Origin of the sequence: Micromonospora lupini str. Lupac 08 (assembly GCF_000297395.2) — a bacterium.
Lineage (GTDB): Bacteria > Actinomycetota > Actinomycetes > Mycobacteriales > Micromonosporaceae > Micromonospora > Micromonospora lupini.
In genome coordinates, this window is sequence record NZ_HF570108.1 from 864,378 (window position 1) to 921,070 (window position 56,693).

Genomic DNA, 56,693 nt, shown 5'->3' on the forward strand with positions numbered 1-56,693 from the left:
ATCGGCACTGCCGTCATGGTGGTCTCCAGCGAACTCGACGAGGTGGTCGGGCTGGCCGACCGGATCGCGGTGATGTACCGCGGACGGATCATCGGCATCGTCGGCCCGGACACCCCGCGTGAGGAGATCGGCCTGCTGATGGCCGGCATCCACCCGGACGCGGCCGCCGCGGCCGGCGCGACCCCCGCCGCCGATGAACCCGGCACGGAGGCCGCGGCCGGTGCGCCCGGCGTGGAGGCCGGAGCCGGGGCGACCCCCGCTGCCGGTGCGCCAGGCGTGGACGACGGGAGCCGGGCGAGCGACGCAGGCTCCGCGAGCGAGGACGAGGCATGAGCGACAGCAATCCGCAGTCGGGTTCCCCGGACAAGGAGCCGGCGAGCGAGGCGCAGGCGGCGCAGAACGCGCTCGGCAACACCGAGCGGGCCGGCACCACCACCGTGCCGAAGGCCCCCGAGCCGCAGCCGAAGCCGTCCCTGGGCCGGCTCTTCCTGGACAACCTCTGGGCGGCCAACACCTTCACGGTGACCCTGCTGTCACTGGTGCTTGCGGTCGTCGTCGGCGCGGTGCTGATGATCATTTCTGATCCGGACGTGCTGCACACCTACTCCTACATCACCGCCCGTCCGTCGGACGCGTTCAGCGCGAGCTGGACCCTTGTGAGCGAGGCGTACGCCAACCTGTTCAAGGGCTCGATCTTCGACCCCGAGGCGTTCTCCGGCTGGGTGAACGGCAGCAACGGCTGGCAGGCGGTGCTCGCGCCGATCTCCGAGACGCTGACGTACGCCGCGCCGCTGGTCTTCACCGGCCTGGCGGTGGCGCTGGCCTTCCGCGGCGGCCTGTTCAACATCGGCGCGCAGGGTCAGGCCACCATCGGCGTGATCCTGGCCGCGCTGGCCGGCTTCCTGCTGCCGCTGCCGCCCGGCCTGCACCTGCTGGTCGCGGTGCTTGCCGGCGCGCTGGGCGGGGCGCTCTGGGGCTTCATCCCGGGCATCCTCAAGGCCCGCGCCGGCGCGCACGAGGTGATCAACACGATCATGCTCAACTACGTAGCCACGTACTTCCTCACCTGGCTCATCGTGCAGAACGGCGTGCAGGACCCGAAGCGGACCGACGCGATCAGCAAGGCGGTGGACACCTCCGCGCAGTTGCCCCGCCTGCTCGGCGACAACCTGCGGGTGCACGCCGGCATCCTGCTCGCCGTGCTGGCCACCTGGGCGGTCGCCTGGCTGCTCAACCGGTCCACGCTCGGCTTCGAGCTGCGGGCGGTCGGCGCCAACCCGGACGCCGCGCGGACCGCGGGCATCAGCGTCACCAGGACGTACATCCTGATCATGGTCTTCTCCGGGATCCTGGCCGGTCTGGGCGGCTCGAACATGGTGCTCGGCTCGACCGCCAGCGCGTTGACCCCGCTGGTGGTCGCGCAGATCGGCTTCGACGGCATCCTGGTGGCGCTGCTCGGCCGGGTGAAGCCGTGGGGGGTGCTGCTGGCCGCGCTGCTGTTCGGTGCGCTGCAGGCCGGAGGCAACCGGATGCAGTCGTACTCCGGCATCTCGCTGGAGCTGGTGACAGTGCTCCAGGCGCTGATCGTCATCTTCATCGCCGCACCCGCCCTGGTGAAGGCGATCTTCCAGCTCCGGGCCGCACGGGCCGCCCGGTTGCAGACGAGCCTGGCGAAGGGCTGGTAACGCATGTCCACCATGGCTGTCCCCGACGTCGCCGTCGCCCAGGTCGACGCCGGCTTCTGGACCCGAACCCGCAAGGTCGGTCTCACGCTGCTGGCCCTCGGCCTGCTCTCGGCGGTGCTCTTCGGCGCCCTCGCCACCGACCAGCAGGCCCGTTTCACGCTCAGCGACGACGCGGCCGGCGCGGCGCTGGAGATCAACGGCACGATCGGCGCGATCCTGTTCGGGATCATCGCGATCGCCGCGGGCGCGGCGCTGCTCGCCGGGGTGCCGAAGCGCTGGTTCCTTCCCGTGCTCGGCGTCGGGCTGGTCGGCTTCGTGCTCTCCTTCCTCTGCTGGCAGGTCTCCGCCGCGCCGACCGGGCAGAACTTCATGCCGCTGGTCAACATCATCCGGGGCACGTTCATCCTGGCCCTGCCGCTGATCTTCGGCGCGCTCGCCGGGGTGCTCTGCGAGCGGTCCGGCGTGGTCAACGTGGCCATCGAGGGGCAGTTGCTGATGGGCGCGTTCAGCGGCGCCCTGTTCGGCAGCATCTCCGGCAACGTCTGGGTGGGTCTGGTGGCCGCCGCCATCGGTGGCGCGTTCATCTCGCTGCTGCTGGCCGTCTTCGCCATCCGCTACCTGGTCGACCAGGTCGTCATGGGCATCGTGCTGAACCTGCTCGCGGTAGGCGTCACCGGCTTCCTCTACGAGCGGCTGATGCAGACCGACGCGGAGAAGTACAACAGTGCGCCGCGCTTCAGCAACTGGGAGATCCCGCTGCTCAAGGACATCCCGGTGCTCGGGCCGGCGCTGTTCCGCGGCAACATCTTCCTCTACGTCGGCCTGCTCCTGGTGCTGGTGATCCACATCGGGCTGTTCCGCACCCGCTGGGGGCTGCGTACCCGGTCGGTAGGCGAACACCCGATCGCCGCCGACACCCTCGGCGTCAAGGTGCTGCGGGTGCGCTACCGCAACGTCCTGCTGGCCGGCGTGGTCGCGGGCATCGGCGGCGCGTCCTACACGCTGGCGCTCTACTCGTTCACCAAGAACATGATCGGCGGCAAGGGCTTCATCGCGCTTGCCGCGCTGATCTTCGGCCGGTGGAACCCCACCGGAGCGCTGCTCGCCGCGCTCTTCTTCGGCTTCGCCGACCAGCTCGCCACCTACCTGAGCGCGATCAACAGTTCGATCCCCAGCCAGTTCCTGGCCATGCTGCCCTACCTGGCGACGATCCTCGCGGTCGCCGGCCTGGTCGGCCGGGTCCGCGCACCGGCCGCCGACGGCAAGCCGTACATCAAGGGCTGACCCCGCCGCCGTGCCCGGCGGACTCACCGCCGGGCATGGCGCGGCCGGTCGCCGTCCGCGCCCGACCAGGACCCTCGCCGGGGTACGGCTGAAGGCGTCCAAGCTTGATCAGGTGATGAAGAACAGGTTCCCGGGGCTGTCCCTGACCTACTTTTCATCACGTGATCACCGTGCACCCTCCGGACCGTGGGCAGCCGCGGGCGGGGAGACGGCCCTGCTCGCTTCTGACCTGGGCTGCTTCGGCAGAATGATGGGATGACCGACATTGACTGGGCGCGGCTGCGCGCCGCCGCCACCGAGGCGATGCGGAACGCGTACGCGCCGTACTCGACGTTCCCGGTCGGCGCGGCCGCGCTTGTCGACGACGGGCGCGTGGTGGTCGGCTGCAACGTGGAGAACGCCGCCTACGGGGTGACCCTGTGCGCGGAGTGCGGAGTGGTCTCCTCGCTGCACGCCACCGGCGGCGGTCGCCTCGTCGCGCTCTCCTGCGTCGACGCCACAGGTGAGCCGCTGATGCCGTGCGGTCGATGCCGACAGTTGCTGTGGGAGCACGGTGGCCCGGACTGCCTCATCGAGTCGAAGACCCGCCCGCTGACGATGGCGGAGCTGCTGCCGCACGCGTTCGGCGTGGAGGACCTGGAGGCGGTGACCGGCGAGACGCCGTTGCCGGTGGTCCCGGAGCGGCTGGCCGCCTGGCGCGGCCGCGGCACCGTCTTCGTGCATCCGGACATGTCGGCGGGGCAGCAGGTCTGGACGGCGTACTGGGAGCGGTCGGCCGGGGACGACGCGGGCGCCGAGACCGGCGTGCTGGAGGAGGCCCCGAGCTGGAACGACCCGGCCGAGGCGATCACCTGGGGGATGGCTCGCACACCCCGCGTGGTGGTGGTCGACGCGACCGGCACCATCTTCTGGGCCGGCGAGGGTGAGCCGCCGCTGGAGATCCCTGTTCGCTGGGGTTGAGCTGGCGGGATGGGGCCGACCGTGCCCGGCTCCGGGCGGTCAGGCTTGATCCCTCCGCCGGGCACGGTCGGCCCCATCCCGCGGTGCTCGCTGTCCGTGGGTCGGGATCTGCAATCGACTAGGAAGATCTTCTGATGAGTAGTGGTTTTGCTGCTGTTGACGTTATTCGGGTGAAGCGGGACGGGGGTGTGCTGTCGGACGCGCAGATCGACTGGGTGATGGACGCGTACACCCGGGGGGTTGTCGCCGACGAGCAGATGTCGGCGCTGGCCATGGCGATCCTGCTCAACGGCATGACCGGGCCGGAGATCGCCCGGTGGACCGCCGCGATGATCGCCAGCGGTGAGCGGCTGGACCTCTCGGCGGTACGCCGCCCGACCGTCGACAAGCACTCCACCGGCGGCGTGGGTGACAAGATCACCCTGCCGCTCACCCCGTTGGTGGCCGCGTGTGGCGCCGCCGTTCCGCAGCTCAGCGGGCGCGGCCTCGGGCACACGGGCGGCACGCTGGACAAGCTGGAGTCCATTCCGGGCTGGCGGGCCGCGCTGCGCAACGACGAGTTCATCGCCCAGCTCGGTGACGTCGGCGCGGTGATCTGCGCGGCCGGCGCCGGGCTCGCCCCCGCCGACCGCAAGCTGTACGCGTTGCGCGACGTGACAGGCACCGTGGAGGCGATCCCCCTGATCGCCAGCTCGATCATGAGCAAGAAGATCGCCGAGGGCACCGGCGCGCTGGTCCTCGACGTCAAGGTCGGCTCCGGCGCGTTCATGAAGTCGGTCGACCAGGCCCGCGAGCTGGCCCGCACGATGGTCGAGTTGGGCGGTGCGCACGGTGTACGGACGGTCGCCCTGCTCACCGACATGTCCACCCCGCTCGGCCTGGCGATCGGCAACGCGGTGGAGGTGACCGAGTCGGTCGAGGTGCTGGCCGGGGGCGGGCCGGCCGACGTGGTGGAGCTGACGCTCGCCCTGGCCCGGGAGATGCTCGACGCCGCCGGCCTGCCGGACGCCGATCCCGAGGCGGCGCTGCGCGACGGGCGGGCCATGGACTCCTGGCGGGCGATGATCCGCGCGCAGGGCGGCGACCCGGATGCGCCCATGCCCACCGCGCCGGAGGTCGAGGTGGTCCGCGCCGAGCGGGACGGGCACGTCGCGGCCGTCGACGCGTACGCCATGGGGGTTGCGGCCTGGCGGCTCGGCGCGGGCCGGGCCCGCAAGGAGGACCCGGTGAGCGTGCCGGCCGGGGTGGTCTTGCACAAGCGGCCGGGCGACCCGGTGCGGGCCGGGGACGCCCTCTACGAGCTGCGCGCCGAGGACCCGTCGCGGATTCCGGCGGCCCTGGCGGAGGCAAGTCGCGCGGTGCACATTGCACCGACCGCGCCGGCCGCGACGCCGCTGGTCATCGAGCGGATCGGTTGACCGGGGCGGCGTGGTGCTCGTCACCTGGGAGCGCTATTCTCGCAGGCCAAGGGGGGACAGCCGGCCTTGAGCCGTCGCGAGCAGACAGGAAGTTGCCCCGTGACCGTACCTGCCCCCGACCCGCGCGAGGTGCGCGAGGCGAGCCTGGACGAGCTGTCCCGGCTCGGGCTGCCGCTGCCGCCGGCCCAGTTCCCGCTCGTGTGGGAGCCGGGTGACCAGATCGAGCTGCGTCCCCGGCCGGAGATCGAGGCGCGGATCGCCGTGCTGCACCTCATCCTGGCCCGTTGCTTCGGGATGCCTCCGCAGGCGGCGATGAGCTGGCTGCTCGGCTCGCACCTGGTCGAGATGGTCACCCCGCCGGAGTGGCAGTTCGTGATGGGCGGCAAGGGCGACCACCGGTCGTTCGTGCTGCACCACGACGCGCTCTTCGCGCTGGCCTGGGTGCTGGGGCTGAGCAAGCAGCTCGATCCCACCCTGGCGGTGGACGAGCGGCTGGTCGAGCGGCTGCCGCACATCGCCGAGGGGGAGACCTTCTCGCGCTGGCAGTCGCGGATCCTCGCCGCGCCGCAGCACCCGGCCGACGCGGCGGCCCTGCTCGATCTGCACTACTGCCTGGACTGGGCCTACCTGGAGACCGAGCGCGGCGGCCTGCGGGCGCCGGGGCTGGTCGACGCCAACGCGATCGGGCAGCGACGCTGGGCGCTGGAGTGGGCGGTGATCCTGCGCGGGCCGTACCACGACGAGCCGCCGGGCTGGGAAGAGGTCGACCTCTCCACCTGAGCCTCAGTGGGGTCGGTAGGCGTCCAGCCGGACCGCCACGCGCACCCGTACCGGCTCGGGCAGCGCGGCCAACCGTCCGGCGAGAGCGGTCGGGTCGGTGTGCCAGGCGCTCGGGCCCATCCCGACCAGCGTGGCGACCTCCGGCCGGGTCAGGGCCAGCTCCGCGCGGTGCACGGTCGAGCTGACCGGGGTGAAGCGCCCGTCCAGGCTGGCGGCCACCCGGTCGGCCTTGTCCGGGTCCACCCGCAGCAGGTCGAGGGCGTCCACCAGTTCGGTGAGATGGTCTTCGACCGGCGTCACCACGAGCAGCGTGCCGGCCGGGTCGAGCACCCGGTGGAACTCCGCGCCGTTGCGCGGGGCGAACACGTTCAGCAGCACTGCCGTCGAGCCGTCCGCGAGGGGGAGTCGCTGCCAGGTGTCGGCGAGCGCCGCGGCCGCCCGGGGGTGCGCCCGGGCCGCGCGGCGCAGCGCCGGCTTGGAGACGTCCAGGGCCAGACCCACGGCGTCCGGCAGCGCCGCCAGCACCGCGCCGAGGTAGCGGCCCGTGCCCGCGCCGGCATCCACCACGAGGGGGTACGCCCCGACGTCGGCACCCGCCGGTTCGGCCCGTACCCCTGCGGTTGTGTCCTTTGCTCTGCTTACCTCCACGCGATGGTTCGGTCCGGAAACCGGTGCGTCGGTTGAAGCAGAGCAAAGGGTGGACGGGGCAGGTGCCGTGGACGTCGCAGGTGTCGTGGACGTCGCGGCCGACGGGCGGAGCCGGGTGACGGCCTCCGTCGCGGCGGCGGCGAGGGCGGCCGAGATGACGTCGTAGTGGCCGGCGGCCTGGAAATCCGCACGGGCCGCGACCATCTCGGCGGTGTCACCGACGTGCGGGGCCCGACCGGTGAGCAGGTTGACGTAGCCCTGGCGGGCGATGTCGAAGCTGTGCCGGCGCGGGCAGCGAAGCGCCCTCGTTTCGGTGGTCTGCCCCAGCGGATCGCTGCAGACCGGGCAGCGCAACCGGTCGAGGATGTGTGGGTCCACGTCAGCCCTCCCGGCCGCGGCGGGGGCGGGGCGCGCGGTTCTGCGCGAGGTGGTCGACGACCCGGTGGGTGAACGCGCCGAGCGCCTCGACCTCGGCCGGGGTGAGCAGGTCGAGGAAGTGCTGACGGACGGCGGTCACGTGGCCGGGGGCGGCGGCCTCGATGGCGTCCCGGCCGGCCGGGGTCAGCACGACCATCGCGCCGCGGGCGTCGTCCGGGCACTCCTCCCGGGTCACCAGGCCGCGCTGCTGCATCCGGGTCAGGTGGTGGGAGAGCCGACTGCGGGACCAGAGCATCCGGTCCGCCAGTTCGCTGAGGCGCAGCCGGCCCTGCGGCGTCTCGGACAGGTCGGAGAGCACGTCGTAGTCCGGCTCGGACAGGCTGGCGTCCTGGGTCAGCTCCCGGGCCAGTTCCAGGTCGAGCAGGCGACGCATCCGGCGGTAGCCACGCCAGGCGCGGTCCTGGTGTTCGTCCAGCCACCGGGTCGCTTCCATGCCGTGCAGCCTAGCGTCTTGGTTGACATGTCATCGAATCGCCTCCTACGGTCGATGACATGTCAACGAATCCGCTGTGGGACCTGTTCGGCACCCGCGGACGCGGGGTGCTCGTCACCCTGCGCCGCGACGGCCGACCCCAACTGTCCAACCTCGACTACCTGGCCGAACCCGGGCTGATCCGCTGCTCCACCACAGGCGACCGGGCGAAGGTGCGCAACCTGCGCCGTGACCCCCGGGCCAGCTTCCACGTGACCACGCCGGACGGCGGCGCGTACGCGGTCGCCGAGGGGACCGTGACGTTCGCCGGGCCGGCAGCGGCAACCGGCGACGCGGCGGTCGACGAACTGGTCGAGGTCTACCGGGGGATCCGCGGCGAACACCCGGACTGGGCGGACTACCGCGCCGCAATGGTCGCCGACGGGCGGGTGGTCCTGCGGCTCGCCGTCGACCGCGTCTACGGCTGGCCCGGATGAGCGGGCTGACGTGGCCGGCCCCAGCAGGCTGACTAGGGTCTGAGCATGGTCGCAACTATCCGGTACGAGGACATCGTCAAGGTCCCGAAGGCGCTGCTGCACGACCACCTCGACGGCGGGCTGCGGCCGGCGACGATCGTCGAGTTGGCCGCGGAGGTGGGACACGAACTGCCCACCACCGACCCGGAGGCGCTCGGGCGCTGGTTCGTCGAGGCTGCCGACTCCGGGTCGCTGGAGCGGTACCTGGAGACGTTCGCGCACACCGTGGCGGTCATGCAGACCGGGCCGTCGCTGCGTCGGGTGGCGCGGGAGTGCGCGCTGGACCTGGCCGCCGACGGGGTCGTCTACGCCGAGGTGCGCTTCGCTCCCGAGCAGCACCTGGAACGGGACCTGAGCCTGGACGAGGTGGTCGAGGCCGTGCTGGCCGGGTTCGCCGAGGGCACCGCCCAGGCCGCCGAGGCCGGCCTGACCATCCGGGTGGGCACCCTGCTCACCGCCATGCGGCACGCAGCGCGCTCGCAGGAGATCGCCGAGTTGGCCGTGCGGCACCGCGACGCCGGGGTGGTCGGCTTCGACATCGCCGGCGCCGAGGCGGGCTTCCCGCCCACCCGGCACCTGGACGCCTTCGAATACCTCCAGCGGGAGAACTTCCACTTCACCATCCACGCCGGTGAGGCGTTCGGGCTGCCGTCCATCTGGCAGGCGATCCAGTGGTGCGGCGCGGACCGGCTCGGCCACGGCGTACGGATCGTGGACGACATCGCCCCCGACGGCTCGCTCGGCCGGCTGGCCGCGTACGTGCGGGACAAGCGGATCCCGCTGGAGCTGTGCCCCTCGTCGAACGTGCAGACCGGCGCGGTGGCCTCGATCGCCGACCACCCGATCGGGCTCCTGCGGGACCTGCGGTTCCGGGCCACCGTCAACACCGACAACCGGCTGATGAGCGGCACCTCCATGTCGCGGGAGATGTCGCTGCTGGTGGAGACGTTCGGCTACGGCTGGCGCGAGTTGCAGTGGTTCACCATCAACGCGATGAAGAGCGCCTTCATCCCGTTCGACGAGCGACTGCGGATCATCGACGAGGTGATCAAGCCGGCGTACGCCAAGCTGCTGCCCTGACCGCCTCAGCCGTGCGGGTGGCCGGCGAGCAGGCCGGCCACCCGGCGCAGCACCTCGCGGGCGCGGGCCGCCTCGGCGCCCAGCCCCATCTGCCGGCGCAGCACCGCGGGCTCCGCCCGCAGCAGGGCCACGCCACGCCGGACCAGCACCCGGGGGGCCTTGCGCTGCTCGGCAAGGTCGCGGGCCAGCCGGCGCAGGAAGGTCGCCCCGCGCGGGCGGCGCAGCGCGTATGCCCCGGCGAGCAGCCCGCGGCGGCGGCACTCCTCGACGATCTCGGCGGCGAAAATCCCTTCGGCTACGAAAAGTGGCGATCCGTCGACATCAAATGGCCGGGTGGCCACCCGTCGATCCGCGCCGATCGCATAAACCGGCACATCGGCACGACCGTCGCGGGCAAGTCGGGCAATCGTTTCGACGGCGGTCAAGGCGTCCCAGGACTGCGGTGATTCCCAATCGACCTGGCCGTTTCGTTGCGGCAACGTAGGGTCATCGCCGTCCTTGTAGAAGTCGTCCAAACACAGCACCGGCAACCCGGTTTGCTGCGCTATGTACGACTTTCCGGAGCCTGAGGGGCCGGCGAGCAGGACAACGCGGTGGGGATGTTCCATTACCTTCAGTTACTCCGGCCAGACGGACTGCTATCAAATCGCATCAACATCTCATCACACCTTGAGCCGGTGACAACCTGGGCTTTCTTCTTGTCGACCGGCGTGATGGAATCTCGGGGGTCCGACCCGCCGGGTCGGTCGCTGGGCGTTGCCCGGGGCAACGCGTTCAAGCTGTAATCGCGAGGGCGGTGACGTGAGCAAACGGCCAAAGACGGCGGGCTCCTTCCTGTCGCGGCTGCGCCGGCCGGCCAGCCGGCTCCGGGACATGCCGATCTGGTCCAAGCTCGGTCTCATCATGATCGTGCCGACCATCGCCACGGTCGTGGTGGGCACCAGTGGTCTCGTCGACCACCTGGAGACGCTCAACAATGCCAACCGAGCCGGCGACCTGGCCAACCTGTCGAGCTATTCGGGTGACCTGGTCGACACGCTGCAGGACGAGCGGACCACCGCCGTCCTGCTGCTGCAGGCCACGGGAACGCAGCCGAAGGCGCAGTACCAGGAGGCCTACAACCGGGTGAACTCCCGGGTCGACCAGCGCACGGGCCCGTACCGGCAGCAGCGCGGTGAGGTCGAGGACCTGCCGAGCAGCCTCGAAGGGCTGCTCGACGGCATCGACCAGAACCTGCAGGAGCTGCCGGGCGTCCGCAGTCAGGTGTTCAACGGCAAGCTCAAGCTCGCCGAGGCCATCCAGGCGTACGAGGGTCTGATCAACGACCTGCTCGCCATCCGTGACTCGGCCACCCAGCTCGCCGGCAACAGCGACCTGAGCGACCGGATGCGCGCCGCCGCCGCGGTCGCCCGCGAGAAGGAGTTCCTCGCCGTCCGCCGCGTCGTCGTGCACCGCGCGCTGGGCGTGCAGGGCGGCCAGCGCCTGACGCCGGCGCTGCGCACCGACTACATCGCCAGCGGCACGGGCCAGCAGCAGGCGCTGCAGAGCTTCAAGGCCGTCGCCACCCCGGACGAGGCGAAGTTCCACGACCAGACGGTCGCCGGCGGCGACCGTCGTGAGGCGCAGAACTACGTCGGCTGGATCGACGGCAACACCACAGGCGACATGCGCGGCGCCCCGTTCGGCCCGGACCAGTGGGACTCGGCCATGACGGCCAACGCCAAGCTGATCCGTACCGTCGAGACGAAGCTCGACAGCGACGTGGTCGCCGAGGCCGACAACCTGCGCTCGGACGTTCAGCGCCAGGTGTTCCTGGAGACCGGCCTGCTGCTCAGCATGCTGCTGCTGTCGATCCTCTTCGCGTACCTGGTCGCCCGCTCGATGGCCCGCTCGCTGCGTGAGCTGCGCCAGGGTGCCCTCTCCGTCGCCCAGTACGGGCTGCCGCAGGCGGTGGCCCGACTCCGTGACCCGCAGGTCGTCGGGCAGCTCTCCCCGGTGCAGCTGGCCAACCAGATCGCCGAGCCGCTGCCGGTCCGCAGCAAGGACGAGTTCGGTCAGGTGACCGAGGCGTTCAACGCCGTCCACCTGGAAGCCGTCCGGACGGCCGCCGAGCAGGCTGCTCTGCGTGCCTCCGTCGCGACCATGTTCGTCAACCTGGCCCGTCGTTCGCAGATCCTGGTCGACCGCCTCATCGGGCACCTCGACCGGCTGGAGCGTGGCGAGGAGGACCCGGACCGCCTGGCCGAGCTGTTCCAGCTCGACCACCTGGCCACCCGGATGCGCCGCAACGACGAGAACCTGCTCGTCCTCGCGGGCGCCGACTCCACACGCGTGCAGCGCGAGCCGGCCGCGCTCATCGACGTGCTGCGTGCGGCACAGTCCGAGGTCGAGCACTACACCCGGATCGAGTTCGGGGTCATCGACCGTGACATCGAGGTCGCCGCGCACGCGGTCAACGACCTGGTGCACCTCGTCGCCGAGCTGTTCGACAACGCCACCGCGTTCTCTCCTCCGGACTCGCAGGTCATGGTCGAGGCCCGCCGGGTCGGTGACCGCGCCTCGCTCTACGTGGAGGACCGCGGCATCGGCATCAGCCGCGAGCAGCTGCACGAGCTCAACGACAAGCTCGCGACGCCGCCGCAGGTGGACGTGGCCGTCTCCCGGATGATGGGCCTCGTCGTGGTCGCCCGCCTGGCGTCGCGGCACGGCGTCCGCGTCGAGCTGCGCCCCGGCGCGGACCGTGGCACGGTCGCCGACGTGACCCTGCCCACCTCGGTGCTGGTGCCCCGGGCGCTCTCCGGCCGGGTGCAGCAGCCGCCGGCCCTGCCCGCCGCCGGCCCGCAGCACGGTGGACCCTCGCCGGTCCTCGGCGCGCTGCCCGCGCTGGGCAACGGGCCCCGTCCCGGCGAGTCCGGCAACCAGGTCACCCTGGGCGGTAGGCCGTTCGACCCGGCATCGCGCAACGGCGCCGGCACGCCCGCCAACACCGGTGCGTACCGTTCGATGCCCGCCTGGTCGGACCTCACCGGCGCGAGCGCGACGAACGGGGTCAACGGCGGCGACGGGTTCACGCCCCGCACGGCCAACGGCCAGTCCATCGACCCGCTGCCGCAGCGCCGGGCCGGCGACGAGCCGACGACCACCGGTCAGCAGCCGACCATCCCCCGGCAGCTGCCCAGCAGCCCGGAGGCGTACCCGTACTCCGCGCCGCCGGTCTCCGCGCAGCCCTACTCCGGTGCGCCGGTCTCCTCCTCGCCGGCATCCGGCCAGCCGTACTCCGGTCAGCCCTACTCGGGTGCGCCGTACGGCAGCCCGCCGGTGTCCGCCGCTCCCGCCTCCGGTCAGCCGTACGCCGGTCCGCCGGTGTCGGCGTCGCCGGTCTCGGCCTCCCCGGCGTCCGGTCAGCCGTACTCGGCGCCGCCGGCCTCCGGCCAGTCGTTCAGCGGCTTCACGCCCCGGTCCGCCCCGCCCGCCCCGGCGTCCAACGCCCCGGCCCCGCCGGCCTGGCCGCCGGTGCCCGGCGGCGAGCGGGACGCGCAGACCCCGCCGGTTCCCGAGCGGCTCGCCGCCGCTCTGGACATGACGACGGAGCTGCCCCGGATCCCGCGCCCCGGCGACCAGCCGAGCACCGCGGCCCAGCCGCCGACCCGGGCACCCCAGCCTCAGCAGGCCCAGGCCCCGCAGGCCCAGGCTCAGCAGGCTCCGGCCCCGCAGGCCCAGGCTCGGCAGGCCCAGGCGTCGCCGCCGCAGACCCGACCGACACCGCAGCAGGCCCAGAACCGCCAGCGGTACGCGGACGAGACCATGGAGCTGCCGATCTTCCGGGAGCTCGAGTCCGCCTGGTTCCGTACCCGCCGTCCGGGTTCGGAAGAGGCCGCAGCCGCCGACAAGCCGGCGGCGAACGGCGGTGGCGGTGACGCGACCCAGCAGTTCGCGACGGTCGAGGCCACCGGTCGGGCAGTCCACAAGACATCACCCGGGACGACAGGTAACACGCCGATGGCAGACACTCCGACGGCCGGAGGAGCGCCGCGGGACAACGGGTCGACAGCGAACGGGGGCAACCGCCCCGGGCTCGCCGAGAGCCTGCCGAACCGCCGGCCCCAATCGCAGACCAACGGCTGGCAGACCGCCGCCGACGACGGCTGGCGTGCCGCCTCGGCAGCCGCCACCGCGGTGCCGGTGAACGAGACCACCACGACCGGTCTGCCGAAGCGCAAGCCGATGGCGCAGCTGGTGCCGGGCGCGGTGGAGAAGCCCGCCACCTCGGTCCAGCGACGTTCCCCGGAGGCGGTCCGTGGCCTGCTCTCCGCCTACCACCGGGGCGTGCAGCGAGGGCGTAGCACCTCGGACAACCCGACCAGCCCGGAGGCGACTCCGGGAGGGCAGCAATCCTCGCAGTCTGGCTCAGGCTCAGCGGCCGGGAGCGGGCAGAAGGAGCAAGAAGGATGACAACTACGCAGGATCTTGGTTGGCTGCTTGCCAACTTCGCCGACCGGGTGCCCGGTGTCGCACATGCGGTCGCCGTCTCGGCGGACGGCCTGCTTCTCGCGTCGTCACGGGATCTGCCGCGGGACCGGGCCGACCAGCTCGCCGCGATCGCGTCCGGTCTGGTCAGCCTGACCCAGGGGGCAGCCCGCTGCTTCGAGGGAGGCGCGGTGCTCCAGACCGTCGTGGAGATGGACAATGGCTTCCTGTTCCTGATGTCCATCTCGGATGGTTCGTCCTTCGCCGTACTGGCTGCCCGCAGCTCCGACGTCGGGCAGGTCGGTTACGAGATGGCGCTCCTGGTCGACCGGGTGGGCGACGCCCTGACCCCGCAGCCGCGTGCGGCCGCGGGCATGCTGGGCTGACGTCCCGCCGATCGTGCGGTCGGCGCATTTGAAACGACAAGAACGACGAGTTCCACCGGTGGGAGCCGGTACGGGGTGCGAAGGAGGTGAGCGGCGACATGGCCGATCGTGACGAACCGACCGGAGCGTTGGTCCGTCCATACGCCGTGACCCGTGGTCGAACCCGTCCCCGGCTCGACATCGCGCTGGAGGCGCTCGTCGAGACGACGGTGCGCGGCCGGGCCACTGCCAATGGCAACGGTGGCCAGGGCCGCGAACACCAGTACATCGCCGCGCTGTGTGACGGACGCGTGCAATCGCTCGCCGAGATCGCGGCGCGGATGCAGCTCCCGCTCGGTGTGGCCCGGGTGCTCATCGCCGACATGGCGACGGACGGCCTGGTCGCGGTCCACGAGCCGACCATCCTGGACGACTCCGACGACGCGGTGGGCACTGAACTGCTGGAGAGGGTGCTGAGTGGACTTCGCAGGCTCTGACATGTCGCACCGCCCACCGAACCCGAGTGGGCGCGTGACGTCGGCGAAGATCGTTATCGCCGGTGGATTCGGCGTCGGTAAGACGACGCTGGTCGGCTCGGTCTCGGAGATCACGCCGCTGACCACCGAGGCCATCATGACCTCCGCTGGCGTGGGCGTCGACGACACCCGGCAGGTGCCGGGCAAGACGACGACCACGGTGGCCATGGACTTCGGCCGGATCTCGATCGACCGTGACCTGATTCTGTACCTGTTCGGTACGCCGGGTCAGACCCGATTCTGGTTCATGTGGGACGAACTGGTGCGGGGCGCGATCGGTGCGGTCGTGCTGGTGGACACCCGCCGGCTGGCCGACTGCTTCGCGGCGATCGACTTCTTCGAGCACCGACGGTTGCCGTACCTGGTGGCCATCAACTGCTTCGACGGGATGCAGTACCACGACCCGCAGGACGTCCGGGACGCCTTGGCGATCTCGAGCGACGTGCCGGTGGTGGCCTGCGACGCCCGTAACCGGGAGTCGACGAAGCACGTGCTGATCTCGCTCGTCGAGTACGTGCTCACCATGCGCCGTACGCGCGCCGTCGCCCCGGCCTGACCGGGACGCTCTCGCGCCCGGTGGTGGCCCTGGCCGCCACCGGGCGTTGACTGCTGCCCGGGGTGGGAACGGCTCGCCTCAAGAGATCCCGGCAGGTCTCGACCTCCCCTTCGGGGGCGGTCTCCTGCCGGGATCTCTTTGCGTTTGCACCCCGGTGGGTCGAGCCGCCGTACCCGCGTGTGCGCAGGGCCGCTCTGGTTGGCTCCTGAACGCACTTCCGCCCCCAGCCGGTGTGCCGGTTGGGGGCGGAAGAAACGCGTACGGGAGAGGCGCGCTCAGGACTGGTAGCCGGCCGAGCGGTACTCGTACTCCCGGTCGTCGTCACGGTCCCCGTGGTCGCGGCTGAAGTCCCAGCCACCGGCGGCCTCCCGGCCCGGCCGGCCACCCACGGCGAACCCGCCGATCTCCTGCCCGCGACGCCAGCCGCGGAAGTAGCCGGTGGTGTTCTCCGCGAGGCTCGCCGCGTCACGCACTATGCGCAGCGGGCGCTCCTCGCGCAGCGGGGAACCCGGGACCAGATTGGCCTGTGGGACGCGCTTCGGCAGCCCGGCGTTGGTCTCGGCGCCCACCGCGGGACGGGCGGCCTGCTCGGCGGCCTGCCATCCGGTGTCGGCAGTGGTCGACCAGTCCAGGTCGGACTCTTCCTCGGTGTGCCCGACGAACCACGCCGACTTGGCCTGCGCGAAGATCAGCAAGTCACCGTCGCCCTCGTCGGCGACCGGCGGCGGCCGGTGCTCGACCGGAGGTGCCGGCCGACGCTCCAGCGGGGGAGGCGGCCGGTGCTCGGCGGCCCGCTCGACGCGGGGCGCCTGACGGTCGTTGCGGGCGGCCTGCTCCCGGTCGACGAGCCGCAGCGGCGGCGTCTCCAGGCGGGGGTCACCGGGGGGCGGGTTGAGCCCCTCCCGCAGTGCCCGGTCCGCCAGCGGCGGCGGCTCGACCAGCCGCAGCATGGGCGGCTCCTGGGGCAGGTCGTCGGCCAGCCAGGGCGGCGTGACCCGACCATCGGCCCGACCCGGGTCGGTCGGGGCCTCGACGCGGCCACCGCCGTACGGGTAGGCGACCGGGTTGTTCGGCGAGCTGTCGGCCGGGTCCTCCGGGTTGTTGACCAGGGGCCAGTTCGCCCGGGAACCCGGGGGTGCCGACTCCTGACCCGGCCGGGGGGCGGGCACCGGAATGCTGAGGTCGGTGGCGCTGAACCCGCCGGTGGGCGGCTCCTCGACCGGCCGCTGCACGTGACTCTGCCGCTCGCCGTTGGTCTTCGGGCGGGGCGGAATGACAGTGCGCTGCCGCTCGGCCCGCGCGTGGTTGATCGCGGCCGTGGTGAGCGTCGGTCGGAACGGCTCGCCCGCCTCCGCCGGCGGCACGGCGCCGCGCTGGGCCGGCGCGATGGGGGTGATCCCCGGCGGCGGGGGCGGCGGCGACGAGACCGGCCGGTTGGTCGGGCCGTCGATCCGGCTCGGGGTGGGCTCGGCACGCCCGGGAGGCGCGGACACCGGCGGGCCGGCGACCGCGGCCGGTGCGATCGGCGCGGGTGCGACAGGCGGCGGGGTGACCGGGGCGGGTGCGACAGGCGGCGGCCCGAGCGGGCGCGGCGACGCCAGCGGGGCGCTGCCCGGTGCCGGCTCCGGTCGGCTGCGTCGGCCGGTGACGGGTGTCGGCTCCGCGGCGACCGGGGTCGGCCGGACGGAGCGCAGACCGGCGCTGGTGCCGGCGAGGCCGGTCAGCTCGCCTACCGACTCGCCACGACGGGCGGCGGCCCGGCGGCCGGGGGCCGGTGCGGGCGTGCTGACCCGCGCGCTGAGCGCGCTGACCAGGGCCTCGCAGCCGGCGTCGCAGGCGCGTACGGAGGCGACGGCCTGGCGGACGGTCTCGGCCACGGCGGAGGTGAGCGCCCGGTTGACGGCGGCGCGGCGCGGCGTCTCCGAGATGGCGACCCGCAGCGCGGTGACCGCCTCGTTGATCTCTTCGGCGTCGGCGACCCCGTCCGCCGCGAGATGCGCGGCGATGGCGTCCGCGGCGACTGACACCTCGCGGCCGCGGGCGATGGTGCCGCCGAGCATGCCCGGCTCGGGCAGCGCGTCCAGCACTGCCAGCGACACCGGCTCGGCCGGGTCCGGATAGGCGCGCAGGGCCGCCGGGTAGAGCTCGCGCAACACCTCGCGCAGCGCCACTGCGGCGGAGTGCCGGCCGCTGGCCAGGGCGGCGTGCGCGGAGAGCACCTGCTTGTAGCCGGCGAGGTCCCGGGGAGCCGGCAGCGTGACGGCGGAGAGCGCGCCGGCCTGCAACGCGCGGGCCAGACCGACGGCCCGGCGCTCGGCCGGGGGTGACTGCATCTCCTCCAGCGAGTCGTCGTCGGCGAACCGCTCGGCGAAGTCGTCCACCGAGTCGTCGTCGGCGATCGCCAGGGGTCGACCCGCCGCGCTCAACAGCGAGGTGACCGTGTGGTCGTCGCTGTCGGCGGCGATGGCCGCACCGCTCGGCCCGCCCGACCGCTCCACGAGCAGCGCGACGAGCTGGGCGTAGCCAGCCGCGTCGTCGCCGATCTCGCAGACATGCAGCAGACGGCCTGCGTCGTCGACCACAGCGGACGTCAGCGTCGAACCGGCCGAGGCCGGTCGGTCAGCCGGATCCGCCGAGGCCAGACCGCAGTAAACGCGCACGAGCGCCACGGCGTCGTCCTCCTCCCGGGACAGGTCTTCCTACTGCCAGCAACTGATGCTCCCCGGTACGGGTCAGTCGCGCCAGTCCACCACCGCAGAGATCTTGCCGACAATGGTGCGCCAACCCAAACTCGCGGTCTGTGCCCCGATCTTCTTCAACCGACGCCGGCCCATGAAGGCGCCGATCCCGCCGTTGGCGGTGGCACGCAGCGCCTCGTCCAGGTCGTCGAGGCTGGAGCCGGCGGAGAGCATGTCCAGAACCGCAGGCAGGCGCAACGCGTACGACAGGTCGCGGGCGGCCTCGCCGGCCTCGATCAGCAGGGTCGAATCCCAGCTGTCGTGACCGCCGCGCAGGTTCTCCACGACGAGGTCGAGTTCGTAGGTGTCCTCGTCGAGCGGAGCGATGTCGGCCGGCTCCACCCGTTCGGACAATTCATTCCAGCTGTCCAGTTGAGACAGATCGTTGGGGGCCCCGGAACGGATGAAACTGACAAGCGACTCGGGGGTCTTGAACAGCAGCAGCTTGCCCCGGTGACTGAGGAAGACCGGCACCTCCTCGTCGTCCGCCTCGTCGGTGGCGTCCTCGGCCTCGGCCTCGTCGTCATCGTCGGCGGTCGCGTCGGCGTCCGTGGCGCTGTCGCGGCGACGGCGTGACGACTCGTCCTCGTCGCTGTCGGCGAACTCCTCGGCCAGCTCCTCGTCGAGGATGACGACGGTCTCGTCGTCCTCCTCCTCGATCACCTGCCGGCGGGCGAGGAACGGGTCGTCCTGGTCGCGCTCGGTCACGTCGGTCGGGGTCAGCGACCCGGCCGGCCGGTACGCCCGCAGCGTGAAACCGGTGCCGGCGGGCAGGGCGATCTCCACCGGGTCGATCCGCACCTCGTCCCAGAGCGACCGGTCGGCCGACGCGCGGGTGGTGTCGTCGGCCTCGTCGGCCTCGTCTGGCTCGGCCGGGCCGGTGGTGTCGTCGAGCTCGGGCTCGTCGGCGTCGGGCCGTTGGGGCGACTGGCGGGCCACGCTGACCTCCGTGTGCTTCGGGTTGCCCACCCGCCGGCGTCTCGACCGACGAGTGACTCTGGGCACATACCCTAGTCGGCGGCTCGGGAAGCCCGGTGCCCGCACCCCGGTGGCCGGCCGGGCGACGTGTCGGACCTGCGCGTGCGCGACGGTGGCGATCCGGGCGTTCGACAAGTAGCGTAGCTACACATGAAGGCCCAGGCGCTGCACGGCCACCTCGACGCCCTTCTGCTCGCCGTCCTCGAACAGGGCGCGCTGCACGGATACGCCATCATCGAGTCCCTACGGGCGCGCAGTGACGGCAGTCTCGACCTGCCCACCGGCACGATCTATCCGGCGCTGCGCAGGCTCGAGCGCGCCGGTCACGTGGCGAGCACCTGGAGCACTGTCAACGGTCGGGAGCGGCGGACGTACCAGCTCACCGACTCCGGCCGCCGGGCGCTGGCCGGTGAGCGCGCCGGATGGCAGGAGTTCCGCGTGACGGTCGGCCGCTTCCTCGACCCCGGCAGTCCGCCCGTCACCCCCGCCTGAGCCGCCGGCGGCCGGGCGATAATGGGCCGGGTCAGCGGGCGGTGGCCCGCAGCCAGACACGCGCGGCGCGGGTCAGGGAGAAGTACGCCCCACCCGCCACCACCATGCCGACGATCATCGGCGGCCACGTCAGCGCCGCGTCCCACAGATCGATCGACCAGGTGAAGAGAGCCCCGCCGGCCACGATGCCGAGGGCCAGCGTTCCGGTCAGGGCGGTGCCCACCGCACGCTGCGCCGCCGCCAGGCCGGGTCGCGATGATCGAGCGCTCGCCCAGACCACCAGCAGGCCGGTCACGGCCAGCAGCAGCTCACCGAGCCAGATCCAGTCGACCGAGGCGGACAGCAGCCGGTAGAGCGCCGGAGGCTGCGGCCCCGCGCTCCAGCTCGCCCCGCGCCAGGTCAGGTCGCCGGCCGCCACCAGGACCCCGGCCACGGCCAGCATCCGCAGGGACAGGCCGCGCAGGGCGGCCACCGCCAGCTCCGCCTGCCAGGAGGGCAGCAACTGCGCCGGTGAGCCGAACTCGGCCACCGCCCGGCGCTGCGCCTCCGTGGGCGGCACACCGCTCTCGCGGTACGCGTCGACGGCGTCCAGCAGATCGTGCCGCGCCTCGGTGAGCAGGTCGGTCTTCAGCCGCGCCGGCCCCTGCAACCGGGACTCCAGCTCCCGCAGGTGCTCCTCGACCAGGAAGCCCTCAGCATGCCGCATGACACCAGACTGCCACGGACGCGAGGGCACCCACGTCGGGGAGAACCCTGGTCCGTCCCCGAAGCGGGTCAGGGAGCGAGGGCCAGGTACCCGCGCTCGGCCGCCACCTGCAGAAGCCACTGGTCCCGGTACCAGCCGGGGGCCGCGACCAACTCGGCGTGCCGGCCGCGCTGGATCACCCGGCCGCCGTCGAGGACGACGATCTCGTCCAGGTCGGCCAGCCCGCTGAGCCGGTGACTGATCAGCAGGACCGAGTGCCCGGCGGGGGTGGCCGCGAGGGCGGAGGCGAGCACCGCGTCGGCGGCGGCCGGGTCCAGCCCCTCGGTGGGCTCGTCGAGGACCAGCACCGGCGGCGCGGCGAGCAGGGCGCGGGCCAGCGCGAGTCGTTGCCGCTGGCCGCCGGAGAGCTGGCCGCCCTCCTCGCCGACCACTGTGTCCCAGCCGGCCGGCTGGGCGCGTACCCAGTCCAGCAGGCCGGCGGCCGTCACGGCTGCGGTCAACTCGTCCTCGTCGGCCCCGGCCCGCCCGAGCAGCAGGTTCTCGCGGACCGTGGCATGGAAGACGTACGCCTCGGCGAGCAGTCCGCCGACGCTGCGGGGCAGCTCCTCCTCCGCGTACGTGCCCAGGTCGCGGCCGGCCAGCGTGACGTGGCCGGAGGCGGGTCGGACCGCCCCGGTCAGCACGGCGGCCAGGGTGCTCTTGCCGGCGCCGCTCGGACCGACGACGGCGATGCGCCGCCCGGCGGGCAGGTCCAGGCTCACCCGGTCCAGTGCCGGTGCGGCGCCGGTCCGGTACCGCACGCTCACCTCGACGAAGCGCAGGTCGTGCGGGTCGGCCGGGTCGGTGACCGGAGGAGCGGGCGAGGGCGTGGGAGTGGGAGTGTCGGCGTCGAGGAGGGCTGCCACCCGGGCCAGGCCGGGCCGCAGCTGGGTCCACTGCCGGGCGGCCGAGACCACTGCCAGCGCCACCTCCACGGCGGCCAGGGTGCCGACGGCCAGCACCCCGACCAGGACGCCCGCCACGTCGGACGCCAGCGCGACAAGCACCACCGCGGCGGCGGTGAGCCCGGCGACCAGCACTCCGGCGGCGTCCACCGCGAAGCCGGTGGCGGCCAGCCGGCGCTCCAGTCGGGCCAGCCGGCCGGCCCGCTGCTCGGCGGCGCGCAGCGCGGCGTCGGTAGCCCCGAACGCGGCCAGGTCGGCGGCGCCGTGGGTGAGGTCGACGGCGTCGGTGGCCAGGGCGCCGCGCAGCGGGGCCACCTCGGCCGCGCTGCGCCGGGTGATGACGGTGGCCAGCGCGGGCAGCGCCACAGCGGCGACCACGAGCCCGAGCGCGAGCACACCGGCGGCCGGAGGCGAGATCAGCGCCGCCCCGGCCACCGCCAGCACGCCGACCACTGCCGCCGCCGAGGCGGGCACCAGCACCCGCAGCAGCAGGTCCTGGACCGCCTCGACGTCGGAGACCAGCCGGCTCAGGACGTCCCCCGAGCGGTGTTGCGCGTCGCGACGGGCCGTGAGGGTGGCGAAGACCCGGGCCCGGACGTCGGTGATCATGCGGAGGACCGCGTCGTGCCCGGCGAGTCGTTCGGTGTAGCGGAACACGCCCCGGCTGATCGCCAGCGCCCGGACCGCGACGATCGCCACGGTCAGACGGTCCAGCGGAGGCCGCCCGGCGGCGCTCATCAGCAGCCACGTCGCGGTGGCCATCAGGGCGAGCCCGGCGAACTCGGTGGCGGCGGCGAGCAGCCCGGCGCCGGCCAGTCGACCCAGGTACGGGCGGGCCAGCCGCAGCACCGCGCGCTCGGCGGTCAAGCGCCCGGCCACCGCGTCGGCCGACTCCGGTACCGCGTCCAGCGGACCCGGACCTGTCGCCGACGACTCGGGTGCCGCGCTCATCGGGTCGCCTTGCCTGTCGGTTCGGGCGTCAGCTCGGTGACCCGGCCGTCCTCGATGCGCAGGATCCGGTCGGCGTCGGCCAGCAGCGCCGGCCGGTGTGCCACCAGCAGCGCCGTCCGTCCGGTGACCAGCCGGCGGGTGGCGTCGAGCACCACCGCCTCGGCGGCCGTGTCCAGCCGCGCCGTGGGCTCGTCGAGCAGCACCACCGGGGCGTCACGCAGGAACGCCCGGGCCAGTGCGACGCGTTGCCGCTGGCCGCTGGACAGGCCGTGCCCGCGCTCGCCGAGCAGCGTGGTCAGCCCGTCGGGCAGGCCGGCCACCACGTCGTCGAGGGCCGCGTCGCGGACCGCGGCGGCGAGTGCCTCGGGCGGGGTGTCCGGTGCGCCGAGCCGGATGTTGTCGGCGAGCGAGGCGGCGAAGAGGTGGGCGCGCTGCGGCACCCAGGCGAGCTGCCGACGCCAGGCGTCCGGGTCGGCGGTGGCGAGGTCGACGCCGTCGACGGTGATCCGGCCGCTGGTCGGGGTCACGAAGCCGAGCAGCAGACCGAGCAGGGTGCTCTTGCCGGCGCCGCTGGGCCCGATGACGGCGATCCGTTCACCGGGTCGGACGGTAAGTGTCACGTCGCGCAGCGCGGTGGTCCGCTCGTACGTCACGGTCACGGCCTCGAACCGGATCTCACCGCGACCGTCCGGGGTGGCCGCGCCCTCTGCGGCGCGCGGGGTGGCCGGCGCGGCCGAGACGGTGAGCGCCTCGTCAAGCGCGGTGAGCCCCTCCATGCTGGCGTGGAAGCGGCTGCCGGCGGCCCGCAGCGGCAGGTACGCCTCGGGGGTGAGCAGCAGCACCAGCAGCGCGGTGTGCAGGGCCAGGCCGCCGCCGAGCAGCCGGATGCCGACCGGCACCGCGACGAGGGCCACCGAGAGGGTGGCGACCAGCTCCAGCACCAGCGCGGAGAGGAACGCGATCCGCAACGTCTTCATGGTGGCGACCCGGTGCCCGTCGGCCATCCGGCGGACCACCTCGGTCTGCGCCCGGGCCCGGCCGAACGCCCGCAGGGTGGGCAGCCCGGCGACCATGTCCAGGAAGTGCCCGCCCAGCAGGGCCAGCCGACGCCACTGCCGTTCGGTGGCGGCCTGCGCCTGCCAGCCGAGCAGCGCCCCGAAGACCGGGATCAGCGGCAGCGTCAACGCGATGATCAGCGCCGAGCCCCAGTCGGCGACGACGATGCGGGCCAGCACGGCCACCGGCACCGTCACGCTGAGCACCAACTGCGGCAGGTACCCGGTGAAGTAGGCGTCCAGCGCATCCAGGCCGCGCCCGGCGAGCGTGGCCAGCTCGCCGGCCCGCTGCCCCGCCACCCAGCCCGGCCCGTGCCGTCCCACCGCGCCGAGCAGGTCGGCCCGCAGCGTGGCCTTGACCGTGGCGGCGACCCGCGCGGAGACCGTGCCCTGTGCCCAGACCAGCGCCGACCGGGCGGCGACCGCGACCACGAGACCCGCAAGTGCCGACCGGTTCAGCCGCCCGTCGAAGGCGGTGGCCAGCACCGAAGCCAGCGCGGTGGCCTGCGCGACGATCAACGCGGCGGCGAGCACCCCGAGGAGCGCGAGCACGGCAAGATCGCGCCGGGCCGCGGGGACCCGACGCAGCAGACGCGGGTCGAAGGGACGGCGGTTCACCAGTACACCGGTGCCCTGCCTTCGGTCCGTCCCCGGAAAACCCACCAGCACATCGCCTGGAAGCCTAGTAGGGCCGGCAGCAGCGGCAGCGCCACCCAGCCAAGCAGCCGCAGCGTCGGCGCGCTGGCGGCGGCGTCGGCCACCGTCAGCGAGGCGCCCGGGTCGGCCGTGGACACCAGCACGTAGGGCCAGAGGGCCGCGCCGACAAGCGCCACCGGCAGCGCCAGGGCCGCGCCGGTGGCGATCAGGGCCCACCCCGGCCGCCGCCGCGCCAGCGCCGCGCGGGCCGCCAGCAGCGCCGCCACCAGCAACACCGGCAGGAGTACGCCCACCGCCGGTCGCTGCACGGCGTCGCGTACCCGGGAGGACAGCAGGCCCACGACGGTGGCCGCGGCGACCGCGCAGAGCGCCACCGGCACCAGCCGGCGGGCTGTGCGACCGGCCACGGCGGCGGCGTCGACCGGTAGCCGTAGCGTGAGGAAGGTCGCACCGTGCACCGCCACCAGGGCGACCATGGTCAGCCCGACGATCGCCGCGAACGGGGTGGCCAGGTGCGACACCCCGGCGACGTGCCCGTCGGCCTGGCGGGGCACGCCCTGCAACAGCGCGGCAAGCACCACGCCCCACCCGAGCGCGGCGAGCGCGCTGCCGACCACGATGACCCGGTCCCAGCGGGCGCGGACCCGCTCGTCGCTCGGCCGGCTGCGCAGTTGCACCCCGGCGGTGACCAGGATGACGCCGACGAGTGCACCCGCGACCGCCGGGTAGCAGCCGGCGAGCAGTTCGCCCTCCAGCACCGGGAATGCGCCGAACAGGATGCCCACGGCGGCGACCAGCCAGACCTCGTTGCCGAGGAAGAACGGGCCGAGGGCGGTGAGCGCGGCCCGCCGCCCGGCCGGGGCGCCGCCCCGGGCGAGCAGCAACCCGACGCCGTAGTCGTAGCCGGCGAGCACGAGGTAACTGGCGAAGAAGAGGCCGAGCAGGGCGTACCAGGTGAGGTCCACGGGTGAGTCTCCTCAGTCGCTCAGGCGAGGGCGGGTTCGGGGTGGGCCGGCTCGCCGGGCGCTGCCGGTGGGCGACCGAGGGCCGGGTCGGCGGCGCCGCGTCCCGCGTGCCGGGCGAGCAGCACCCAGTTGGTGACGGCGAGGGTGCCCAGCAGCAGGCTGAAGCCGATCAGCGAGGCGAGCATCACCGGCGCGCCGACGGGGGAGACCGCCTGGTCGGTGGGGAGCAGCCCGTACGCCACCCAGGGCTGGCGGCCGACCTCGCGGGCGATCCAGCCGAGGATCACCGCGACGAACGGCAGCGGCACGGCGAGCAGGACGAGCCAGAGCGGGAAGCGCAGCCGGATGATCCAGTCCCGGAAGAGCAGGGGCAGCAGCAGCCAGACGCAGCCGAGGGTGAAGCCGATCAGGATCATGAACCCCAGCCCGACGCTGGACAGGACCGGCGGGGTGTAGTCGCCGGGGCCGAACCGGGTGGTCCACTCGGCGATCAGCGCCCGGGCCTCCGGGCTGTCCCCGCCGAACTTGGTCGGCTGCACCGAGCCGACCGGGCCGAACTGGGCGAAGCCGAAGCCCTGCACCATCGTGATCGCCAACGCCGCCGTGACGAGGCCGATCCGCAGCGAGGTGCGGAAGAGCGCGAAGTCGGGCGTACGCCGGATCAGGTGCCAGGCGCTGACGGCCGCCATCAGCATCCCGCCGACCAGCAGCCCGGCGGAGACCACGTGCCCGAACGCCATGCCGAGGCTGGGGTTGGTGAGCAGCGCGCCGAAGTCGGTGAGGTGGGCGATCCCGTCGCGCACCTCGTACCCGACCGGGTGTTGCAGCCAGGAGTTGGCCACCATGATCCAGAAGGCTGAGGCGTACGCGGTGAGCGCCACGCCCCACAGCAGCGCGAGGTGGGCGCCCTTGCGGAGCCGGTGCCAACCGAAGATCCACATTCCGAGGAACGTGGACTCCAGGAAGAACGCCACGAGCGTCTCGATCGCCAGCGGCGCGCCGAAGACGTTGCCGACGTAGCGCGACAGGCCGCTCCAGTTCAGCCCGAACTGGAACTCCATCACGATGCCCGTGGCGATGCCGAGCACGTAGTTGATCACGTAGAGCTGGCCCCAGAAGCGGGTCAGCCGCTCCCACTTCGGGTTGCCGGTGAGCACCCAGGCGGTCTGCATCCCGACCAGCAGCGTGACCAGCCCGAGCGTGACGACCACGAACAGGAAGTGGATCGACGTCGTGGTGGCGAACTGCAGGCGGGCGAGGAGCAGCGTGTCCATGGCCGGCTCTCCCTAGCTGTCGGCTCCCTTGTCGTAGCAACCCTACACGTAGCCAGCCTACATAAGAAGGCTACTACGCGTTGTCGTAGTTAATGCTACGACGAGGCGTAGTAGATATGCGTATCGGGAGGGTGTGATGACGCCTTTGCCAGACGGTGGCCACCCGCCCACCCTCGGTGCGCCGCCTTTGCTCTGCTTCAACCCACGCAACGGTTCTGCCGCGAATGTGGTGCGCGGGTTGAAGCAGAGCAAAGGGAGACTCGGCCACCTGCCCGCCCCGCCGGCGACACCACGCCGTCACCCCCGGCAGCGGGGCGGAGGTGGAGCGGGTTGGCGCGTCAGCTCAGGAAGAGGGTGACCGGGAGAGCGACAAGGGTGGCGGCCACCGCGAGGGCCGCGGCGCCGAGAACCCGGGGCGGCCGGTCGGCCACGAGCAGGCGCTGGACGCGTACGTCCAGGTCGCGGTCGCCCAGGCCCAGCGCGCCGGCCGGAGTGACCCGGTGCCCGGCAGCGGCGAAGCGGCGTAGCGCGCCCGCCAGCGGTGCCTCGGCGTGCAGCTCGCGTGCCTTGTCGTCGGCGCGCATCTCGACCAGCAGGGCGACCCGCTCGTGCGCGTCGCGGACCCAACCGAACCACGGCAGGGCCCGGCACAGCGCGGTGAACGGCAGCAGCACCAGATCGTGTCGTTCGTGGGCGTGCGCGCGCTCGTGGGAGAGCACGGCGGCCAACTCGGCGCGGTCCAGCAGGCTCAGCGTGCCCGCGCTGACCACCACCTGCGGCTTGACGCCCGGCAGGCAGTACGCGGCGGCGCTCGGATGGTCCAGGACGAGCGCCCCCGGCGCGGCCGGGTCGTCCCGGGCCACCAGGGTGAGCAGGTCCCGGTGCCGGCGCTGGGCGCGGATGGTCCCGTGGATGCTGCGGGCGGTAGTGGTGACGAGCACCGCCCCGATGCCGAAGCCCACCCCGACGCCGGCGAGGTGGAGGGCTGTCACTCCGATCGGCAGGCTGCCGTGGACGAGGTCGGTGGTCAGGGCGAGCAGTGCGCTGCCGGTCGGCAGGTCGTACGCGGCCAGCCCGAGGGCCATCGGCAGGCCCATCGCGGAGAGCCCCAACGCCAGCCCGACGGCCTGCCAGCAGACGATCGCCACCCGCGGGCTGCGCCACGTCCAGGTGGAGCGGGCCAGCACCTGCGCGGTCAGATAGCAGGCAAGCATGGTGGCGGCGAAGTGCACGGCGTAGGCCATGGCGCGCGCCCTACCGCTCCGCTGCCTCGCCGGCCGGCCGCCGGCCCACCGGCCGATCCACCCGGTCGGTCAGGGCGTCGGCCCCGCCCGTGGCGGTGTCGGCGGAACTCAGCCCCGCCTCGCTGCCCAGGGCCGCCCGCAGCACCTCGGCCTCGGTGCCGGTCACCGAGCGGGCGAAGCGCACCAGCGCGGCGTCCCGACTGCCGCCCAGGTCGAGAGCGTCGAGCATGAGTTGCGCGATGTGCGCCTCGCGGCTGGCCGCCGGCCGGTAGCGCCAGGCGCGGCCCTCCCGCTCCCGCTGCACCATGCCCTTGCCGGCGAGCCGGTCCAAAACGGTCATCACCGTCGTGTACGCCAGCTCGCGGCCGTCGAGCGCGTCGGCCACCTCGCGCACGGTCACACCGTCCGACGTGCCCGGGACCACGTCCCACAGCACGTCCATCACCGCACGCTCAAGATCGCCCAACCGAGTCACAAACCCAATCCTACCCCCGGTAGTAGACCCCCACCCCGCCCTGCCCCACCCACCCCACCCTCAGGGCGGTGATCATGAGGTTGACGTGGCCGAGCGAGATCAAACACCCCGCCAACCCCATGATCACCAACCAGGGGCCGGCACGCCGCCGACCGGCAACCCGACCCGAGGCAGAACCCCCAGGCTGACCCACCCGACGAACCCGGCCCACGTCAGGTTTTCCGGGGGGAGCCCGCCCACGCAGGGATCAAGCCTGACCGCCCGGAGTGGGCGGGCTCCCCCCGGAAAACCCTCCCCAGGAAGGAGAACCAAAGGCCGAAACGACTACACCCCCTTGGGGTGCCACACCGTCTTCGTCTCCAACAGCGTCGTCATCCGGGTCACGCCGGGATCGACCGTCCAGTCGTGGTCGGCCGGGGCCGGTCGGAGGACCCGCTTGAGGTTCTCCGCGGCCTTGACCTCCAGCTCGCCGGCGAGCGTGGCGTCGGTCACCCCGGTCAGGTCGATGGCGTTGACGTCCATGTGCGCCGCCAGCGCCGGCGCGGTCTCGGTGATCGCGCCGGTGAGGATGTTGACCACCCCGCCGGGCAGGTCGGAGGTGGCCAGCACCTCGGCCAGCGTCACCGCCGCCAGCGGCTCGGACGGCGAGGCCGCCACCACCACGGTGTTGCCGGTGACGATCGCCGGGGCGATCACGCTGACCAGGCCGAGCAGCGCCGGGCGTTCCGGGGCGACCACGGCGACCACGCCTGTCGGCTCGGGCGCGGAGATGTTGAAGTACGGTCCGGCGACCGGGTTGGCGCCGCCGTACACCTGGGCGAGCTTGTCGGCCCAGCCCGCGTACCAGACCCAGCGGTCGACCGCGGCGTCCACCTCGTCGCCGGGGATGCCCAGGGCGACGAACTGCTCGCGGCGGCCCTCAAGCATCTCGGCGGCGCGGTAGAGGATCTGACCTCTGTTGTACGCGGTCGCGCCGGCCCAGCCCTTGACGGCGGCGCGGGCGGCGACCACCGCGTCCCGGGCGTCCTTGCGGGAGGCCAGTGACACATTCGAGGACTGCACGAGATACGACCGTCCCGACTCGCTGCGCGGGAACTTCCCGCCGATGAAGAGCTTGTACGTCTTGCGTACGGCGACCCGCTCAGACATTGAGGTACCCCTCCAGCCCGTGCCGGCCGCCCTCGCGACCGTAGCCCGACTCCTTGTAGCCGCCGAACGGCGAGGTGGGGTCGAACTTGTTGAACGTGTTGGCCCAGACGACGCCGGCGCGCAGCCGGTCGGCCATCCAGAGAATCCGGGAGCCCTTGTCGGTCCAGATGCCTGCCGACAGCCCGTACGGCGTGTTGTTGGCCTTCTCGACGGCCTCGGCGGGCGTGCGGAAGGTGAGCACCGACAGCACCGGGCCGAAGATCTCCTCGCGGGCGATGCGGTGTGCCTGGGTGACGCCGGTGAAGATCGTCGGCGCGAACCAGAAGCCACGGTCGGGCAGCTCGCACGGCGGGGACCAGCGCTCGGCGCCCTCGGCGGAGCCGGCGTCGGACAGCTCGCGGATCCGCTCCAACTGGGCGGCGGAGTTGATCGCGCCGACGTCGGTGTTCTTGTCCAGCGGGTCGCCGACGCGCAGGTGGGCCATCCGCCGCTTCAGCGACTCCAGCACCCGGTCGGCGACGTTCTCCTGAACGAGCAGGCGGGAGCCGGCGCAGCAGACGTGCCCCTGGTTGAAGAAGATGCCGTTGACGATGCCCTCGACGGCCTGGTCGATGGGCGCGTCGTCGAAGACGATGTTGGCGGCCTTGCCGCCCAGCTCCAGGGTCAGCTTCTTGCGGGTGCCGGCGACGGACCGGGCGATGGCCCGACCGACCTCGGTGGAGCCGGTGAACGCGACCTTGTCCACGCCGGGGTGCTCGACAAGCGCGCGGCCGGTGTCGCCGGCGCCGGTGACGATGTTGACCACACCTGCCGGCAGGTCGGCCTGCTGGCAGATCTCGGCGAACAGCAGCGCGGTAAGCGGGGTGGTCTCGGCGGGCTTCAGCACCACGGTGTTGCCGGCGGCGAGCGCCGGGGCGATCTTCCACGCCAGCATGAGCAGCGGGAAGTTCCAGGGGATGACCTGCGCGGCCACGCCGATCGGCTGCGGGTTCGATCCGAAGCCGGCATGGCCCAGCTTGTCGGCCCAGCCCGCGTAGTAGAAGAAGTGCGCGGCGACGAGCGGCAGGTCGACGTCGCGGGACTCGCGGATCGGCTTGCCGTTGTCAAGCGACTCCAGGACGGCCAGCTCGCGGGAGCGTTCCTGGATGAGCCGCGCGATGCGGTACAGGTACTTCGCCCGGTCGCGGCCCGGCATCGGACCCCAGACCTTGTCGTACGCCTTCCGGGCGGCGCTCACCGCACGCTCCACGTCCTGGGCGCCGGCCTCGGCGATCTCGGCGAGCACCTCCTCGGAGGCGGGGTTGATCGACTTGAAGCTGCCGCCGTCGGTCGGGTCGACGAACTTACCGTCGATGAACAGCCCGTACGAGGGCTTGAGGTCCACCACCGAGCGGGACTCGGGGGCGGGTGCGTATTCGAACATCGGCTATCAGTCCAGGGTGAAGTAGTCGGGACCGGAGTAGACGCCGGTCGTCAGCTTGGTGCGCTGCATGAGCAGGTCGTTGAGCAGGCTGGACGCGCCGAAGCGGAACCAGTCCGGGTCGAGCCAGTCCGCGCCGACGGTCTCGTTGACCATCACCAGGTACTTGATGGCGTCCTTGGTGGTCTTGATGCCGCCGGCCGGCTTCACGCCGACCTGCCGTCCGGTGGCGGCGCGGAAGTCGCGGACCGCCTCCAGCATCACCAGCGTCACCGGCAGCGTCGCCGCGACCGGCACCTTGCCGGTGGAGGTCTTGATGAAGTCGCCGCCGGCCAGCATGGCCAGCCACGAGGCCCGGCGCACGTTGTCGTAGGTGGCCAGCTCGCCGGTCTCCAGGATGACCTTGAGGTGGGCGTCCCCGCAGGCTTCCTTGGTGGCCACGATCTCGTCGTAGACCTCGGAGTAGCGCCCGGCCAGGAACGCTCCCCGGTTGATCACCATGTCGATCTCGTCGGCGCCGGCCGCGACGGCGGCCCGGGTGTCGGCGAGCTTGATCTCCAGCGGCGCCTGACCCGACGGGAACGCGGTCGCCACGCTCGCCAGGTGCACGGCGGACCCGCGCAGCACCTCGGCCACGTACGGGACCATCGCGGGGTAGACGCAGACGGCTCCGACGTGCGGGCAGGACGGGTCGGCCGGGTCCGGGCGCAGCGCCTTCGCGGCCAGCGCGCGCACCTTGCCGGGGGTGTCCGCCCCCTCCAGGGTGGTCAGGTCGACCATCCGGATGGCCAGGTCGATGGCCTGCGCCTTGGCGGTGGTCTTGATGGAGCGGGTGCCGAGCTGTGCCGCCCGCTGCTCCGCGCCGACCTGGTCCACGCCGGGCAGGCCGTGCAGGAAGGTCCGCAGAGCGGTCTCGGATCGTCCCAGCTCGGAGAGGTCCGACCGGGCCGACGTCGTTGTCGCCGTCATGGCGAGAAGTCTACGCACCGGACGGCCGAGTGATCTTGGTCACGGGAGCCTCGGCGTGAGCGACGTCGCGGGTCCGACCGCACCCGCACCGGCACGCCGAACGGACCGGTAGGTTGAGCGATCGTGGACGTACACGTCATTGACCACCCGCTGGCCCAGTCCCGGCTGACCGCCATGCGGGACGCGCGCACCGATTCCTCGACGTTTCGGGCGGCGCTGCACGAACTGACCACCATGCTGGTGTACGAGGCGGCGCGCTCCTTCCCCGTCGAGAAGTACCCGGTGCAGACGCCGGTCACCGGCGCCGAGGGCACCCGGCTGGCGAACCCGCCGCTGCTGGTGCCCGTGCTGCGGGCGGGTCTGGGCATGGCGGACGCCGCGCTCGGCCTGCTGCCCGAGTCCTCGATGGGCTTCGTCGGCCTGGCCCGCGACGAGCACACCTACGAGCCGCGGGCGTACATGGAGTCGCTGCCCCGCGAGCTGGCCGGCCTGCCGGTGCTGGTGCTCGACCCGATGCTGGCCACCGGCGGCTCGCTGGAACACTGCTGCCGCCTGCTGGCCGATCGGGGCTGCACCGACATCACCGTGCTCTGCGTGCTCGCCGCGCCTGTCGGCATCGAGCGACTGGAGCGCTCGGGCCTGCCGCTGCGCCTGGTCACGGCCTCGATCGACGAGGGGCTCAACGACTCGATGTTCATCGTTCCCGGGCTCGGCGACGCCGGCGACCGCCAGTTCGGTGGCATGCCCCGCTTCTGAGGCGATACCCGGTCGGTGCCGGGTCCGGCGGGTCCGTGCGCGAGGTGCGCGGACCCGCTACCGTCTCCGGCCATGACTGGTGTTGCGCTCGCCGAGGAACTGCTCCTCCTCGCCTACGACGACACGACCGGCAAGGCGACCATGCCGCGGATCAGCCTGGACCTGGGCATGGCGGCCGCGGTGCTGGTCGAGCTGGCACTGGCCGGCCGGATCGCGTACGACAACGGGAACCTGGCCGTCGTCGACCCGACGCCCACCGGCGAGCCGGTCACCGACGAGGTGCTGGGCCGGATCGCCGCCGACACGCCGCACACGCCGGCCTCCTGGGTGCAGCGCCTGCGGCACGGCCTGCGCGACCGCATCCTCGGTGACCTGTGCAGCCAGGGTGTCGTGCAGGACGTCGACGAGACCGAGCTGGGCTTCATCCACGTGCACCGCTACCCGGTGATGGACGCCTCCGTCGAGGCGGACACCCGGCAGCGGCTGACCCAGGCGCTGACCGGCGCGGCTGCCCCGGACGAGCGGACCGCCGCGCTGGCCACCCTGGTCGTGGTGCTGCGGATGGAGTCCGCGCTGGGCCTGAGCGGCGAGGAAGCCGCCGACGCCCGCCGCCGCCTCCAGGAGATCGCCACCGGCGCGGGGTTCTCCGGCGAGGTGAGCATCGACGACTCGGTGGTCCGCCCGTCGGTGGGCCTGGTCGTGGCCGCCCTCGGCATAGCCGTCGACCAGGCCCTCGGTCCGCGCCGCTGATCCAGCGGCGGTCTCTCCCGGGCCCGAGCGGGCGTCGGCCCATCCCGTATCCGTGCGTCCTTTGCTCTGCTTCAACGGAGGCAACAGCCCGGGCCCGTTTTCGTAGCGTGGGTTGAAGCAGAGCAAAGGATGCCGAGGGGGTGGTCGGCCGGGTGGTCGGCCCCGGCGCTGCCCGCCGGTCAGACCCCCAGGGCTGCGGCGATCTCGCCGCGCAGGGTGGCCACCGCCTGCGCCGCCCGGCTGCGGGCGGTCGGGACGTCGCCGTCCACGACCGGCTCCACCACCTCGAGGTACGCCTTGAGCTTCGGCTCGGTCCCGGAGGGGCGGATCACCACCCGGGCCGTCGCGGTACGCAGGATCACCACGTCCGCCTCGGGCAGCAGGTCCCGGGCGCTGTCGACCGGCTGCCCGAGCAGCGTGGTCGGGGTGGCCGCCCGGATCCGGGCCATCGCGTCGGCGATCTCCCGCAGGTCGTCGACCCGGACGGAGAGCTGGTCGGTGTGGTGCACGCCGAACTCGGCGGCCAGCTCGTCCAGCCGGTCGGTCAACGTGCGACTCTGCGCCTTCAGGCCGGCGGCCAGCTCGGCCACTGTCAGCGCGGCGGTGATGCCGTCCTTGTCCCGGACGTGCTCCGGTGCGACGCAGTAGCCGAGCGCCTCCTCGTAGCCGAAGACCAGCGGCGCGCTTCCGCCGCCGGCCCGGACGATCCACTTGAACCCGGTGAGCGTCTCGTCGTAGGGCAGGCCCCGGGCCGCGCACATCGCCCGCAGCAGAGACGACGAGACGATTGTGGTGGCGTAGAGGCCGGTCACCCCGCGCCGCATCAGGTGGTCGGCGAGCAGCACGCCCACCTCGTCGCCGCGCAGCATCCGCCAGCCCCGCCCGTCGTCGCCCCCGCTGGTCCGGACGACCACGGCGCACCGGTCCGCGTCCGGGTCGTTGGCGATGGCGAGGTCCGCGCCGGTGGCGTCGGCCAGCGCGATCAGCCGGTCCACCGCCCCCGGCTCCTCCGGGTTGGGGAACGAGACGGTGGGGAACGCCGGGTCCGGCTCGGCCTGCTCGGGCACCACGCCCGGGACCGGGAACCCGGCCCGGGCGAACGCCGCCGTGAGCACCGCCGCACCCACGCCGTGCAGCGGGGTGTACGCCACCGACAGGTCCCGCGGCCCGTCCGGCGCGATGACCGCGGTGGCCCGCTCGACGTACGACGCGACGAGGTCGTCGCCGAGCACCTCGCCGGGCCGGCCCAGCGGCACCTGGGTCAGCGGGCCGACCGCCCGGATCGCGGCCTCGATGCCGGCGTCGGCCGGCGGCACGATCTGCGCCCCGGCGCCCAGCTCACCGCCCAGCTCCGCGCCGAGGTAGACCTTGTAGCCGTTGTCCTGTGGCGGGTTGTGGCTGGCCGTGACCATGACACCGGCCACCGCGCCGAGCTGACGCACCGCGTACGCCAGCACCGGGGTGGGCAGCGGGCGGGGCAGCAGCAGTGCCGGCCGGCCGGCTGCAGTGGCCACCTGTGCGGTGCGCTCGGCGAACTGCCGGGAGCCGTGCCGGGCGTCGTACCCGATCACCAGGGGGCCGGTGCCGCCCTGGGCGGCGAGCCAGCCGACGAGCCCGGCGGCGGCCTGGGTGACCACGGCGAGGTTCATGCCGTTCGGGCCGGCGCGCAGCGGGCCACGCAGGCCCGCGGTGCCGAAGGTCAGGGGGCCGGCGAACCGGTCGGCCAGCTCGGGCGCGCTCGCCGGCAGCCGGTCGAGCACCGCCGTCAGCTCGGCCCGGCTGGCGGGGTCGGGGTCGTCGGCCAGCCAACGTCGGGCTTGCTCGCGAATGTCGTCGATGTCAGTGGTGTCCGCCGCCATGCCTCTTGATAGCACGGCGGCGGATCACCGCTGTCGGTTCCCTCCGGCTCAGCCGTTTCCGGTGAGCTGGAACGTCTTCACCATCTCGTCGAAGATCGGCTTGCTCTCGGCGAACGCTTCCTCGGTGGCGGAGAGGTAGAACGAGTACGACTTGCCGTCCTTGACGACCGCGCGCCACACCCCGTGGCGCATCTCGCCACCGGAACCGCAGGTGTACTCGAATTCGACGCCCGGGCTGCCCGCCAACGGCTGCTCGGCGATGGCCACCTGCTCGTACGGCTTCTTGCAGTTGGTGCTCTTGGTGCGGAGGAAGTTCTGCGCGCTCTCCGCCCAGCGGGTGGGCGTCCCGGTCCACTTCTCGGTGAGGATCCGGATCTTGCGACCGTCGTCCTCGGGGTCGATGTAGTCGGTGTACGAGCCGCCGGTGGCCTTCTTCCAGCCCTTCGGCACCATGACCTGGATGCCCCGGGCCGCGTGCTCCTGCATCTCGACGGCTGAGGCTGCGGGAGCGGACGGGGTGGGCTGCGCCTGCGGGGTGCTCGGGGCGGGGTCGTCGCCGCTGGAGAGCGCCACGATGCTGATCAGCAGCACCACGGCCAGGCCGCCGGCCGCCGCGAGCTGCACCTTGCGCGGCCAGCCCTTCACGGTCGTGACGAGCTGGCCTCCGGTGGCGCGGACCTTGCCGAGGGCGCCGCCGCCCGCTGTGGTGGACGGTGTCGTCCAGGGCTGGCCGGTGCCCGGGACCGACCACTGGTTGCCGCCGCCGTAGGTGCTGCCGCCGATGCGCTGGGTGGCCTCGGGCGCGCCGTAACCGACCGGCTGCGTGGCGTCGGGCCGGCTGCCGTAGGTGACCCGCTGGGTGGCGTCGGGGTGCGCGCCGGCGTCCACCCGCTGGGTGGCGTCCGCGCTGCCGCCGTAGGTGCGCCCGGCGGCGGGACGGCCCGGGGTGGGCATCGCGCCGGTGGGCGTGTGCAGCGGACCGGCGAGCGCGTCGGCGCTGGTCTCGTCCAGGGCAGCGGCAGCGGCGGCTGCTCCGCCGACCGGTTGGGGGCGTTCGCCCCGGCGCAGCGCGGCGAGCCGGTCGGTAAGCGACTCACCCGGGGCCAGCATGGCCCGGCCGCCGATCTGGTCCTCCGGCTTCGCCTCCGGCGGGGCCGGCTGGTGGACGGGGGCCGGGCGCTGCTGCACGGGCACCACGGCGTACGGGTCGGTGACCGAGTGCACTGCGGTGGCGGTGCTGCCCAGCGGGCCGGCGAGCAGCTCCCGCAGCATTCCCCGCGAGGTGTGCACGTCCAGTCGGCGGGCCGGGTCCTTCTCCAGCAGACCCATCAGCACCCGGGTCAGGGCGCCGCTGCGCTGCGGCGGGGCCGGCGGGTCCTCCACGACGGCGTGCATGGTCTCGATGGGGTCGCCCTTGTCGAACGGCGGACGCCCCTCGACGGCCGTGTAGAGCGTCACGCCCAGCGAGAAGAGGTCGCTCGGCGGGCCGAACTCCTGGCCCATGGCCCGCTCGGGCGAGATGAAGTGCGGCGAGCCGAGCACCATGCCGGGGGTGGTGAGCTGCACGTCGGTGGGCATCCGGGCGACACCGAAGTCGGTGAGCACGCAGCGCCCGTCGGAGCAGATCAGCACGTTGGCCGGCTTGACGTCGCGGTGCAGCACGCCGATGGCGTGCGCGACCTCCAGGGCGCCGAGCAGCGCGATGCCGATCTTGGCGACCGCGCGGGGCGCGACCGGACCGTCCTCGATGACCATGTCGGCGAGGCTGCGGGCGTCCAGCAGCTCCATGACGATCCACGGCCGACCGGCCTCGGTGACCACGTCGTACACCTGCACCACGGCCGGGTGCTGGATGGCGGCGGCGGCGCGGGCCTCGCGCAGCGTCCGCTCGTACATCGCGTCGCGGTCGCTCGGCGCCAGGCCCGGGGGAAGGACTACCTCCTTCACCGCCACGTCGCGGCGGAGCAGGGTGTCTGTGGCGCGCCACACCGTGCCCATGCCGCCGTTGCCCACCGCGGACCGCAGCGAGTACCGGCCACCGATGGTGGTGCCGGGCGCTGCTCGTCCGCTGGCGGGACTTACCTGTCCGCCGCTCCACGTCGGGATCTGAGTCACAGAAAAGCCACCGGGGGAAATCGAGGGGGGCTGGGACACAACCCCCCTATCTTGCTGGTTCCGACGCCGGATGCGAAAGCCGACGCGGCGGACGTTTACCGAAGTCCACAGATCGTGCCCAACCGTTCACCTCCCGTCGAGGTGTCGGGACGCACTGTGCGGTATCCCTCACGCGACCAGGTGCCCGCGCGTCCTACCATCCGGGGATGAGTGAACGGCGGTCAAGCGAGTCCGGTTTCCCGATCAAGGGCGTCTACACGTCGGCCGACCTTCCGGAGGACCTGGACTCTCGGCTGGGCGGCCCGGGCGAGTTCCCGTACACCCGGGGGGTCTATCCCACGATGTACACCTCCCGCCCGTGGACCATGCGCCAGTACGCCGGCTTCGGCACCGCCACCGAGTCCAACGCGCGCTACCACCAACTGTTGCGGGCCGGCACCATGGGCCTCTCGGTCGCCTTCGACCTGCCGACGCAGATGGGGTACGACTCCGACGACCCGATCGCGCACGGCGAGGTCGGCAAGGTGGGCGTCGCCATCGACTCCATCGAGGACATGCGGCTGCTCTTCGCCGACATCCCACTGGACAAGGTGTCCACCTCGATGACCATCAACGCGCCGGGTTCGGTGCTGTTGCTGCTCTACCAACTCGTCGCCGAGGAGAACGGGGTGCCCGGCGCGGCGCTCAACGGCACGATCCAGAACGACATCCTCAAGGAGTACATCGCCCGGGGGACGTACATCTTCCCGCCGAAGCCGTCGTTGCGCCTGGTCGCGGACACGTTCGCGTACTGCCGCAAGGAGGTGCCGAAGTGGAACACGATCTCCATCTCCGGCTACCACATGGCGGAGGCCGGCGCGACGCCCGCGCAGGAGATCGCGTTCACTCTGGCCAACGGCGTGGAGTACGTCCGGGCCGCGCTGGCCGCCGGGCTCGCCGTGGACGACTTCGCGCCCCGGCTGTCGTTCTTCTTCGTGGCCCGCACGACGCTGCTGGAGGAGGTGGCGAAGTTCCGCGCCGCCCGGCGGATCTGGGCCCGGCTGATGCATGACGACTTCGGCGCCAGGGATCCGAAGTCGATGATGCTGCGCTTCCACACCCAGACCGCAGGTGTGCAGCTCACCGCCCAGCAGCCGGAGGTGAACCTGGTCCGGGTGGCGGTGCAGGGCCTGGCCGCCGTGCTCGGCGGCACGCAGTCGCTGCACACCAACAGCTTCGACGAGGCCATCGCGCTGCCCACCGAGAAGGCCGCCCGGCTCGCGCTGCGCACCCAGCAGGTGCTGGCGTACGAGACGGACCTGACCGCCACCGTCGACCCGTTCGCCGGCTCGTACGTGGTGGAGGCGATGACCGCCGAGCTGGAGGCCGCCGCCGTGGAGCTGATGGAGCGGGTGGCCGACCACGGCTCGGCCGTCGACGCGATCGAGGCCGGTTTCCAGAAGCGGGAGATCGAGCAGTCCGCGTACCGGATCGCCCAGGAGATCGACTCCAGCGAGCGGGTGGTGGTGGGGCTCAACCGGTTCGCGATCGACGAGGAGGAGCCGTACGAGCCGCTGCGTGTCGACCCGACGATCGAGGCCGCGCAGGCCGAGAAGCTGGCGCGGCTGCGCGCCGAGCGGGACGCCGACACGGTGACGCGGGCCCTCGCCGAGCTGCGCGCCGCCGCCGAGGGCTCGGACAACGTGCTCTACCCGATGAAGGAGGCGCTGCGGGCCCGGGCCACGGTGGGCGAGGTCTGCGGGACGCTGCGCGAGGTGTGGGGGCTGTACCGGCCGACCGACCGGTTCTGACCGGTTGCGTCCCGGGTGTGCCCACCCGGCTTTGCGGGTACGCCGACGGGGTGCGTGCGGAACGCACACGGTGTGCGGTCGGGGTGGGCGGGCGTATGTGAGCGTCCTTGTCCGGCCCGTTGCGGAGAGTGGTCGGCTTATTGTCGGAGTGTCAGTTCATCACCCCGACTAATGCGACAATTCGCAGCGTGAGGTCCGCCGCCCGGTTCGGTTACGCGTTGTAGGAGGTGAGGGGGTAGATGACGGCGTTCGAACGCGATCTACCTGCGGTCCCGCACCTTGACGAGCGCTCTCAGCAGGGCATACGTGACGCTACGCGGTCCGATCATCACCGTAACGAGGTTGCGCAGCGTCACCGCCGGAGGTCTAGGCTGTCTGCTGTCCCCGATGATCCATCCATCTCTAGTGATCGAGAATTCGACGTGACGAGTGCGTTGACGCTGCCCACCGGCGGCCAGCTGGCGTCGTCCTGGCCGGAGACTCCGCCCGGGTCCCAGCCCCTGCCCCGCGACCTGGACCACCTCCTCGCCCTTCGGGTACCGGGGCTCATCGCCACGCGCCGTCACCTCCACTCGCACCCCGAGTTGTCCGGTACGGAGTTCGAGACGGCGGCCCTCATCGCCCGGGAGCTGTCCCTGGCCGGCCTGCACCCTCGGCTGCTGCCCAAGGGCAACGGCGTGATCTGCGACGTCAACGGCCGCCCCGACGGCCCGATCATCGCGCTGCGCGCCGACATCGACGCCCTGCCGCTGGACGACCCCAAGGACGTGCCGTACCGCTCCACCGTCGAGGGCGTCTGCCACGCCTGCGGCCACGACGTGCACACGGCGATCCTGCTCGGCGTCGGCATGCTGCTGGCCCAGCTCGCCGACCTCGGCGAGCTGGACGGCCGGGTCCGGCTCATCTTCCAGCCGGCCGAGGAGATCCTGCCCTGCGGTTCGCTGGAGGTCATCGAGGCCGGCGGCCTGGACGACGTCGTGCAGATCTTCGCGCTGCACTGCGACCCGAACCTGCCGGTGGGCCAGGTCGGCCTGCGGGTCGGCCCGATCACGGCGGCCGCCGACAACGTCACCGTCCGGCTCTCCGGGCCGGGCGGGCACACCGCCCGCCCGCACCTGACCGTCGACCTGGTCGACGCCCTCGGCCGGCTGATCACCGAGGTGCCGGCCCTGGTCAGCCGCCGGGTGCCGGCCAACAGCGGGCTGCTGCTGGTGTTCGGCCACGCCTCGGCCGGCACCCGTTACAACGTCATCCCCTCCGAGGCGTCCGCCTCGGGCACCCTGCGCGTCATGGACCGCGACACCTGGGAGCAGGCTCCCAAGATCGTGGCTCAGGTGGTGCGGGACGTGATCGCCCCGACCGGCGCCACCGTCGACCTGGAGTACCTGCGCGGCCGGCCGCCGGTGAGCAACGACTCCCGCGCGATCCAGGTGCTCACCGCCGCCACCGGCGCCGCGCTCGGTCCGCAGGGGATCGCCGAGACACCGCAGAGCATGGGCGGCGAGGACTTCAGCTGGTATCTGGAGTACGTCCCCGGCGCCCTCGCCCGCCTCGGCGTGGGCCGTACCGGGCCCAACGTCGACCTGCACCGCGCGTCCTTCGACGTGGACGAGCGGGCCATCCCGGCCGGCGTACGCGTCATGGTGCAGACCGCGCTGCGGGCACTGGCGGCGGCGCGCTGACTCCGGTGGCGACAAGCGCCGGCGGCTTCCGTCGCCGGCGCAGCGCCACCAGCAGGACCGCCAGGGGTACGCCGAACGCCACAAGCCACGGCAGTAGCGCGCCCAGGACGGTGAGCAGGATCGTCATCGAGGTGACGAACGCCCCCCAGCCCCCCTTGAGCCCGACCAGGAAGCCGGTCTCGGTCTTCTCCTCGCTGGTCTTCGCCGCCGGCCCGGCCAGGGACACAGTGATCGTGGACAGCGCGGTCAGGTCGGCCAGTCGCCGCTTCTTGGCCTCCAGCGAGGCCAGGTCCGCCTCCCGGCGACCCAACTCGTTCTCCAACGACACCAGGTCGGCGATCGAGCTGGCGCGGGCGAGCAGCCGACGTGCGCTGTCCACGCGCGCCCGCTGAGTGATGATCCGGGCCTCCAGGTCGACGGTCTCCTCGGTGACGTCCTGGGTGTTGATCTCCCGGCTCTCCTGCCGGCCGAGCTTCGCGACCTCCTCCACGACCCCGGCGAACTTCGCCGCGGGCACCCGCAGTTGCAACTCCGCCACGGCGTCGGCGTCGGCGCTGCGCCGCTGGTCGCCGCCGATGAAACCGCCGGCCCGGGTGACCGCCGCGTTGACCTCGCGGGCGGCGTCGTCCACATTGGCCACCTGCACCCGCATCGTTCCGGTGTAGATGATCGCCCGCTGGTCGACCCGCAGGTCCGGAGCGCCGGCTCCGGCCCCTGCCGCGTCCGCGCCGCTGCCCTTGTCGGCCGCCCCGGCCTCCGCCAGCGGCGCCTTGGCCGCCGGGCCCGCCGAATCGGCCGATCCGCTGTCGCCGGCGCTGCACCCCGCGAGGGCCAGCGCCACCGAGAGTGTCCCTGCCGCCAGTAGTGCGCTGCGGCGCCGTCCTGTTCGTCCGTCCATCCCCGCTCCCATCGTCGTCAGCTTCAGTGGCGATAGCTCGGACGTGACGCGCCCGCCGGCTGGTTCCGGCAGACTGCGCTCAGGACATCACGATTCGACAGCCGAGGAGTCACGATGCGGCTCACCAAGTACGCCCACTCCTGTCTCCGGGTGGAACACGACGGGGGAGTGCTCGTCATCGACCCCGGAATGTTCAGCGACCCCGCGACGGCGTTGGACGGCGCGGACGCGGTGCTGATCACCCATCAACACCCCGACCACCTCGACCTGGCCGCGGTGCGCCTGCAACTGGACCGGCAGCCGTTCCCGATCTTCGGGCCCGCGTCCCTGGCCGAGGCCCTGGGCGACGCGGCCGAGGCGTTGCGCCCGGTCGACACCGGTGAGTCGTTCACCGCCGCCGGTGTCGCCGTCCGCGCGTACGGCGGTCAGCACGCGGTGATCCACGCCGACATCCCGGTGGTGGACAACCTCGGTTACCTGATCAACGACGTGGTCTACCACCCGGGAGACTCCCTGGTGGTGCCGGACGAGACACCCGTCGACACGCTGTTCGCGCCGATCCACGCGCCCTGGTCGAAGTTCTCCGAGGTGGTCGACTTCATCCGCGCGGTCGCGCCCCGGCGCGCGTACGCCCTGCACGACGCGTTGCTCAACGACAACGGGCTGGCCGTGCTGGACAGGCAGTACGCCGCGCTGTCCGGCACCGACTACCAGCGGCTGGAGCCCGGTAGCCGGGTGGACGTCTGACGCGATGCCGGGCCCCTCCGCGGAGCTGGTGCAGCAGCTCTACCGCACTCCACCGGACCGGTTCGTGGCCGCCCGGGACGCCGCCGTGGCCGAGGCCCGTCGGGCCGGCGACCCGAGCACCGCCCGGGAGCTGGCCCGGCTGCGTCGCCCCACGGTCGCCGCCTGGCTGGTGAACCTGCTCGCGATCCGACGTCCCGAGCTGGTCGCCGACCTGGTCCAACTCGCCGACGCCCTGCGAGCCGCCCAGCGGGAGCTGCGCGGTCCCCGACTGCGGGAGCTGTCCGCCCAGCGCCGGGCGGTGGTCGGCGCCCTGGTCGCCGAGGTCCGCAAGCTCGCGGCGGCGGAGCCGGAGGCCCCGCCGGCCGGCCGACTGCCACTCGCCGAGGTGGAGGCGACCCTGAACGCGGCGCTCTCCGACGCCGAGGTCGCCGAGCAGGTCCGGGCCGGGCGGCTGCTCCGCTCGGCCAGCTACGCCGGCTTCGGAGAGGTGCCCCGACCGCAGCTGCGGCTGGTCACCGGCGACGAGGAGGAGCCGGAGGCCACGCGCCCCACCCGTCGGCCCGGCGCCCAGCGCGAGGGTCGCGAGGCGGCCCCCGACCGGGCCGGGGAGCGTGCCGCGCAGGCCGAGCGTGCGGCACAGCGGGCGGCTCGGGCCGAGCGAGCGCGCCGCCGCCGGGCACTTGACCGCGAGTGGGACCGCGTCCGGGCCGACCAGCAGCGGGCCGAGGACGAGTTGACCGAGGCGACCGGCCAGGAGCGCGACGGCGCCGCCGTCCTCGACGGGATCGAGACCGAGCTGGCGGAGCTGGAACGACGGCGGGCCGTCGCCGAGCAGGACCTCAGCCGGGCCAAGTTGGCGCGGCGGGCGGCCGAGCGGGCGGTCACTGTGGCCCGGCGGCGGGCGGGCGAGGTCGAGGCCGCCGTCGAGGCACTGGCGGCCGAAGAGGGGGATGCGGACGCGGGCGGTGGCGCGGCAGACTGACCATCGATGGACGACGACGAGCGGGCGGGCCGTCCGGGGCCAGCCGTCCCCGACCGGAGCGCCGCCGTGCCGCGACGCCCGTGGGCGGCGCTTCGATGACGCCGGAGCAGATCGCCGCCGCCAGCAAGCCCGTCATCCTCGATCTGGGCGACGGGTTCAGCAGGTGCCCGAGCACGCTGCAACGGGCCCGGCAGCTCGGCATCTCCGGCTGGGCCTTCTACATCACCGGTCGGGCCGGCGCGCTCGGTGACGTACGGGCGGAGACGGCCGCCGCGGCCATCGGCTTCGTCGCACCGGACGCCGTCGCCGACGGCTGGGACGCCGCCGCCCGGGTCCTGCGGCCGGCCGAGGTGGCCGCCGCGAGTCTCGTCGAGTGCTGCCGATGGGGGACGCAGCAGTTGGCGGTGCTGCCGGGAGCCGAGCGCCTCGCCGGCCTCGTCGAGCGGGCGGTGGCCGCCGCGGACGCCAGCGGCATGCCGCTCTTCGCCGCGTGGCGGGCCATGCCGCTGCCGGATCTCTCCCCGGGCGCCCGGAGCGCCGCCGGGCTCCGACTGCTGCGGGAACACTTCACCGGCGCCTACCTGCTGGCGGTGCGCGCCTCCGGCATGACCCCGCTGGAGGCGGTGCTGGCCGGGCCGGAGGGGGAGGCCGGCGCGGTGGCGTGCGGTTGGCCGCCGCCGTACCCTCCGGTCGGGCCGCTTGTGCGTCGGCGCCTCTGGGCGGAGGCGGTGACCAACCGGCTGGCCGCGCCGGCGTTCGCGGCGCTCGGCCCCGCCGACGGCGCTGAACTGGTGGAGCTGCTGCACCGCACCCGCGCCGACCTCGCCGGCTGAGCGGCTCGGGAGACGGAAAAATGGGCGGCGCCGTCGGCCGAGGGCTGCCAGGATCTTCTGCCGTGACGCTTCCCGCCGGCTGGACCACGCGCCGCCCCACCCTCGACGACGTACCGGCGATCCTCGCGGTGGTGCACGCGGCCGACACCTTCGCCATCGGCCATCCCGACTTCGACGCCGAGGACGTCGAGGCGTCGCTGACCGCCCCCTACGTCGACCCGACCCGGGACTCCTGGCTGGCGCTCGACCCGGACGGCACAGTGGTCGCCTGGGCGACGGTGGACAACCCGACCGGGGTCGGCCGGGAGTTCGTCGAGGTCTACGTCGACCCGGAGCGGGCCGCCACCCTCCGCGCGCCACTGCTGGCCCGTCAGCTCGACCGGGTCGCCGAGCGCGCCGCCGAGCGCCGACTGCCGGCGCTCACCGTCCGGTGCGCGGTGTGCGCCCCGGAACGCGACTGGGCCCGCGACCTGCGCGCCGCCGGGTTCACCGTGGCCAAGCGGTACGTCCGGATGCGCCGTTCGCTTGCCGACCTGCCGGCCGAGCCGTCGCCGCCGCCCGGGGTCACGGTGCGGCCGGTCCGCCCGGACGACGAGGCCGAGCTGCGGGAGTTCCACCGGATCCACGACGTCGCGTTCGGCGACACCCCGGATCACGAGCCGCTGTCGTACGAGCGGTGGCGGGCCCGGATCGGTGACGTGACCGCCTGGGACGAGTGGTTCGTCGCCGAGGTCGACGGGGTGCTCGCCGGCGCGTTGCAGTCCTCCGACCAGGCGCTCGACCAGCAGCAGGGCTGGGTGAAGAGTCTGTCGGTGCTGCCCGCGTACCGTCGGCGGGGTGTGGGCGCGGCGCTGCTGCGCCGCGCCTTCGCCCGCTATGCGGAGAAGGGGCGGGAGTCGGCCGGTCTGGGGGTGGACCTCACCAATCCGACCGCTCCGCTGTCGCTCTACGAGTCGGTGGGCCTGCGAGAGACCCTGTGGACCGACATGTACGAGCGGGTCGTCCCGGCCGCCGGTGTGTGATTGACGACCCCGCCCGGGCCCGACGGGCAACCGGCGCCGCGACGGTTGCAGACTGGGAGCGTGGGATACGCGCTACGGGGACGCGGTGCCGGTGGGACGGGACCGCAGCTCGGTGACGTAGTCGTCCGGCGCACCCGCCTTCTCGGCGGCGTTCGCGATCTCGGACAGGTACCACGAGGTCGGCAGGCCACCCTCGTACCCGTCGAACACGTAGACCCACGCGGTCACGTCGCCGTCGAGGGTCGAGACCCGGACGTGCAGCTTGCGGTACGTGCCGGCGGTCACCCCCTCGATCTCGTCGAGCTGGGCCGCGTCGTACGGGTGGATGTCGTAGATCGCCACGAAGACCCGGTCACCGGGGGACTCGACGACGGTGCTCACCGCGCCCTCCCAGCCGATCACGTCGGCACCGGCGAAGGTCAGCCGCCACCCCTCCAGCCAGCCGGTGCCCACCATGGGCGAGTGCGGGCAGTAGGCCCGCATCCGGGCCGGGTCGAGGTTTGAGCCGTAGGCGGCGTGATGACGCACGGCGATGACGATAGCCCGGCGGGCGGGTGGGGGAGAATACGACTGTGCGTGTCGGACGCGTTCGGGAGAAGAAAGTCACTGTGAGCTTCAACGAAGGGCGAACGCTGTGAGCCGGATCGTGATCATCGGCGGTGGGCCGGCCGGGTACGAGGCGGCGTTGGTCGCCGCCCAACTGGACGCCGATGTCACCGTGGTCGAGGCCGACGGCGCGGGCGGGGCCTGCGTGCTCTCCGACTGCGTGCCGTCGAAGACGTTCATCGCCAGCTCGCAGGTGGTCACCGGTTACCGGGACACCGAGGAGTTCGGGGTGCACTCGGACGGCCTGGAGGCGGTCACCGTCGACGCGCAGGCCGTGCACGAGCGGGTCAAGCGCCTGGCGCTGGCGCAGTCCGCCGACATCCACGCCAAGCTGCTCAAGGCCGGGGTCACCTTCGTGGCCGGCACCGCCCGCATGGGCGAGGACGCCCTCGGGCACACCCACCGGGTCATCGTCACCCCCGCCGACGGCGGCGAGGAGTACTCGATCGCCGCGTCCACCGTGCTGGTGGCCACCGGCTCGACACCCCGCCAGTTGCCCACCGCCGTACCCGACGGGGAGCGCATCCTGACCTGGCGTCAGGTGTACGACCTGCCGGAGCTGCCCGAGCACCTGATCGTGGTCGGTTCCGGCGTGACCGGCGCCGAGTTCGCCAGCGCGTACCTGGCGATGGGGGTCGAGGTCACCCTGGTCTCCAGCCGGGACCGGGTGATGCCGCACGAGGACGCCGACGCGGCGTCGGCCATCGAGCGGGTTTTCCGCAACCGGGGCATGAACATCCTCAACAACTCCCGCGCCGACGCGGTCCGGCGTACCGCCGACGGGGTCGAGGTGGAGCTGTCCGACGGTCGCAAGGTCACCGGCTCGCACGCGTTGATCGCGGTCGGCTCGATCCCCAACACGGCGAACCTGGGCCTGGCCGAGTACGGCGTGGAGCTGGGCCGGGGCGGCTACGTCACTGTCGACCGGGTCTCCCGGACGAACGTGCCAGGCATCTACGCCGCCGGTGACTGCACAGGCGTGCTGCTGCTGGCGAGCGTGGCCGCCATGCAGGGCCGGATCGCGATGTGGCACGCCCTCGGCGAGGCGGTCCGTCCGCTACGGCTGCGGACCGTCGCGGCGAACGTCTTCACGGACCCGGAGCTGGCCACCGTCGGCGTCTCGCAGGACGAGGTGGACGCCGGCAAGACCCCGGCCCGGCAGGTGATGCTGCCGCTGTCCGGTAACGCCCGCGCCAAGATGGACGACCTGTCCGACGGCTTCGTGAAGCTGTTCTGCCGGCCGGCGAGCGGCCAGGTGATCGGCGGTGTGGTGGTCGCCCCGAAGGCCAGCGAGCTGATCCTGCCGATCACCATGGCCGTGGAGAACAACCTGACGGTCAACGAGCTGGCGCAGACGATCACCATCTACCCGAGCCTGTCCGGCTCCATCACCGAGGCCGCGCGCCAGCTCATGCTCCACGAGCTGGAGTGAGCCCCCCACCCCGCTCTGGTCGATCATGGAGTCGTGGTGGCCGATTCACACCGTCGCGCCTCCTTCGTGCGGGACCACAACTCCATGATCGACAGCCCGGGCCTGGGTGACCGCGACCGTCGCCAGGACCGCTACCTCGGTGAGGATGAGGAGGCGTTCGGCCAGGCCGATCAGCAAGCGGTCGCCGGGGTAGGCGGACCAGACCATCGCCGCCGCCAGCGCGAGGCTGAGCAGGACGAGGGTGCGCAGCGTCCGGGCGGCGGGTGTCAGGTCGGGTCGGCGGGCGAGCAGCCAGCCGCCGACCGGCAACGCCAGGAAGGCGACCACCGACGCGTACCGGTGCAGGTAGGCGGACGTGGTCATGGCGGTGCCCGGCTCGTTGGTCGGCACCACCGCGGCCAGCAGCAGTCCTGCCGCCCAGGCACCGAGCAGCAGCTCGGCCGTCCGAGCGGTGCCCGGTCGGGGTGCGCGGCGGTGCAGCCCGTACAGCAGGGCGACGGTGGCGAGCGCCAGCACCACCATGGCGACGTCGATGACGCCACCCCGGTCGGAGACCGCGAAGTCGCTGATGGTCAGCGCCCACGGATTGAGGTCGTCGTTGACCTCGAGGTGACCGATCACGGTGAGCACTGCCGCCAGAGCGATTCCGCCGAGCGCCACCACACCGGTGTTCCAGGTTCGAGACATGCCTCAGCCTGCGGCCGACGACACCCGAACCGAATCGGGGAAGCCCACCGAAATCGATCCCCGGGACCACCCCTAGAGGCACCCGTACCCGGAGGAGGTGGCTTCCCCAGATCACGCGACGTTCAGTTGGATGTTTCCGATGCGGGCGACGACGTCGAGGTGACCGCCCAGGCCGGTGACGTAGGCACGGAGCGTCTCCAGGCTGGTGTGCTCGCCGTTCTCGATCTGGCTGATCCTCGCCTGGGTCAACCCCGCCGCCTCGGCCAGCTGGGTCTGGGTCATGCCCAGGTGCTTGCGGATCTCTGCGAGCTGCGCGCCACTCACCGACGCCAACATCTGCTCACGCTGCTGGGCCCGTCGAGTGACCCGGTCCGGATGGTCCCAGGACGGGTCGAGCTCTCGGGCTTTCGCCTTGACGTCCCGCCAGTCGGCTCCACCGGTCATCGTTGTGTTTCCTTCAGGCTGGTGAGGTGCTCCTGGAACCGCTCGTCCGCCAACCGGACGGCCGTCTGGTACCAACTCTGCCACTGACCCGACTTGTCGCCGGCCACCAGGAAGACAGCTTCCCGGAGCGGGTCGAAGGCGAAGATCATGCGGACCTCCGTGGAGCCAGCGGATCCAGGTCGCAGCTCCTTCATGTGATGGAACAGGCTGCCCTTGAGTCGATCAACGAGGGGACGCCCGAGCGCCGGACCGTGTTCGGCGAGGAGGTCGATGGCCTCGCTGATGAGGTCGGCGCTGGCGGGATCCGTCCTGCAGAGGCCGAGGAACCATTCCTCGACCTCGGGATGAAGTTTGACGTCCCACATCTGGTCAATATAAGCGCAGCTTATACCAGAAGGTCTGGCGACACTCAGTCGATCGGGATGTCGGTTCCGGCGGCGGTGCGGGCGTGGCGGGCGCTGATCAGCGTCATGGCCCACCCCGCTGCGGCGAAGCCGGCCGCCGCGGCGGTGGCGATGATGGCCAGCCGCCAGGCGGACTCGGTGAGCGCGGTGCCGCCCAGGTGCCCGACCAGCGCGCCGTAGGTGGCCCAGCCGAGGGCGGCGATCGCCTCGTAGAGCGCGAACAGCCGGTACGGATATCGGCTGCGGCCGGCCGAGAAGCAGGCCGCCATGCGCCCGCCGGGCACGAAGCGGCAGAGCAGGATGACAAGCGGCCCGGGTTGGCGTAGTCCCTGCGTGACCCGGCTCGCCATCCGGCGGGCTCGGCTGGGCTCCGCGTGCCGGGGCGCCCGCCGGTCCGGTGCGCCGCGGCCGAGCAGGTAGCAGGCGAGGTCACCGGCGAACACGCCGAGCGCGCCGACGGCGATGGTGACCGGCAGGCTGAGGCCGCCGTACACGGTCAGCGCGCCGCTGGTGATCATGACGATCTGGGTGGGTATCACCGGCACGAAGGCGTCCGCGATCAGGAGGCCGAGCAGCACCAGGTACGCCCACGTCGGCGACGCGACGTCAGTCAGTAGTTCGGGCACGCCTGCCACCTCGCCGGATGCGGCCGATTGGGTGTCTTGAGCCTGACGGCGTGGCCGGCATCACCGTGGACGGCCCCGTCCCGTCGTGACCGCCGACACCACAGGGCCACCCCGGTCCAACGAGGCGAACACCCCTCGGGTGACGGGTCGGCGACCGTCCCACAGCGGCCCGAGGCGGTCGGCGGATCGGCGTCCGTCGGCGTACCGTTGTCGGCGCGGCCCAGCCCGTCGGGTCCCCCGTTCCTGACGATTCGGGTCGCCCAGGGCCGCCGGCGGGTCCCGCGCCGGCGGCCCGCCCCCTCTCCCACCGCCGCAAATCCGGGTGCGTCCTCGACCGCCCGACGGCTACCGTCGCGGTATGCGCAGCGCGGTAGTGATGACCACGACGCCGGGTGTCCCCGGCGCGCCGCTCTGACGTAACCACCGTCGACCAGGCCCCGGGGCGATCCGCCCCCGAGGGCCGCGCGGCGTTCGGTGTCCAGGTCGCCTCCGGGTCGTCCCCGATCCAGGAGCCCGACATGATCGACCACCGTAGGCTCGGCCGTGAGCTGGACCTCTTCGTCTCCGATCCGCTGGCCGGCGCCGGCCTGCCGATCTGGCTGCCGGCCGGCGCCGCCGCCCGGCACGCCGTCGAGGAGTACGTCCGGGAGTTGGAGCGCCGCTCCGGCCACCAGCACGTCTACTCGCCGCCGTTGGGCAAGCGCGAACTCTTCGAACTCTCCGGCCACCTCGGCTACTTCGCCGACGACATGTTCCCGCCGATGCGGCTCAGCGCCGACGACGAGTTCGTGCTCCGCCCGGCGCTCTGCCCGCACCACGCGCTGGTGTTCCGCGCCCGGGGCCGCTCCTACCGGGAGTTGCCGCTGCGGATCGCGGAGCTGGGCGGAATGTACCGCTCGGAGCGCTCCGGGGTGCTCGGCGGGCTGTCCCGGGTACGCGCCATCTCGCTCAACGACGCGCACACCTTCTGCGCCCCCGACCAGGTGGGCGCGGAGGTCGCCCGGATCCTCCGGCTGATCCGTGAAGCGCACGCCGCGCTGGGCGTCCGCCCGGCCGGGCTCCGACTGTCGCTGCGTGGCCCGGGCGGAAAGTACGTCGGCGACGACGCCCAGTGGGCCCGCGCGGAGGAACTGCTCCGGGGTGCGCTGGCCGGGGTGGACTACGTCGAGGCGCCCGGGGAGGCCGCCTTCTACGGACCGAAGATCGACATTCAGATCATGGACGCGGCCGGCCGGGAGTCGACCATCTCCACCATCCAGGTGGACTTCGACAAACCCGAGCGGTTCGACCTGTCGTACACCGATTCCGACGGCAGCAGGCGTCGGCCGGTCATGCTGCACCGCAGCCTGGTCGGCAGCATGGAGCGGCTGTTCGCGTACCTCATCGAGGTGCACGAGGGCGCGTTCCCGGCCTGGTACGCGCCCGTGCAGTTGGTGCTGCTGCCGGTGGACGACGGGCAGGCCGACGCGGCGGCCGAGCTGGCCCGGCGGGCCGTCGACGCCGGCCTGCGGGTCGAGGTCGACGTGGCCGGCTCGCTGGGCGCCCGGGTCCGGGACGCGGCCCGCCGCCGCGTCCCGTACCTCGGGGTGCTGGGTGCCCGTGAGGCGGCCGACGGACGCCTCGCACTGCGTCTGCGCGGTGGCCGCGCCCTGGATCCGATGCCGGCCGCCGCCGTGCTCGCCCTGATCGGCGGGCAGGTCGCCGCCCGCGCGGCCGACCTGCTCCCGGCGGACTGACCAGCCCACCGGCGCGGGGCGGACCGTCGTCGATCGTGCGGCGCGCACGGCGGTCCGCCCTCAGACCGACGCCGGCTGGGCCCCGGCGGACGCGGCCGGTTCCTCGTCGACCGCGGCGCCCGTGAACTGCGAGCGGTAGAGCCGGTGGTACGCGCCCTGGGCGGCGAGCAACTGCTCGTGGGTGCCCTGCTCGACGATCCGGCCGTCCTCCATCATCAGGATCAGGTCGGCGTCGCGGATGGTGGAGAGCCGGTGCGCGATGACGAAGCTGGTCCGGTCCGAGCGTAGGGCGGCCATCGCCCGCTGGAGCAGCACCTCGGTGCGGGTGTCCACCGAGCTGGTCGCCTCGTCCAGGATCAGCAGGGACGGTTCGGCCAGGAACGCCCGGGCGATGGTGATGAGCTGCTTCTCGCCAGCGCTGACATTGCTGCCCTCCTCGTCGATGACCGTGTCGTAACCGTCCGGGAGGCTGCGCACGAAACGGTCCACGAAGGTGGCCCGGGCCGCGGCGACGATCTCCTCCTCGGTCGCGTCCGGCCGGCCGTACGCGATGTTGTCGCGGATGGTGCCGCCGAAGAGCCAGGTGTCCTGCAGCACCATGCCGATTCGTCCGCGCAGGTCGTCGCGGCGCATCGTGGTGATGTCCACGCCGTCGAGCGTGATCCGGCCGGCGTCCAGTTCGTAGAACCGCATGACCAGGTTGACCAGGGTGGTCTTGCCGGCGCCGGTCGGGCCGACGATAGCCACCGTGTGCCCCGGCTCGGCGACAAGCGAGAGGTCGTCGATAAGCGGCTTGTCCGGCGTGTACTGGAAGGAGACGTGTTCGAACTCGACCCGGCCGTGCGGGTCGACGACCCGGGCCGGTTCGACCGGGTCGGGGCTCTGCTCGTCGGCGTCGAGCACCGCGAAGACGCGCTCGGCCGACGCCACCCCGGACTGGAGCAGGTTGGCCATCGAGGCGAGCTGGGTCAGCGGCTGGGTGAACTGGCGGGAGTACTGGATGAACGCCTGCACGTCGCCGAGGCTCATCGTCCCGGAGGCCACCCGCAGCCCGCCGACCACGGCGATAGCCACGTAGCTCAGGTTTCCGATGAACATCATCGACGGCATGATGATCCCGGAGACGAACTGCGCGCCGAAGCTGGCCCGGAACAGCTCGTCGTTCTTCGCGTGGAACTCGGCCTCCACCTCGCGCTGCCGGCCGAAGACCTTGACCAGCTCGTGACCGGTGTACGCCTCCTCGATCTGGCCGTTCAGCTCGCCGGTGTGCTTCCACTGGGCGATGAACTGCTGCTGGGAGCGCTTGGCGATGCGTTGGGTGACAAGCACCGACAGCGGGACGGCGACCAGGGCCACCAGGGCCAGCAGCGGTGAGATCCAGAACATCACGACAAGCACGCCGACCACTGTCAGCAGCGAGGTGAGCAGCTGGCTCAGGGTCTGCTGGAGGCTTGTCGAGATGTTGTCGATGTCGTTGGTGACCCGGCTGAGCAGCTCACCGCGCGGCTGCCTGTCGAAGTAGGGCAGCGGCAGTCGGTTGAGCTTCTCCTCCACCTCGGCGCGCAGCCGCAGCACGGTCCGCTGGACCACCCCGTTGAGCAGCCAGCCCTGCCACCACGACAGCACGCTCGCCGCCAGGTAGAGCCCGAGCGCCAGCAGCAGCACCCGGCGCAGCGCGTCGAAGTCGATGCCCACGCCGGGCACCACGTCCATCCGGGCCAGCATGTCGGCGAAGCTGTCGTTGCCGCTGGCCCGTGCCGCCGCGACGGCCTGCTCGGTGGTCGTGCCCGGGTCCAGTCGCCGACCGATCACACCACTGAAGATCAGGTCGGTGGCGTGGCCGAGGATCTTCGGGCCGGCCACGCTGAACCCGACGCTCACCACGGCCAGGGTGATGATCGCGGTCAGGTGCAGCCGGTGCGGGCGCAGCCGACCGAGCAGCCGGCGGGCCGACGGCCCGAAGTTCATCGACTTCTCGGCGGGCATCCCGGCGCTCATCCAGGGCGGGCCGCCGCCCGGGCGGCCGGCGGGCAGCCGCTTCGGCGTCGGAGCGCCGCCGCCGGATTGCGGTGCGTCGCCGCCCGGCTTCTGACTGGGTACGGTCGCGGTCCGCGACTCGTCGGGCTCGCTCATGCCGCCACCTCCGTCGTCTGCTGGGAAGCCACGATCTCGGCGTACGTCGGGCAGGTCTCCAACAACTCCGCGTGTCGTCCCACTCCGACGACCCCTCCGTTCTCGAGCACGATGATCTGGTCGGCGTCGACGATCGTGGACACCCGCTGGGCCACGATCACCACCGCCGACTGCGCGGTGACCGGACGCAGCGCCGCCCGCAGCCGCGCGTCGGTGCCGAGGTCCAGCGCGGAGAACGAGTCGTCGAAGAGGTAGATCTCCGGCTGCCGGACCAGGGCCCGGGCGATGGCCAGGCGTTGCCGCTGTCCGCCGGAGACGGTGCTGCCGCCCTGGGCGATAGGCGCGTCCAGGCCGCCGGGCATCTGCGCCACGAAGTCGCGGGCCTGGGCGATCTCCAGCGCCGCCCACAGCTCCTCGTCGGTCGCGTCCGGGTTGCCGTAGCGCAGGTTGCTGGCGACCGTGCCGGTGAACAGGTACGGCCGCTGCGGCACCAGGCCGATGCGTCGCCACAGCTCGTCCGGTTCCAACTCACGGACGTCCACCCCGTCGACGAGCACGGCGCCGCCGGTGACGTCGACCAGGCGGGGGATGAGCGACAGCAGTGTCGTCTTGCCCGCGCCGGTGCTGCCGATGATCGCCGTGGTGGTGCCGGGAGTGGCCGTGAAGGAGATGTCGCGCAGCACCGGCTCGACGGCGCCCGGGTACTGGAAGCGCACCCCGCGCAGCTCCAGCTCGGCCCGAACGGGCACGTCGCGGACCGGGGTGGCGGCCGGGACCACCGAGGAGTCGGTGTCGAGCACCTCGACGATCCGCTCGGCGCAGACCGCGGCCCGGGGCACCATCATCAGCATGAAGGTGGCCATCATCACGGCCATCAGGATCTGCATCAGGTACTGCAGGAACGCGGTGAGCGCGCCGATCTCGATCGCGCCCGAGTCGACCCGCTGCGCGCCGAACCAGAGCACCGCCACGCTTGACACGTTCAGCACCAGCATGACCACCGGGAAGATCAACGCCAACAACCGTCCGGTACGCAGGGCGGTGGCGGTCAGGTCCGCGTTGGCGACACCGAAGCGGTCCGTCTCGTACGGCTCGCGGACGAACGCGCGGACCACCCGGATGCCGGTGATCTGCTCGCGCAGCACCCGGTTGACCGTGTCGATCCGGGTCTGCATCAGCCGGAAGCCCGGCACCATCCGCCGGATGATCGCGCTCAGCGCGACCGCCAGCACCGGAACGCTGACGAGCATCAGCCACGAGAGCCCGATGTCCTCGCGCAGCGCCATGAACACGCCGCCGACGCTCATGATCGGTGCGGCGACCAGCATGGTGCAGCTCATCAGCACGAGCATCTGCACCTGTTGTACGTCGTTGGTGTTGCGGGTGATGAGCGACGGTGCGCCGAACCGGGCCACCTCGCGGGCGGAGAAGCGGTTGACGTGCGCGAACAGCCGGGCGCGGACGTCCCGGCCGAAGCCCATCGCGGTCCGGGCGCCGAGGTAGACGGCGGCGATCGAGCAGATGATCTGGACCAGGCTGACCAGCAGCATCCAGCCGCCGGTGTGCACGATGTAGCCGGTGTCGCCCCGGGCCACGCCCTTGTCGATGATGTCCGCGTTGAGGCTGGGCAGGTAGAGCGAGGCCATGGTGCCCACGAACTGGAGCAGCACCACCGCCAGCAGCGGTCGTTGGTAGGCGCGCAGTTGCCCGCGCAACAGTCGGATCAGCACGACGGTTCCTTCGCGTCGGTGGGTCGTCCGGTCATCCGCGGGTCGTCCCCGCTGCCGATGACCTCGAGCAGGAACTCCCGGATCACCTGGGCCTTCGCCGGGTCGGCGTCGACCGAGGTGAGCGGACGTCCGGTGTGCATGAGGGCGCTGAGTGCGGCCACCCGCTCCCGCCCGGCGGGGGTGATGGCGAGTCGGATGCTGCGCCGGTCGTTGTCGTCGCGCTGCCGTTCGACCAGCCCGTCGCGCTCGAGCGTGTCCACGATGCCGGTCAGGGTCGCCGGTCGGACGAAACCCTTCTCGGCGACCTGACGGTGCGGCAGCTCGCCGTGCCGGGCGAGCGTCATCAGGGTGATCATGCCGGCCTGGGTGAGGCCGTGCTCCTCGGCGAGGTAGCGGTTCCACCGCTGCCCGACGAGGTGCCCGGCCACCACCAGCAGTCGACCGAGCGGCACATCCTGAAGGGTGACGAGTTCCACGGAACGTAGGTTAGCCCCCTGATAGTCAGGGGCCAAACGAAATAGCCGCAGCAGTGGCCACGAACACGATCTGCAGGACCGTGCGCTGCGGAAGCGGGGTCACCGCGCGTCCGGCGAGGGTCAGCCCCCGGCGGGCGGCCGAGACGTTGGCCGGGAACATCGCGAGCAGGAGCAGGCCGAGCCCGGCGGCGGCCAGTCGGGCGGTCGCCGGGATGAGCAGCCCGACCGCGCCTGCCAGCTCCAGCACGCCGGTGAGGGTGACCAGCAGGTCCGGTCGCGGCAGGCCCGGCGGGACCATCGCGATCAGGCCGGCGCGGCGCTGTCCGGCGAAGTGCGCGAGGCCGGTCACCACGAACAGCAGCGCCAGCCCGACCCGCAGTGCGGGGTGCCAGCCGTCCAGGGCGGGGATACCGGCCAGGCCGGCCAATCGGGCCAGCGCAGTGCCGACGATCAGGGCGATCAGGGGTGCCATCGGAGTCCTCCTCGAAGAAACTTGTCAGTGACAAGATTGCGAGATCCGATGGCATCTTGTCAATGACAAGATAGAGTTCGGGCATGACCGAGACGCGCGCGTACCACCACGGCGACCTGCGCCGCGCCCTGCTCGCCGCAGCCCTGGAGGCCATCGAGGAGGTCGGGCCCGCCGCGCTGAGCCTGCGCGACCTGGCCCGTCGTGCCGGCGTCTCACACGCCGCGCCCACACACCATTTCGGCGACAAGGCGGGCCTGCTCACCGCGCTCGCCGCTCAGGGCTTCGACCTGCTGGCCCAGGCGTTGATCGCCACGCACGACGACTTCCTGGAGGCCGGTGTCGCGTACGTCGACTTCGCCGTCACGCACCGCGCGTACTTCGAGGTGATGTTCCGGCCCGAGCTGTACCGGGCCGACGACCCCGAGTTGCTCGCCGCACGGGAGCGCTCCGGTGCCGCGCTCCGCTCCGGAGTGGCCGCTCTGTCCGGCGGCGGTGGGCCGGTCGACACCGACCGGGACGCGCTCGCCGCCTGGTCGATCGCGCACGGCTTCGCGACCCTCTGGCTGGCCGGCGCGCTGCCGGACCGCGTAGGCGACAACCCCCGCGAGGCGGCCCGCGCCGTGCTACGCCGACTGTCGGCCTGAGAGCGCGCGCCCGCAGCCTTTCACGGTGTCGATCACAGGCGTTCTCTGACCGGCTTACTCGGCTGAAGGCACCGGGATCGACGTGGCCCATTCCACGTCGACAGTCCGATCCAGCGAGGTGGGAAAAGTCTGACCCGGATTTGCGGCCAGGCATTCCCTCCAGGCGCATCCACGCGCCTGGAGGGAATGGCATTCAGCCTTGTTTCGGCGACACGTTCGTCGCGAAGCTTCCCCGCATGTTCCCGGGTGGGGAGAAGTTCGCCACAATGAACGTCTCGTAGTACTCGGCGCCCTGACCCGCGACTCGCCCTATGCCCACCTTGGTGCTGCCTTTCCACACCGTTGCGGTGAAGTGACCGACGACCCCGGAGTGGGGACCCTCCGGGCTGGCGAAGTTGAAATTGTCGACCTCGCTGTACCAGTCGGAGGTCGCGCCGGCCGCCGCTCCCGGCGTCCCCGGGGTGGAGGTGGCCTGCCAGGCCGCATTCTCGCCGTACTGCTGGCGGTCGAGACCGTCGTGGCTGATCTGCCCGGCCGCGGACATCTTCGCCGCCCGCGACTTCGCATATTCCACCAGTTGCGGGTCGAGAGTGAGCGGCGGCGCCCCGTGCTGCGCCCGGTAACTGTTGATCTGACTCAGCGCTTCCTGGAGAAATGCCGGGTCCGTTTGGTCCGCAAACGCTTCGC

At 72.6% G+C, this 56,693-nt stretch carries 52 protein-coding genes (2 of these 52 cut by a window edge); 24 read left to right on the forward strand and 28 right to left on the reverse strand.

Features of this window, described 5'->3' with window-relative positions; translation table 11 throughout:
• From MILUP08_RS05290 to MILUP08_RS05315, 6 genes are all read left to right on the forward strand, one after another.
• Nucleotides 1–333, forward strand: partial view of an ABC transporter ATP-binding protein gene (locus MILUP08_RS05290; RefSeq protein WP_337588139.1) — the 3' portion only. It extends 1,287 nt beyond the left edge of the window; the window shows 333 of its 1,620 coding nt (coding positions 1,288–1,620); the start codon falls outside the window, past its left edge; it ends in the stop codon at nucleotides 331–333.
• Nucleotides 330–1,685, forward strand: coding sequence for an ABC transporter permease (locus tag MILUP08_RS05295; RefSeq protein ID WP_007455429.1), 1,356 nt, complete (start codon nucleotides 330–332; stop codon nucleotides 1,683–1,685). Before MILUP08_RS05290 ends, MILUP08_RS05295 begins: the two co-directional genes overlap by 4 nt.
• Before the next feature lie 3 nt (nucleotides 1,686–1,688).
• A complete protein-coding gene (locus tag MILUP08_RS05300; protein WP_007455431.1) occupies nucleotides 1,689–2,969 on the forward strand; it encodes an ABC transporter permease in 1,281 nt (426 codons plus the stop codon).
• Nucleotides 2,970–3,224: 255 nt separating this feature from the next.
• Entirely contained in the window at nucleotides 3,225–3,929 is a 705-nt protein-coding gene (locus MILUP08_RS05305; RefSeq protein WP_007455435.1) for a cytidine deaminase, read from the forward strand.
• A gap of 134 nt (nucleotides 3,930–4,063) precedes the next feature.
• Nucleotides 4,064–5,347, forward strand: a complete 1,284-nt coding sequence (locus MILUP08_RS05310; RefSeq protein ID WP_007455438.1) for a thymidine phosphorylase — start codon at nucleotides 4,064–4,066, stop codon at nucleotides 5,345–5,347.
• Nucleotides 5,348–5,446: 99 nt separating this feature from the next.
• Nucleotides 5,447–6,127, forward strand: coding sequence for a DUF4272 domain-containing protein (locus MILUP08_RS05315; protein WP_007455441.1), 681 nt, complete (start codon nucleotides 5,447–5,449; stop codon nucleotides 6,125–6,127).
• 3 nt (nucleotides 6,128–6,130) lie between these two features.
• Here MILUP08_RS05315 and MILUP08_RS05320 read toward each other — a convergent pair whose 3' ends face one another.
• Nucleotides 6,131–7,153 (reverse strand): putative RNA methyltransferase, encoded by a 1,023-nt coding sequence (locus MILUP08_RS05320; RefSeq protein WP_007455443.1) that lies wholly within the window; start codon nucleotides 7,151–7,153, stop codon nucleotides 6,131–6,133.
• 1 nt (nucleotide 7,154) lies between these two features.
• Nucleotides 7,155–7,646: a MarR family winged helix-turn-helix transcriptional regulator gene (locus MILUP08_RS05325; protein ID WP_007455448.1), complete on the reverse strand. Its 492-nt coding sequence runs from the start codon at nucleotides 7,644–7,646 to the stop codon at nucleotides 7,155–7,157.
• Nucleotides 7,647–7,705: 59 nt separating this feature from the next.
• Between MILUP08_RS05325 and MILUP08_RS05330 the strand changes: the two genes are divergently transcribed.
• On the forward strand, nucleotides 7,706–8,122 hold the full coding sequence (locus MILUP08_RS05330; RefSeq protein WP_007455454.1) for a PPOX class F420-dependent oxidoreductase: 417 nt from the start codon (nucleotides 7,706–7,708) through the stop codon (nucleotides 8,120–8,122).
• Nucleotides 8,123–8,167: 45 nt separating this feature from the next.
• Complete coding sequence (locus tag MILUP08_RS05335) at nucleotides 8,168–9,241, forward strand: adenosine deaminase (RefSeq protein ID WP_007455456.1); 1,074 nt, start codon at nucleotides 8,168–8,170, stop codon at nucleotides 9,239–9,241.
• 5 nt (nucleotides 9,242–9,246) lie between these two features.
• On the opposite strand, the gene MILUP08_RS05340 is transcribed toward MILUP08_RS05335, so the two are convergent.
• Nucleotides 9,247–9,765 (reverse strand): ATP-binding protein, encoded by a 519-nt coding sequence (locus tag MILUP08_RS05340; RefSeq protein ID WP_237747235.1) that lies wholly within the window; start codon nucleotides 9,763–9,765, stop codon nucleotides 9,247–9,249.
• 277 nt (nucleotides 9,766–10,042) lie between these two features.
• Here MILUP08_RS05340 and MILUP08_RS05345 point away from each other — a divergent pair, with 277 nt between their 5' ends.
• The 4 genes from MILUP08_RS05345 to MILUP08_RS05360 all read left to right on the forward strand — a co-directional run bounded on the left by MILUP08_RS05345 (nucleotide 10,043) and on the right by MILUP08_RS05360 (nucleotide 15,165).
• Complete coding sequence (locus tag MILUP08_RS05345) at nucleotides 10,043–13,693, forward strand: sensor histidine kinase (RefSeq protein ID WP_007455460.1); 3,651 nt, start codon at nucleotides 10,043–10,045, stop codon at nucleotides 13,691–13,693.
• Nucleotides 13,690–14,094, forward strand: coding sequence for a roadblock/LC7 domain-containing protein (locus MILUP08_RS05350; protein ID WP_007455462.1), 405 nt, complete (start codon nucleotides 13,690–13,692; stop codon nucleotides 14,092–14,094). The genes MILUP08_RS05345 and MILUP08_RS05350 overlap by 4 nt, the downstream gene beginning before the upstream one ends.
• A 98-nt stretch (nucleotides 14,095–14,192) precedes the next feature.
• On the forward strand, nucleotides 14,193–14,570 hold the full coding sequence (locus tag MILUP08_RS05355) for a DUF742 domain-containing protein (protein ID WP_007455464.1): 378 nt from the start codon (nucleotides 14,193–14,195) through the stop codon (nucleotides 14,568–14,570).
• A gap of 1 nt (nucleotide 14,571) precedes the next feature.
• Nucleotides 14,572–15,165, forward strand: a complete 594-nt coding sequence (locus MILUP08_RS05360; protein WP_007455465.1) for a GTP-binding protein — start codon at nucleotides 14,572–14,574, stop codon at nucleotides 15,163–15,165.
• A 275-nt stretch (nucleotides 15,166–15,440) separates the two neighbouring features.
• On the opposite strand, the gene MILUP08_RS05365 is transcribed toward MILUP08_RS05360, so the two are convergent.
• Nucleotides 15,441–17,858 (reverse strand): hypothetical protein, encoded by a 2,418-nt coding sequence (locus tag MILUP08_RS05365; RefSeq protein ID WP_039905418.1) that lies wholly within the window; start codon nucleotides 17,856–17,858, stop codon nucleotides 15,441–15,443.
• Between the two features lie 39 nt (nucleotides 17,859–17,897).
• The gene (locus MILUP08_RS05370; protein WP_007455467.1) at nucleotides 17,898–18,872 is read right to left on the reverse strand and encodes a hypothetical protein; all 975 of its coding nucleotides are present in this window, start codon (nucleotides 18,870–18,872) and stop codon (nucleotides 17,898–17,900) included.
• 159 nt (nucleotides 18,873–19,031) lie between these two features.
• Here MILUP08_RS05370 and MILUP08_RS05375 point away from each other — a divergent pair, with 159 nt between their 5' ends.
• On the forward strand, nucleotides 19,032–19,373 hold the full coding sequence (locus MILUP08_RS05375; protein ID WP_007455469.1) for a PadR family transcriptional regulator: 342 nt from the start codon (nucleotides 19,032–19,034) through the stop codon (nucleotides 19,371–19,373).
• 31 nt (nucleotides 19,374–19,404) lie between these two features.
• Here MILUP08_RS05375 and MILUP08_RS05380 read toward each other — a convergent pair whose 3' ends face one another.
• The 10 genes from MILUP08_RS05380 to deoC all read right to left on the reverse strand — a co-directional run bounded on the left by MILUP08_RS05380 (nucleotide 19,405) and on the right by deoC (nucleotide 31,182).
• Entirely contained in the window at nucleotides 19,405–20,079 is a 675-nt protein-coding gene (locus MILUP08_RS05380; RefSeq protein WP_007455471.1) for a permease prefix domain 1-containing protein, read from the reverse strand.
• Nucleotides 20,080–20,147: 68 nt separating this feature from the next.
• The gene (cydC, locus tag MILUP08_RS05385; protein ID WP_007455472.1) at nucleotides 20,148–21,974 is read right to left on the reverse strand and encodes a thiol reductant ABC exporter subunit CydC; all 1,827 of its coding nucleotides are present in this window, start codon (nucleotides 21,972–21,974) and stop codon (nucleotides 20,148–20,150) included.
• Nucleotides 21,971–23,647, reverse strand: a complete 1,677-nt coding sequence (gene cydD, locus MILUP08_RS05390; RefSeq protein WP_039905421.1) for a thiol reductant ABC exporter subunit CydD — start codon at nucleotides 23,645–23,647, stop codon at nucleotides 21,971–21,973. Before cydD ends, cydC begins: the two co-directional genes overlap by 4 nt.
• Nucleotides 23,644–24,651, reverse strand: a complete 1,008-nt coding sequence (locus tag MILUP08_RS05395) for a cytochrome d ubiquinol oxidase subunit II (RefSeq protein WP_007455476.1) — start codon at nucleotides 24,649–24,651, stop codon at nucleotides 23,644–23,646. Before MILUP08_RS05395 ends, cydD begins: the two co-directional genes overlap by 4 nt.
• Nucleotides 24,652–24,671: 20 nt before the next feature.
• Complete coding sequence (locus tag MILUP08_RS05400; RefSeq protein WP_007455478.1) at nucleotides 24,672–25,925, reverse strand: cytochrome ubiquinol oxidase subunit I; 1,254 nt, start codon at nucleotides 25,923–25,925, stop codon at nucleotides 24,672–24,674.
• A 338-nt stretch (nucleotides 25,926–26,263) separates the two neighbouring features.
• The gene (locus MILUP08_RS05405) at nucleotides 26,264–27,169 is read right to left on the reverse strand and encodes a M56 family metallopeptidase (RefSeq protein WP_007455482.1); all 906 of its coding nucleotides are present in this window, start codon (nucleotides 27,167–27,169) and stop codon (nucleotides 26,264–26,266) included.
• 10 nt (nucleotides 27,170–27,179) lie between these two features.
• Nucleotides 27,180–27,644, reverse strand: coding sequence for a BlaI/MecI/CopY family transcriptional regulator (locus tag MILUP08_RS05410; protein WP_039905425.1), 465 nt, complete (start codon nucleotides 27,642–27,644; stop codon nucleotides 27,180–27,182).
• 324 nt (nucleotides 27,645–27,968) lie between these two features.
• On the reverse strand, nucleotides 27,969–28,793 hold the full coding sequence (locus tag MILUP08_RS05415; protein ID WP_007455489.1) for an aldehyde dehydrogenase family protein: 825 nt from the start codon (nucleotides 28,791–28,793) through the stop codon (nucleotides 27,969–27,971).
• Complete coding sequence (locus MILUP08_RS05420) at nucleotides 28,786–30,216, reverse strand: aldehyde dehydrogenase family protein (RefSeq protein ID WP_007455491.1); 1,431 nt, start codon at nucleotides 30,214–30,216, stop codon at nucleotides 28,786–28,788. Before MILUP08_RS05420 ends, MILUP08_RS05415 begins: the two co-directional genes overlap by 8 nt.
• A gap of 6 nt (nucleotides 30,217–30,222) precedes the next feature.
• Nucleotides 30,223–31,182 carry a deoxyribose-phosphate aldolase gene (gene deoC, locus MILUP08_RS05425; RefSeq protein WP_007455493.1) on the reverse strand — a complete coding sequence of 320 codons (960 nt, stop codon included), beginning with the start codon at nucleotides 31,180–31,182 and terminating at the stop codon, nucleotides 30,223–30,225.
• 123 nt (nucleotides 31,183–31,305) lie between these two features.
• On the opposite strand from deoC, the gene upp reads away from it, so the two are divergent.
• A complete protein-coding gene (gene upp / locus MILUP08_RS05430) occupies nucleotides 31,306–31,938 on the forward strand; it encodes a uracil phosphoribosyltransferase (protein WP_007455495.1) in 633 nt (210 codons plus the stop codon).
• A gap of 72 nt (nucleotides 31,939–32,010) precedes the next feature.
• A complete protein-coding gene (locus MILUP08_RS05435) occupies nucleotides 32,011–32,688 on the forward strand; it encodes a GOLPH3/VPS74 family protein (protein ID WP_007455497.1) in 678 nt (225 codons plus the stop codon).
• Nucleotides 32,689–32,867: 179 nt separating this feature from the next.
• Here MILUP08_RS05435 and MILUP08_RS05440 read toward each other — a convergent pair whose 3' ends face one another.
• A complete protein-coding gene (locus MILUP08_RS05440; protein ID WP_007455499.1) occupies nucleotides 32,868–34,547 on the reverse strand; it encodes a phospho-sugar mutase in 1,680 nt (559 codons plus the stop codon).
• 48 nt (nucleotides 34,548–34,595) lie between these two features.
• Complete coding sequence (locus MILUP08_RS05445; protein ID WP_007455501.1) at nucleotides 34,596–36,662, reverse strand: serine/threonine-protein kinase; 2,067 nt, start codon at nucleotides 36,660–36,662, stop codon at nucleotides 34,596–34,598.
• A 206-nt stretch (nucleotides 36,663–36,868) separates the two neighbouring features.
• Between MILUP08_RS05445 and MILUP08_RS05450 the strand changes: the two genes are divergently transcribed.
• Both MILUP08_RS05450 and MILUP08_RS05455 read left to right on the forward strand, forming a co-directional pair.
• On the forward strand, nucleotides 36,869–38,452 hold the full coding sequence (locus tag MILUP08_RS05450) for an acyl-CoA mutase large subunit family protein (protein ID WP_007455503.1): 1,584 nt from the start codon (nucleotides 36,869–36,871) through the stop codon (nucleotides 38,450–38,452).
• A gap of 422 nt (nucleotides 38,453–38,874) precedes the next feature.
• On the forward strand, nucleotides 38,875–40,134 hold the full coding sequence (locus MILUP08_RS05455) for an amidohydrolase (protein ID WP_007455504.1): 1,260 nt from the start codon (nucleotides 38,875–38,877) through the stop codon (nucleotides 40,132–40,134).
• Here MILUP08_RS05455 and MILUP08_RS05460 read toward each other — a convergent pair.
• Nucleotides 40,091–41,053: a DUF4349 domain-containing protein gene (locus MILUP08_RS05460; protein ID WP_193376605.1), complete on the reverse strand. Its 963-nt coding sequence runs from the start codon at nucleotides 41,051–41,053 to the stop codon at nucleotides 40,091–40,093. The two genes, MILUP08_RS05455 and MILUP08_RS05460, sit on opposite strands and share 44 nt — an antisense overlap.
• Before the next feature lie 93 nt (nucleotides 41,054–41,146).
• On the opposite strand from MILUP08_RS05460, the gene MILUP08_RS05465 reads away from it, so the two are divergent.
• The 4 genes from MILUP08_RS05465 (at nucleotide 41,147) to MILUP08_RS05480 (ending at nucleotide 44,616) form a co-directional block, all read left to right on the forward strand.
• A complete protein-coding gene (locus MILUP08_RS05465) occupies nucleotides 41,147–41,779 on the forward strand; it encodes an MBL fold metallo-hydrolase (RefSeq protein WP_007455507.1) in 633 nt (210 codons plus the stop codon).
• Between the two features lie 4 nt (nucleotides 41,780–41,783).
• Nucleotides 41,784–42,761, forward strand: a complete 978-nt coding sequence (locus MILUP08_RS05470) for a hypothetical protein (RefSeq protein ID WP_007455513.1) — start codon at nucleotides 41,784–41,786, stop codon at nucleotides 42,759–42,761.
• Between the two features lie 95 nt (nucleotides 42,762–42,856).
• Entirely contained in the window at nucleotides 42,857–43,594 is a 738-nt protein-coding gene (locus MILUP08_RS05475) for an SCO6745 family protein (protein WP_007455515.1), read from the forward strand.
• A gap of 62 nt (nucleotides 43,595–43,656) precedes the next feature.
• On the forward strand, nucleotides 43,657–44,616 hold the full coding sequence (locus MILUP08_RS05480) for a GNAT family N-acetyltransferase (RefSeq protein ID WP_007455517.1): 960 nt from the start codon (nucleotides 43,657–43,659) through the stop codon (nucleotides 44,614–44,616).
• 72 nt (nucleotides 44,617–44,688) lie between these two features.
• Here MILUP08_RS05480 and MILUP08_RS05485 read toward each other — a convergent pair whose 3' ends face one another.
• Entirely contained in the window at nucleotides 44,689–45,144 is a 456-nt protein-coding gene (locus MILUP08_RS05485) for a gamma-glutamylcyclotransferase family protein (protein WP_007455519.1), read from the reverse strand.
• A 106-nt stretch (nucleotides 45,145–45,250) separates the two neighbouring features.
• Here MILUP08_RS05485 and MILUP08_RS05490 point away from each other — a divergent pair, with 106 nt between their 5' ends.
• Complete coding sequence (locus MILUP08_RS05490; RefSeq protein WP_007455527.1) at nucleotides 45,251–46,654, forward strand: NAD(P)H-quinone dehydrogenase; 1,404 nt, start codon at nucleotides 45,251–45,253, stop codon at nucleotides 46,652–46,654.
• Nucleotides 46,655–46,699: 45 nt separating this feature from the next.
• On the opposite strand, the gene MILUP08_RS05495 is transcribed toward MILUP08_RS05490, so the two are convergent.
• From MILUP08_RS05495 to MILUP08_RS05510, 4 genes are all read right to left on the reverse strand, one after another.
• Nucleotides 46,700–47,341: a DUF998 domain-containing protein gene (locus MILUP08_RS05495; RefSeq protein ID WP_007455529.1), complete on the reverse strand. Its 642-nt coding sequence runs from the start codon at nucleotides 47,339–47,341 to the stop codon at nucleotides 46,700–46,702.
• Nucleotides 47,342–47,452: 111 nt separating this feature from the next.
• Complete coding sequence (locus MILUP08_RS05500) at nucleotides 47,453–47,785, reverse strand: helix-turn-helix domain-containing protein (RefSeq protein ID WP_007455531.1); 333 nt, start codon at nucleotides 47,783–47,785, stop codon at nucleotides 47,453–47,455.
• A complete protein-coding gene (locus MILUP08_RS05505; RefSeq protein ID WP_007455533.1) occupies nucleotides 47,782–48,150 on the reverse strand; it encodes a type II toxin-antitoxin system RelE/ParE family toxin in 369 nt (122 codons plus the stop codon). Before MILUP08_RS05505 ends, MILUP08_RS05500 begins: the two co-directional genes overlap by 4 nt.
• Before the next feature lie 44 nt (nucleotides 48,151–48,194).
• Nucleotides 48,195–48,815 carry a DedA family protein gene (locus MILUP08_RS05510; protein ID WP_007455536.1) on the reverse strand — a complete coding sequence of 207 codons (621 nt, stop codon included), beginning with the start codon at nucleotides 48,813–48,815 and terminating at the stop codon, nucleotides 48,195–48,197.
• Between the two features lie 518 nt (nucleotides 48,816–49,333).
• Here MILUP08_RS05510 and thrS point away from each other — a divergent pair.
• The gene (gene thrS, locus MILUP08_RS05515) at nucleotides 49,334–50,551 is read left to right on the forward strand and encodes a threonine--tRNA ligase (RefSeq protein ID WP_039907336.1); all 1,218 of its coding nucleotides are present in this window, start codon (nucleotides 49,334–49,336) and stop codon (nucleotides 50,549–50,551) included.
• 60 nt (nucleotides 50,552–50,611) lie between these two features.
• Here thrS and MILUP08_RS05520 read toward each other — a convergent pair whose 3' ends face one another.
• From MILUP08_RS05520 to MILUP08_RS05535, 4 genes are all read right to left on the reverse strand, one after another.
• Complete coding sequence (locus MILUP08_RS05520) at nucleotides 50,612–52,549, reverse strand: ABC transporter ATP-binding protein (RefSeq protein WP_237747236.1); 1,938 nt, start codon at nucleotides 52,547–52,549, stop codon at nucleotides 50,612–50,614.
• Between the two features lie 131 nt (nucleotides 52,550–52,680).
• Entirely contained in the window at nucleotides 52,681–54,414 is a 1,734-nt protein-coding gene (locus tag MILUP08_RS05525; RefSeq protein WP_007455542.1) for an ABC transporter ATP-binding protein, read from the reverse strand.
• Nucleotides 54,408–54,890, reverse strand: a complete 483-nt coding sequence (locus tag MILUP08_RS05530; protein ID WP_007455544.1) for a MarR family winged helix-turn-helix transcriptional regulator — start codon at nucleotides 54,888–54,890, stop codon at nucleotides 54,408–54,410. The genes MILUP08_RS05525 and MILUP08_RS05530 overlap by 7 nt, the downstream gene beginning before the upstream one ends.
• Nucleotides 54,891–54,915: 25 nt before the next feature.
• Nucleotides 54,916–55,362, reverse strand: coding sequence for a DoxX family protein (locus MILUP08_RS05535; protein WP_007455546.1), 447 nt, complete (start codon nucleotides 55,360–55,362; stop codon nucleotides 54,916–54,918).
• A gap of 83 nt (nucleotides 55,363–55,445) precedes the next feature.
• Here MILUP08_RS05535 and MILUP08_RS05540 point away from each other — a divergent pair, with 83 nt between their 5' ends.
• Nucleotides 55,446–56,006 (forward strand): TetR/AcrR family transcriptional regulator, encoded by a 561-nt coding sequence (locus MILUP08_RS05540; protein ID WP_007455547.1) that lies wholly within the window; start codon nucleotides 55,446–55,448, stop codon nucleotides 56,004–56,006.
• A 193-nt stretch (nucleotides 56,007–56,199) separates the two neighbouring features.
• Here MILUP08_RS05540 and MILUP08_RS05545 read toward each other — a convergent pair whose 3' ends face one another.
• Nucleotides 56,200–56,693 carry the 3' portion of a CAP family protein gene (locus MILUP08_RS05545; RefSeq protein WP_007455549.1) on the reverse strand. Its footprint extends 4 nt past the window's final position, so only the last 494 of its 498 coding nucleotides appear in the window; its start codon lies off the right edge, out of view — the gene reads right to left on this strand; it ends in the stop codon at nucleotides 56,200–56,202.

Coding starts and splice junctions, on each gene's coding strand:
- MILUP08_RS05295 (WP_007455429.1), top strand. CDS start 330: ATGAGCGACAGCAATCCGCAGTCGGGTTCCCCGGACAAGGAGCCGGCG.
- MILUP08_RS05300 (WP_007455431.1), top strand. CDS start 1,689: ATGTCCACCATGGCTGTCCCCGACGTCGCCGTCGCCCAGGTCGACGCC.
- MILUP08_RS05305 (WP_007455435.1), top strand. CDS start 3,225: ATGACCGACATTGACTGGGCGCGGCTGCGCGCCGCCGCCACCGAGGCG.
- MILUP08_RS05310 (WP_007455438.1), top strand. CDS start 4,064: ATGAGTAGTGGTTTTGCTGCTGTTGACGTTATTCGGGTGAAGCGGGAC.
- MILUP08_RS05325 (WP_007455448.1), bottom strand. CDS start 7,646: ATGGAAGCGACCCGGTGGCTGGACGAACACCAGGACCGCGCCTGGCGT.
- MILUP08_RS05330 (WP_007455454.1), top strand. CDS start 7,706: ATGTCAACGAATCCGCTGTGGGACCTGTTCGGCACCCGCGGACGCGGG.
- MILUP08_RS05335 (WP_007455456.1), top strand. CDS start 8,168: ATGGTCGCAACTATCCGGTACGAGGACATCGTCAAGGTCCCGAAGGCG.
- MILUP08_RS05350 (WP_007455462.1), top strand. CDS start 13,690: ATGACAACTACGCAGGATCTTGGTTGGCTGCTTGCCAACTTCGCCGAC.
- MILUP08_RS05355 (WP_007455464.1), top strand. CDS start 14,193: ATGGCCGATCGTGACGAACCGACCGGAGCGTTGGTCCGTCCATACGCC.
- MILUP08_RS05360 (WP_007455465.1), top strand. CDS start 14,572: ATGTCGCACCGCCCACCGAACCCGAGTGGGCGCGTGACGTCGGCGAAG.
- MILUP08_RS05375 (WP_007455469.1), top strand. CDS start 19,032: ATGAAGGCCCAGGCGCTGCACGGCCACCTCGACGCCCTTCTGCTCGCC.
- MILUP08_RS05380 (WP_007455471.1), bottom strand. CDS start 20,079: ATGCGGCATGCTGAGGGCTTCCTGGTCGAGGAGCACCTGCGGGAGCTG.
- cydC (WP_007455472.1), bottom strand. CDS start 21,974: ATGAGCGCGGCACCCGAGTCGTCGGCGACAGGTCCGGGTCCGCTGGAC.
- MILUP08_RS05400 (WP_007455478.1), bottom strand. CDS start 25,925: ATGGACACGCTGCTCCTCGCCCGCCTGCAGTTCGCCACCACGACGTCG.
- MILUP08_RS05405 (WP_007455482.1), bottom strand. CDS start 27,169: ATGGCCTACGCCGTGCACTTCGCCGCCACCATGCTTGCCTGCTATCTG.
- MILUP08_RS05415 (WP_007455489.1), bottom strand. CDS start 28,793: ATGTCTGAGCGGGTCGCCGTACGCAAGACGTACAAGCTCTTCATCGGC.
- MILUP08_RS05420 (WP_007455491.1), bottom strand. CDS start 30,216: ATGTTCGAATACGCACCCGCCCCCGAGTCCCGCTCGGTGGTGGACCTC.
- deoC (WP_007455493.1), bottom strand. CDS start 31,182: ATGACGGCGACAACGACGTCGGCCCGGTCGGACCTCTCCGAGCTGGGA.
- MILUP08_RS05435 (WP_007455497.1), top strand. CDS start 32,011: ATGACTGGTGTTGCGCTCGCCGAGGAACTGCTCCTCCTCGCCTACGAC.
- MILUP08_RS05440 (WP_007455499.1), bottom strand. CDS start 34,547: ATGGCGGCGGACACCACTGACATCGACGACATTCGCGAGCAAGCCCGA.
- MILUP08_RS05450 (WP_007455503.1), top strand. CDS start 36,869: ATGAGTGAACGGCGGTCAAGCGAGTCCGGTTTCCCGATCAAGGGCGTC.
- MILUP08_RS05465 (WP_007455507.1), top strand. CDS start 41,147: ATGCGGCTCACCAAGTACGCCCACTCCTGTCTCCGGGTGGAACACGAC.
- MILUP08_RS05470 (WP_007455513.1), top strand. CDS start 41,784: ATGCCGGGCCCCTCCGCGGAGCTGGTGCAGCAGCTCTACCGCACTCCA.
- MILUP08_RS05475 (WP_007455515.1), top strand. CDS start 42,857: ATGACGCCGGAGCAGATCGCCGCCGCCAGCAAGCCCGTCATCCTCGAT.
- MILUP08_RS05495 (WP_007455529.1), bottom strand. CDS start 47,341: ATGTCTCGAACCTGGAACACCGGTGTGGTGGCGCTCGGCGGAATCGCT.
- MILUP08_RS05500 (WP_007455531.1), bottom strand. CDS start 47,785: ATGACCGGTGGAGCCGACTGGCGGGACGTCAAGGCGAAAGCCCGAGAG.
- MILUP08_RS05505 (WP_007455533.1), bottom strand. CDS start 48,150: ATGTGGGACGTCAAACTTCATCCCGAGGTCGAGGAATGGTTCCTCGGC.
- thrS (WP_039907336.1), top strand. CDS start 49,334: ATGATCGACCACCGTAGGCTCGGCCGTGAGCTGGACCTCTTCGTCTCC.
- MILUP08_RS05520 (WP_237747236.1), bottom strand. CDS start 52,549: ATGAGCGCCGGGATGCCCGCCGAGAAGTCGATGAACTTCGGGCCGTCG.
- MILUP08_RS05535 (WP_007455546.1), bottom strand. CDS start 55,362: ATGGCACCCCTGATCGCCCTGATCGTCGGCACTGCGCTGGCCCGATTG.
- MILUP08_RS05540 (WP_007455547.1), top strand. CDS start 55,446: ATGACCGAGACGCGCGCGTACCACCACGGCGACCTGCGCCGCGCCCTG.